Annotated in this window: 42 protein-coding genes and 1 riboswitch; of the genes, 21 read left to right on the forward strand and 21 right to left on the reverse strand. The window is 72.0% G+C overall.

The features are described from left to right. The 5 genes from G6039_RS19200 to G6039_RS19220 form a co-directional block, all read left to right on the forward strand. Positions 1 to 575, forward strand: a 575-nt coding sequence (locus G6039_RS19200) for a 4-hydroxyphenylacetate 3-hydroxylase C-terminal domain-containing protein (RefSeq protein WP_277606674.1), incomplete at its 5' end; no start/stop codon positions are given. A 19-nt stretch (positions 576 to 594) separates the two neighbouring features. Continuing rightward, positions 595 to 1,443, forward strand: a complete 849-nt coding sequence (gene catA / locus G6039_RS19205; protein WP_043803397.1) for a catechol 1,2-dioxygenase — start codon at positions 595 to 597, stop codon at positions 1,441 to 1,443. A gap of 80 nt (positions 1,444 to 1,523) precedes the next feature. Next, on the forward strand, positions 1,524 to 3,608 hold the full coding sequence (pta, locus tag G6039_RS19210) for a phosphate acetyltransferase (protein WP_006938193.1): 2,085 nt from the start codon (positions 1,524 to 1,526) through the stop codon (positions 3,606 to 3,608). After that, positions 3,605 to 4,804 carry an acetate kinase gene (locus G6039_RS19215; protein ID WP_006938194.1) on the forward strand — a complete coding sequence of 400 codons (1,200 nt, stop codon included), beginning with the start codon at positions 3,605 to 3,607 and terminating at the stop codon, positions 4,802 to 4,804. Before pta ends, G6039_RS19215 begins: the two co-directional genes overlap by 4 nt. 146 nt (positions 4,805 to 4,950) lie before the next feature. Next, a complete protein-coding gene (locus G6039_RS19220; protein WP_043803359.1) occupies positions 4,951 to 5,820 on the forward strand; it encodes a DUF559 domain-containing protein in 870 nt (289 codons plus the stop codon). 81 nt (positions 5,821 to 5,901) lie between these two features. Here the strand turns inward: G6039_RS19220 and G6039_RS19225 are convergent, their stop codons facing one another. The 3 genes from G6039_RS19225 to G6039_RS19235 are packed head-to-tail and all read right to left on the reverse strand — an operon-like array spanning position 5,902 to position 10,561. Beyond that, entirely contained in the window at positions 5,902 to 8,229 is a 2,328-nt protein-coding gene (locus G6039_RS19225) for a serine/threonine-protein kinase (RefSeq protein ID WP_006938196.1), read from the reverse strand. Between the two features lie 8 nt (positions 8,230 to 8,237). Further along, positions 8,238 to 9,203 carry a glutamate ABC transporter substrate-binding protein gene (locus G6039_RS19230; RefSeq protein ID WP_029545345.1) on the reverse strand — a complete coding sequence of 322 codons (966 nt, stop codon included), beginning with the start codon at positions 9,201 to 9,203 and terminating at the stop codon, positions 8,238 to 8,240. Next, the gene (locus G6039_RS19235) at positions 9,200 to 10,561 is read right to left on the reverse strand and encodes a hypothetical protein (RefSeq protein WP_006938198.1); all 1,362 of its coding nucleotides are present in this window, start codon (positions 10,559 to 10,561) and stop codon (positions 9,200 to 9,202) included. Before G6039_RS19235 ends, G6039_RS19230 begins: the two co-directional genes overlap by 4 nt. Positions 10,562 to 10,689: 128 nt before the next feature. Between G6039_RS19235 and G6039_RS19240 the strand changes: the two genes are divergently transcribed. Continuing rightward, the gene (locus G6039_RS19240; protein WP_006938212.1) at positions 10,690 to 11,541 is read left to right on the forward strand and encodes an NUDIX hydrolase; all 852 of its coding nucleotides are present in this window, start codon (positions 10,690 to 10,692) and stop codon (positions 11,539 to 11,541) included. Positions 11,542 to 11,606: 65 nt separating this feature from the next. Here G6039_RS19240 and thiE read toward each other — a convergent pair whose 3' ends face one another. Further along, positions 11,607 to 12,296: a thiamine phosphate synthase gene (gene thiE, locus G6039_RS19245; protein ID WP_006938213.1), complete on the reverse strand. Its 690-nt coding sequence runs from the start codon at positions 12,294 to 12,296 to the stop codon at positions 11,607 to 11,609. A 26-nt stretch (positions 12,297 to 12,322) separates the two neighbouring features. Beyond that, positions 12,323 to 12,435, forward strand: a riboswitch (TPP riboswitch). Between thiE and thiO the strand changes: the two genes are divergently transcribed. The 3 genes from thiO (at position 12,435) to thiG (ending at position 14,498) form a co-directional block, all read left to right on the forward strand. Next, complete coding sequence (gene thiO / locus G6039_RS19250; RefSeq protein WP_006938214.1) at positions 12,435 to 13,499, forward strand: glycine oxidase ThiO; 1,065 nt, start codon at positions 12,435 to 12,437, stop codon at positions 13,497 to 13,499. (Overlaps the previous riboswitch by 1 nt.) Then, positions 13,496 to 13,711 carry a sulfur carrier protein ThiS gene (gene thiS / locus G6039_RS19255; RefSeq protein ID WP_029545344.1) on the forward strand — a complete coding sequence of 72 codons (216 nt, stop codon included), beginning with the start codon at positions 13,496 to 13,498 and terminating at the stop codon, positions 13,709 to 13,711. The genes thiO and thiS overlap by 4 nt, the downstream gene beginning before the upstream one ends. After that, complete coding sequence (gene thiG / locus G6039_RS19260; protein WP_006938216.1) at positions 13,704 to 14,498, forward strand: thiazole synthase; 795 nt, start codon at positions 13,704 to 13,706, stop codon at positions 14,496 to 14,498. The genes thiS and thiG overlap by 8 nt, the downstream gene beginning before the upstream one ends. Before the next feature lie 79 nt (positions 14,499 to 14,577). Here the strand turns inward: thiG and G6039_RS19265 are convergent, their stop codons facing one another. Both G6039_RS19265 and G6039_RS19270 read right to left on the reverse strand, forming a co-directional pair. Continuing rightward, positions 14,578 to 15,459 carry a dihydrodipicolinate synthase family protein gene (locus G6039_RS19265; RefSeq protein WP_043803353.1) on the reverse strand — a complete coding sequence of 294 codons (882 nt, stop codon included), beginning with the start codon at positions 15,457 to 15,459 and terminating at the stop codon, positions 14,578 to 14,580. A 65-nt stretch (positions 15,460 to 15,524) separates the two neighbouring features. Then, entirely contained in the window at positions 15,525 to 16,310 is a 786-nt protein-coding gene (locus G6039_RS19270) for an aldolase (protein ID WP_006938218.1), read from the reverse strand. A gap of 148 nt (positions 16,311 to 16,458) precedes the next feature. On the opposite strand from G6039_RS19270, the gene G6039_RS19275 reads away from it, so the two are divergent. The 5 genes from G6039_RS19275 to G6039_RS19295 all read left to right on the forward strand — a co-directional run bounded on the left by G6039_RS19275 (position 16,459) and on the right by G6039_RS19295 (position 21,102). Continuing rightward, complete coding sequence (locus G6039_RS19275) at positions 16,459 to 16,980, forward strand: helix-turn-helix domain-containing protein (protein WP_006938219.1); 522 nt, start codon at positions 16,459 to 16,461, stop codon at positions 16,978 to 16,980. A 71-nt stretch (positions 16,981 to 17,051) separates the two neighbouring features. Then, positions 17,052 to 17,996 carry an ABC transporter ATP-binding protein gene (locus G6039_RS19280; RefSeq protein ID WP_006938220.1) on the forward strand — a complete coding sequence of 315 codons (945 nt, stop codon included), beginning with the start codon at positions 17,052 to 17,054 and terminating at the stop codon, positions 17,994 to 17,996. Further along, the gene (locus tag G6039_RS19285) at positions 17,993 to 18,805 is read left to right on the forward strand and encodes an ABC transporter permease (RefSeq protein ID WP_152104019.1); all 813 of its coding nucleotides are present in this window, start codon (positions 17,993 to 17,995) and stop codon (positions 18,803 to 18,805) included. The genes G6039_RS19280 and G6039_RS19285 overlap by 4 nt, the downstream gene beginning before the upstream one ends. Before the next feature lie 13 nt (positions 18,806 to 18,818). Next, entirely contained in the window at positions 18,819 to 20,279 is a 1,461-nt protein-coding gene (locus G6039_RS19290) for a M28 family peptidase (protein WP_196813337.1), read from the forward strand. Continuing rightward, the gene (locus G6039_RS19295) at positions 20,272 to 21,102 is read left to right on the forward strand and encodes an adenylate/guanylate cyclase domain-containing protein (protein ID WP_029545340.1); all 831 of its coding nucleotides are present in this window, start codon (positions 20,272 to 20,274) and stop codon (positions 21,100 to 21,102) included. Before G6039_RS19290 ends, G6039_RS19295 begins: the two co-directional genes overlap by 8 nt. Here G6039_RS19295 and thiD read toward each other — a convergent pair. Next, a complete protein-coding gene (thiD, locus tag G6039_RS19300) occupies positions 21,074 to 21,916 on the reverse strand; it encodes a bifunctional hydroxymethylpyrimidine kinase/phosphomethylpyrimidine kinase (protein ID WP_006938226.1) in 843 nt (280 codons plus the stop codon). The two genes, G6039_RS19295 and thiD, sit on opposite strands and share 29 nt — an antisense overlap. Continuing rightward, positions 21,913 to 23,529: a phosphomethylpyrimidine synthase ThiC gene (gene thiC, locus G6039_RS19305; protein WP_006938227.1), complete on the reverse strand. Its 1,617-nt coding sequence runs from the start codon at positions 23,527 to 23,529 to the stop codon at positions 21,913 to 21,915. The genes thiD and thiC overlap by 4 nt, the downstream gene beginning before the upstream one ends. Positions 23,530 to 23,854: 325 nt before the next feature. Here thiC and G6039_RS19310 point away from each other — a divergent pair, with 325 nt between their 5' ends. Continuing rightward, positions 23,855 to 24,205, forward strand: a complete 351-nt coding sequence (locus G6039_RS19310) for a GNAT family N-acetyltransferase (RefSeq protein ID WP_029545338.1) — start codon at positions 23,855 to 23,857, stop codon at positions 24,203 to 24,205. Between the two features lie 34 nt (positions 24,206 to 24,239). On the opposite strand, the gene G6039_RS19315 is transcribed toward G6039_RS19310, so the two are convergent. Genes G6039_RS19315 through G6039_RS19325 form a run of 3 tightly spaced genes read right to left on the reverse strand, consistent with a single transcriptional unit; the run spans position 24,240 to position 26,628 of the window. Beyond that, positions 24,240 to 25,043, reverse strand: coding sequence for an exodeoxyribonuclease III (locus G6039_RS19315; protein ID WP_029545336.1), 804 nt, complete (start codon positions 25,041 to 25,043; stop codon positions 24,240 to 24,242). A gap of 9 nt (positions 25,044 to 25,052) precedes the next feature. Then, positions 25,053 to 26,021, reverse strand: a complete 969-nt coding sequence (locus G6039_RS19320; protein WP_029545334.1) for an N-acetylglutamate synthase, CG3035 family — start codon at positions 26,019 to 26,021, stop codon at positions 25,053 to 25,055. A gap of 7 nt (positions 26,022 to 26,028) precedes the next feature. Beyond that, positions 26,029 to 26,628: a peptide deformylase gene (locus G6039_RS19325; RefSeq protein ID WP_006938238.1), complete on the reverse strand. Its 600-nt coding sequence runs from the start codon at positions 26,626 to 26,628 to the stop codon at positions 26,029 to 26,031. 134 nt (positions 26,629 to 26,762) lie between these two features. On the opposite strand from G6039_RS19325, the gene G6039_RS19330 reads away from it, so the two are divergent. The 5 genes from G6039_RS19330 to G6039_RS19350 all read left to right on the forward strand — a co-directional run bounded on the left by G6039_RS19330 (position 26,763) and on the right by G6039_RS19350 (position 31,028). Next, positions 26,763 to 27,143 (forward strand): DUF3263 domain-containing protein, encoded by a 381-nt coding sequence (locus tag G6039_RS19330; RefSeq protein ID WP_029545332.1) that lies wholly within the window; start codon positions 26,763 to 26,765, stop codon positions 27,141 to 27,143. 48 nt (positions 27,144 to 27,191) lie between these two features. Next, a complete protein-coding gene (locus tag G6039_RS19335; protein WP_006938242.1) occupies positions 27,192 to 27,740 on the forward strand; it encodes a LytR C-terminal domain-containing protein in 549 nt (182 codons plus the stop codon). A gap of 59 nt (positions 27,741 to 27,799) precedes the next feature. Then, on the forward strand, positions 27,800 to 28,447 hold the full coding sequence (locus G6039_RS19340; RefSeq protein WP_029545328.1) for a superoxide dismutase family protein: 648 nt from the start codon (positions 27,800 to 27,802) through the stop codon (positions 28,445 to 28,447). 78 nt (positions 28,448 to 28,525) lie between these two features. Next, complete coding sequence (locus tag G6039_RS19345) at positions 28,526 to 29,647, forward strand: glutamate--cysteine ligase (RefSeq protein WP_006932439.1); 1,122 nt, start codon at positions 28,526 to 28,528, stop codon at positions 29,645 to 29,647. Positions 29,648 to 29,711: 64 nt separating this feature from the next. Continuing rightward, the gene (locus G6039_RS19350) at positions 29,712 to 31,028 is read left to right on the forward strand and encodes a phosphatase PAP2 family protein (RefSeq protein ID WP_029545326.1); all 1,317 of its coding nucleotides are present in this window, start codon (positions 29,712 to 29,714) and stop codon (positions 31,026 to 31,028) included. Here G6039_RS19350 and G6039_RS19355 read toward each other — a convergent pair. Genes G6039_RS19355 through G6039_RS19380 form a run of 6 tightly spaced genes read right to left on the reverse strand, consistent with a single transcriptional unit; the run spans position 30,994 to position 37,153 of the window. Then, entirely contained in the window at positions 30,994 to 31,329 is a 336-nt protein-coding gene (locus tag G6039_RS19355) for a monovalent cation/H(+) antiporter subunit G (RefSeq protein ID WP_043803346.1), read from the reverse strand. The two genes, G6039_RS19350 and G6039_RS19355, sit on opposite strands and share 35 nt — an antisense overlap. Continuing rightward, positions 31,326 to 31,586, reverse strand: a complete 261-nt coding sequence (locus tag G6039_RS19360; protein WP_006932436.1) for a monovalent cation/H+ antiporter complex subunit F — start codon at positions 31,584 to 31,586, stop codon at positions 31,326 to 31,328. Before G6039_RS19360 ends, G6039_RS19355 begins: the two co-directional genes overlap by 4 nt. Then, entirely contained in the window at positions 31,586 to 32,086 is a 501-nt protein-coding gene (locus tag G6039_RS19365; protein ID WP_044475672.1) for a Na+/H+ antiporter subunit E, read from the reverse strand. The genes G6039_RS19360 and G6039_RS19365 overlap by 1 nt, the downstream gene beginning before the upstream one ends. Before the next feature lie 41 nt (positions 32,087 to 32,127). Further along, positions 32,128 to 33,714, reverse strand: coding sequence for a Na+/H+ antiporter subunit D (locus G6039_RS19370; protein WP_006932434.1), 1,587 nt, complete (start codon positions 33,712 to 33,714; stop codon positions 32,128 to 32,130). Beyond that, entirely contained in the window at positions 33,711 to 34,319 is a 609-nt protein-coding gene (locus tag G6039_RS19375; RefSeq protein ID WP_006932433.1) for a Na(+)/H(+) antiporter subunit C, read from the reverse strand. The genes G6039_RS19370 and G6039_RS19375 overlap by 4 nt, the downstream gene beginning before the upstream one ends. Then, entirely contained in the window at positions 34,316 to 37,153 is a 2,838-nt protein-coding gene (locus G6039_RS19380; protein WP_029545324.1) for a Na+/H+ antiporter subunit A, read from the reverse strand. The genes G6039_RS19375 and G6039_RS19380 overlap by 4 nt, the downstream gene beginning before the upstream one ends. A 229-nt stretch (positions 37,154 to 37,382) precedes the next feature. On the opposite strand from G6039_RS19380, the gene G6039_RS19385 reads away from it, so the two are divergent. Next, positions 37,383 to 37,805, forward strand: a complete 423-nt coding sequence (locus G6039_RS19385; RefSeq protein ID WP_006932425.1) for an NUDIX hydrolase — start codon at positions 37,383 to 37,385, stop codon at positions 37,803 to 37,805. 11 nt (positions 37,806 to 37,816) lie between these two features. Here G6039_RS19385 and G6039_RS19390 read toward each other — a convergent pair whose 3' ends face one another. The 4 genes from G6039_RS19390 to G6039_RS19405 all read right to left on the reverse strand — a co-directional run. Continuing rightward, on the reverse strand, positions 37,817 to 38,989 hold the full coding sequence (locus G6039_RS19390) for a hypothetical protein (protein WP_029545322.1): 1,173 nt from the start codon (positions 38,987 to 38,989) through the stop codon (positions 37,817 to 37,819). 2 nt (positions 38,990 to 38,991) lie between these two features. Beyond that, positions 38,992 to 41,172, reverse strand: a complete 2,181-nt coding sequence (locus G6039_RS19395; protein ID WP_029545319.1) for an AAA family ATPase — start codon at positions 41,170 to 41,172, stop codon at positions 38,992 to 38,994. Between the two features lie 21 nt (positions 41,173 to 41,193). After that, positions 41,194 to 42,108 carry a CDP-alcohol phosphatidyltransferase family protein gene (locus G6039_RS19400; protein WP_006932417.1) on the reverse strand — a complete coding sequence of 305 codons (915 nt, stop codon included), beginning with the start codon at positions 42,106 to 42,108 and terminating at the stop codon, positions 41,194 to 41,196. Then, a partial coding sequence (locus G6039_RS19405) for a phosphatidylserine decarboxylase (protein ID WP_206531177.1) occupies positions 42,105 to 42,763 on the reverse strand: 659 nt, incomplete at its 5' end. The genes G6039_RS19400 and G6039_RS19405, both read right to left, overlap by 4 nt.

The raw sequence follows: 42,763 nt of genomic DNA on the forward strand, positions 1-42,763 counted from the left end.
GCGCCGGCGGTTTCCGCGGCGTGCAGACCCGCGTCGGGGAGGTCATCGGCTGGCGCAACCTGTTCTGGTCGCTCACCGAGTCGATGGCCCGCGACCCCGAGCCGTGGATCGGCGACACCGTCATCCCCAAGCTCGAGTACGGCCTGACCTACCGGATGTTCGCGATGCAGGGCTACCCGCGCATCAAGGAGATCATCGAGCAGGACGTCGCGTCCGGCCTGATCTACCTTCCCTCGTCGGCGGCGGACTTCAAGAATCCCGAGGTGCGCCCCTACCTGGACAAGTACGTCCGCGGCTCCGACGGCATCACCGCCGTGGACCGGGTCAAGGTCATGAAGGCCCTGTGGGACTCGATCGGCTCCGAGTTCGGTGGCCGCCACGAACTGTACGAGCGGAACTACGCCGGCAACCACGAGAACGTCAAGGCCGAGCTGCTGTTCGCCGCAGAAGGCCGTGGGGACGTGTCCGCCATGAAGGGCCTGGCCGAGCAGTTCATGAGCGAGTACGACCTCGACGGCTGGACCGTGCCCGACCTCGTCGGCAACGACGACGTGTCCCATTTCCGCCGTGCCTGACCACTTCCCGGGAGACACCATGACCATCACCGAAAACCCCACCGCTGCCGCATCCGGCACCGCCGCCACCGACAAGTTCAAGGGCGAACGCTGCACCGCCGACACCTCACCGGAGCGTCTGTCCGCCATCGCGACCGAAGCCCTCGCGGGATTCGGCGCGCTCATCCGGAAACATGCCGTCACCTACGACGAGTACCGCGTGCTCAAGCAGTGGCTCATCGACGTGGGCGAGGGCGGCGAGTGGCCGCTGCTGCTGGACGTGTTCGTCGAGCACGAGATCGAGGACGTCAACTCCCGGAGGTTCCGCGGCACCAAGGGCAGCATCGAGGGGCCGTACTACGTTCCGGGCGCACCGGAACTACCGGCGCAGTGCACACTCCCGATGCGCGACGAGGATCGCGTCCACCCCCCGCTGGTCCTGCGCGGACAGGTCGCCGACCTCGACGGCCGGGGCCTCGGCGGGGCCCGGATCGAGATCTGGCACGCCGACGACGAAGGCTACTACTCCCAGTTCGCCCCGCACCTTCCGCAATGGAATCTGCGCGGCACCGTCGTCGCCGACGCCGAGGGCCGCTACGACATCACCACCATCGAGCCGGCTCCGTATCAGATCCCCACCGACGGGCCCACCGGACAGTTCATCGAGGCAGCCGGATGGCACCCGTGGCGCCCGGCGCACCTGCACCTGCGGGTGACCGCACCCGGCAGGCAGCCGATCATCACCCAGCTGTACTTCGCCGGTGGTGAGTGGCTCGACGACGACGTCGCGACCGCGACGAAACCGGAACTTGTCCTCGAACCACAGGTCGACGACGCCGGCCGCAAGGTGGCCACGTACGACTTCGCGCTCGACCCGCTCGCGGACTGACGCGGCTGCGCCGCCGGTGCGTCTTTTGGGTTGCTCCCACCGCCCAAAGGACGCACCGGCGCAGCGTTAGGGTGTGAGCCATGAGCGCCGCCGCCGAGTCCGTGTCGAGTATCTACATCGCTGCGCCGGAGGGCGACACCGGCAAGTCCACCGTCGCGCTCGGCCTGCTCCAGGCGCTGTGTGCCTCCGCCGCCCGGGTCGGCGTCTTCCGCCCCATCGCCCGCTCCGACGGCGACACCGACTACATCCTCGAACTGCTCCTCGAACGCATCACCGTCGACCTCGACTACGACGAGTGCGTCGGCGCCACCTACGACGACGTGCATGCCGATCCCGAGGCCGCCCTCAGCGAGATCGTCGTCAAGTACCACGCCGTCGCGGACCGGTGCGACGCCGTCGTCATCGTCGGCAGCGACTACACCGAGATCGCCAACCCCAGCGAGCTCGGCTACAACGCGCGCATCGCCGCGAATCTCGACGCGCCCGTTCTGCTCGTGTTGCGCGGCTCCCGGCGCACCCCCGACGAGGTGGCGCAACTGACCAGCGTGTGCACGGCCGAACTCGCCGCCCAGCACGCCCACCTGACCGGAATCGTCGTCAACCGCTGTCCCTCCGACCGGCTCGACGAGATCGCCGCGGCCGTCGGGGACCGGGGTGTGCCGCTGTGGACGCTGCCGGAGGTGCCGATCCTCGTCGCGCCGACCATGGGCGAACTGCTGACCGCGATCGACGGCGAACTCTACAGCGGCGATCCCGAGCTGCTGCACCGCGAGGCGCTGCGCGTCATGGTCGGCGGCATGACCGCCGAACACATCCTCGAACGCATCACCGAGGGGGTCGTGGTGATCGCCCCCGCCGACCGCTCCGACGTGCTCCTCGCCCTTGTGAATGCCAATGCCGCCGAAGGATTTCCGTCGCTGGCCGGCATCATCATGAACGGTGGGCTCCTGCCGCACCCGGCGATGGCGCAACTCGTCGCCGGACTCAGGCCCAGCCTGCCGATCCTGACGACCACCCTGGGGACGTTCGACACCGCGTCGGCCGCCGACCGGACGCGCGGCCGCATGGCGCTCGGCGCGCACCGCAAGATCGACACCGCCGTCGCGCTGATGGAACAGCACGTGGACACGGATCGGTTGCTGAGCCGCCTCGACGTGCCCCGGCCGTCCGTCACGACCCCGCAGATGTTCGAGTACCAGCTCATCGACTGGGCCCGCCGTCAGCGCCGGCACATCGTGCTGCCCGAAGGCGACGACGACCGGATCCTGCGCGCGGCGGGCCGCGTCCTGCAACGCAAGATCGCCGACCTGACGATCCTCGGCGACGAGACGCAGGTGCGGCGCCGGGCGGCCGAACTCGGGGTGGACCTGAGTGCGGCGACCGTGCTGGATCCCAGGTCGTCCGAACACGCCGAGCCGTTCGCCGAGGAGTATGCCCGGCTGCGTGCCCACAAGGGGATGACGATCGAACGCGCCCGCGAGATCATGAGCGACATTTCGTACTTCGGCACGATGATGGTGCACCTCGGCGTCGCCGACGGCATGGTCTCCGGTGCCGCGCACACCACCGCGCACACCATCCGGCCGTCCTTCGAGATCATCAAGACCGAACCCGGCGTGTCCACGGTGTCGAGCATCTTCCTCATGTGCCTGTCGGATCGGGTGCTCGCCTACGGTGACTGCGCAGTGGTGCCCGATCCCACCAGCGATCAGCTCGCCGACATCGCGATCTCCTCCGCCGCCACCGCCGCCCGCTTCGGCATCGAACCGCGCGTCGCGATGCTGTCCTACTCGACCGGCGAGTCCGGTTCGGGCGTCGACGTCGACAAGGTCCGCGCCGCCACCGCCCTGGTGCGCGAGCGCCGGCCGGACCTGCCGGTGGAGGGACCGATCCAGTACGACGCCGCGATCGAACCGTCGGTGGCCAGCGCCAAGCTTCCCGACTCGGAGGTCGCCGGCCGGGCGACCGTGTTCATCTTCCCGGACCTCAACACCGGCAACAACACCTACAAGGCCGTGCAGCGCAGCGCCGGAGCCGTGGCCGTCGGTCCGGTCCTGCAGGGCCTGCGCAAGCCCGTCAACGACCTGTCGCGTGGGGCGCTGATCCAGGACATCGTGAACACGGTGGCGATCACCGCCATCCAGGCGCAGGAGGCCGGCGAATGAGCTCCCAGACGGACGGCACCGTGCTGGTGCTCAACTCCGGCTCGTCGTCGATCAAGTTCCAGCTCGTCCACCCCGAGACCGGAGACTCGGTGGCGCACGGGCTCATCGAGCGGATCGGTGAGCCCGAGGGCAGGGTCGTGTTCCACCACACCACCGGCACCGAGGAACACGTCGGTCCCATCGAGAACCACCGCGCCGGACTGCGGATCGTCCTCGACTGGGTGGAGGCGCTGGGCCGCCCCCTGCGCGAGGCCGGCATCATCGCCGTCGGCCATCGCCTCGTACACGGCGGCGAGGTGTTCCACGAGCCGACCCTCGTCGACGACGACGTGGTGCGCACCGTGAAGGAACTGGCCGTTCTTGCGCCGCTGCACAATCCGGCGAACGTCATCGGCATGGAGGTCGCGCGGGAGGAGCTGCCCGGCATTCCGCACGTCGGGGTGTTCGACACCGCGTTCTTCCACGCCCTGCCCGCCGCGGCCGCCACCTACGCGATCGACCGGGACGTCGCCCGGGCGCACGGCATCCGGCGGTACGGCTTCCACGGGACGTCGCACCAGTACGTGTCCGAGCGCGCCGCCCGGTTCCTCGGACGTGAACTGTCGGAACTGAACCAGATCGTGCTGCACCTCGGCAACGGTGCGTCGGCCTCCGCGATCGCCGGCGGCCGGCCCGTCGACACGTCCATGGGGTTGACCCCGCTCGAAGGACTCGTCATGGGAACCCGGTGCGGCGACATCGATCCCGGCGTGCTGCTGCACCTCAACCGCAGCGCCGGGATGGACGTCGATTCCATCGACGATCTGCTCAACCGGCGCTCCGGGCTCAAGGGCCTCTCAGGGGTCAACGACTTCCGCGCCCTGCTGCGGCTCGTCGCCGAGGGCTCCGAGGACGCGAAGCTCGCCTACGACGTCTACGTGCACCGCCTGCGCAAGTACCTCGGCGCGTATCTCGTCGAACTGGGCGGCGTCGACGTCGTCGTGTTCACCGGCGGGGTGGGAGAGAACAACGTCGACGTCCGCCGGGACGCCCTCGCCGGCCTCGAGCGTCTCGGCATCGCCGTCGACGAGACCCGCAACGCCGCCTCCGCACGCGGCGAGCGGCGCATCTCGGCGGACACGTCGCAGGTGGAGATCCTCGTGATCCCGACCAACGAGGAGCTCGCCATCGCGCGCGCGGCCGCGGCGCTGGTGTAGGCCGAAGGGGGCGAGGGCGCGACATCGTACAGGTGCCACTCCCGAAGGCCGCCCCCTCGAGGTGGTACCTGTGGACAGCTCCGAGTTGTCCACAGAGTGGCGTGAGCGGGCTTTCCCGGCCGCGGCGCGACCAGCATGCTGCGCGCATGACTTTCTCCGGTCGACCCTTCCTCGGCACGGAAGCTGTGGCTTCGGGCCGGGTCACTGCTCACGATCTGCGCTGCCGGTTCGATCGCATCCATCGCAATGTGTACGTATCGAAGGGCACCGTGCTCGACGCGGTCGGCCGTGCGCACGCGTCGTGGCTGTGGTCGGGACGGAAAGGCGTACTTGCCGGCATGTCGGCCGCGGCGGTGCACGGCACCAGATGGATCGACGACGAAGTGCCCCCAGAGTTGGCGTTCGGTGCTCACGTGCGGGCGCCCAAGGCAATCCTCGTGCGGAAGGCCGACCTGGCCGCACACGAGGTGTGCACGATCGGCGGCTTGATTGTCACGACCCCGGCACGCACCGCGTTCGATCTCGGTCGCGCGCTCGTCTTCGACCACGCCGTGGAAACCCTGGACGCCCTGTGCAACGCCACGGGGTTGCCGGTGACGGACGTATTCGACGTGGCGGCAAGTCGCGGAGCCGCCAGGGGCGTGGCACAGCTCCGGCGCGTGCTGGCCGTCGTCGACGGTGGAGCCGAGTCTCCACCCGAAACGCGAACTCGCCTCCTGCTCGTTCGACACGGGCTGCCTGCGCCCGAAACGCAGCTGATCATCCGAGACGGCTCCGGACGATTCCTGGCGAGAGCGGACATGGGATGGGGACGGTGGAAGGTGATCGTCGAATACGACGGCGAGCACCACTGGACCGACCGGCGGCAGCGAGCGCGGGACATCGATCGATATGCGGTCCTCGAGGAGAACGGTTGGAGAGTTGTGCGGGTGGGCGCCGTGCTCCTCAGGGAACGGCCGCACATCGTTGTCGAACGTGTCCGCCGAGCTTTGGACGCGGCTGGTGCCCGTTGGTGACGCGCGAGGGGGCGGTTGTCGGGAGTGCTACTCGCCCGATGTCTTCATAACGACCCCTTCAACGTTCGGCGCGGAGACGGGCTACAGGATGCTGCGGGGGCGGATGGCGTTGGCCAGGTCGACGAGGGTGTAGCGGTGCGTGCGGGCGGGGGCGTTGCGGGCGAGGGCGCGCAGGCCGGACTCGGTGCCGGCGCGAAGTCCCTTCTCGGTGAAGGGGACGTCGAGGATCGGGTCGAGTTCGCGGCGGGCGGAGTGGCCGGCGCGCACCCAGTCGAGTGCCGTCGACAGCACCAGGGTGCGCATCTGCAGGAACCGGCTCTCGTCGGGCGACAACGTCCCCACCCGGCGCGCGGCCTCGCGCAGGTCGGCTTCCTCGAGTTCGTCGATCGGCCTGTCGTGCAACAGGATCAGCACCGTGGTCATGCGGGCGACGGCGTGGTGCCGGGAACTCGCGGGTACCTGGTCGAGCGCCGCGATCGCACCGGCCCGGTCGCCGCGGCGGGTGAGCTGCCGGGCGAGGCCGAACGCCGCGCTGACCACGTTGTGGTCGGTGCGCCACACGGTGCGGTAGTAGTTCTCGCAGAATCGGCGCCAGGCCTCGGGATCGTCGCTCTCCCAGTGCTGCAGGATGAGTTCCGCGGTTGCGGCGAGCGCCAGCTTGGGTGCGGTCTCGCCGGGCATCGCCGCGAGTACCTTCTCGAATCTGCCGAAGGAGGACTCGAATTCGCCGTTGACGAGTTCGGCCAGTCCGGCATACCAGTCGATGCGCCAGTCCGCGCCGAGGTCGCGTTCGAGCTTGCGCAGGATCTCCGCGGCGCGGGTGCCGTGGCCCAGGTCGAGATGGGCGCGCACCTCCGCGAGGGTGATCTCGCGGGAGAACGAGACGTCCGCGGTGCCGACGACGCGTTCGAGCCCGTTGTCGCGCGCGTGCCGCAGCGAGTCGAGGGTCTGCTGGGGCTCGCTGTGCACCGCGGCGGCGAGCAGCGCGGCGCTCGGATCGTTGGGGTCGAGCAGCGGCACCGGCAGCGCCGCCGCCACGTCGCGGGCCGAGAGGTTCTCGTCCCGCGCGACGCCGTCGACGATCGAATCCGTGCGTCCGACGGCCTCGTCCGTCCCGAACGTCGTCCGCTGGCGGCTGAAGACCGACGACAGGCCGGGATGCTCCTCGCCGGTCTGCTGCGACAGGATCTCCCGCAGGACCCCCGTCAGCTGGCTCGCCATCTCGTCGGCCGACCGGAACCGCTGCTGCGGATCGGCGTCGGTCGCCCGCAGCAGCAGCCGGTGGTACGACTCGTACTCCGCCAGCAGCGGTGCCTTCTCGGGGGTGGGCAGGCCGTCGGCCAGGCGGCCCTGCTGCCACGGCATGTCGAGGGTGAGCACGGCCAGGGTCCGGCCGACGGTGTAGATGTCGGTGGCGACGGTCGGGCCCGTGCGCACGATCTCCGGGGCCTGGTAGCCGGGCGTGCCGTACAGGTAGCCGTAGTCCTCGACGCCGGTGACGGCCCCGAGGTCGATGAGCTTGAGCTGCTCCTCGGTGACCATGATGTTCTCGGGCTTGAGGTCGTTGTAGACGAGTCCGATCGAGTGCAGGTAGCTCAGCGCCGGCATGATCTCGAGGACGTACGCGATGGCCTGTTCGACGGGCATCCGGGCCGGCTCGGGACAGCTGTCGAGCACCTCGCGCAGCGAATGCCCGCCCACGTATTCCATGACGATGTAGCCCATCGGGGTGCCGTCCGGGCGCGGGTGCTCGATGAAGTTGAAGATCTTCACGATGCTCGGGTGCGTCACCTCGGCGAGGAACTGCTTCTCGGCGACGGCGACGGCCTGCGCCTCGGCGTCGCCCGAGTGCAGCAGGCCCTTGAGCACGACCCACCGGTCGCTGACGTTCCGGTCGACGGCGAGGTAGATCCAGCCCAGCCCGCCGTGCGCGAGGCAGCCCTGCACCTCGTACTGCCCGCCGACGATGGCGCCGGGCGGCAGCATCGGGACGAACTCGAACGGGGTGCCGCACGAGGGACAGCGCCCGGAGGTGGGGCCCGGTCCGTTCGGCGTGCTGCGGCCGACCGGCTTGCCGCACTTCCAGCAGAACCGCTTGCCCTCGGCCACGTGCGGATCCGGGAGCACCACGGAGGCCGGGTCGACGGGTGCGGGGACCGGGATGTCCACGAGCCCGGCGAGGCGCCGCCGCGAGGGCACGCGCGGCCGGGACCGCCGCGACGACCGCTGCGACGGGACGCTGCCCCGGGAGGGGGCGCTGCGCTGGGCGGCGGGTGCGGTTTCCGGCGGGGCGCTGCGCTGCGTCGCGGGTCCCGTCTCCGGCGCGGCGCTGCGCTCGGTGGCGGGCCCGCCGTCCGGCGGGGCACTGCGCTGCGTCGCCGCGCCCGGGTCGTGTTCGGTGTCGGACATGCGGCCTCTCAGTCCACGTACGTCGGGGTCGGCGGCGCCGGGGCGGGTCCGAGGACGAGGAGCCAGCGGTTGTAGAGCTGCGTCCACGTCCCGTCGCGACGGATCCGCTCGAGGGTGCCGTTGACGAACCGCACCAGGTCCTCGCGGCCCTTGGCGATGCCGATGCCGTACGGCTCGCTGCCGATCGACGTCCCGACCAGCTCGAGGTACGGATCCTGCGAGGCGAGGCCGGCGAGGATCGTGTCGTCGGTGCTCACCGCGTCCACCTGACGCTGCTGCAGCACCACGAGGCAGTCCGCCCACGTCGGGACGGTGAGGATCGCCGCGGACGGCTGCAGCCGCCGGAGGCGGTCGAGCGACGTGGTTCCCTGCACGACACACACCCGCCGGCCCGCCAGGTCGGCGACGTCGCGGACGTCGGACCCCTTGACCACCAGGACGCGCTGCTGGGCCCGGAAGTAGACGGTGGAGAAGTCGACCCGTTCGCGGCGGGCACACGTGATCGTCATCGTCTTGGCGACGATGTCGACGGTGGAGTCCTGCAGCGCCTGCTCGCGGTCCGCGGAACTGAGGATCCGGAAGTCGAGCAGGTCCGGGCTGCCGAGCAGGTCCCGCGCGATCTCCCGCGCGACGTCCACGTCGAATCCGGTGATCCGGCCGGTCGCCGGATCCCGGAAGCTCATCAGGTTGCTGCCGGTGTCGAGCCCGACGACGAGCCGGCCGCGCGCCCGGATCGCGTCGAGGGTCGGTCCGGTCGTCGCGCCGTCGGGACGCAGACCGGCGGTGGGGTCGCCGCAGTCCGGTTCCGGGGGGACGGGCGCCGCACTGGGCGCGACGGTGGCGCGTTCCGGCAGGGGCGGCTCTGTGTAGGACGGGTCCGGGTCGGCGAGGATCTCCGGCGGTGAGGTCGCGCAGCCGCCCGTGAATGCGGCGACGGCGACGACCGTCGCGGCGACGAGACGACGCACGTTCACCGGTACTCCCGCAGGCGCGGCCACAGCCCGACGACGATGCCGAGCAGCGCCAGCCCCGTCAACGCCGTCGTGGCGGGGGCGAGCGCGGACAGGGTCTGCGCGGCGCGGTCCTCGTTGCCGCGCAGTTCGGCGCGGGCGAGGTCGATGCCGCGTTCGAGGGCGCGGTCGAGGGTGGCGAACTGGGCGACGGCCTCGTCGGGACCGGGACCGGTCGCGAGGATCGCGGCGGCCGGGAAGTCCCCGCGGTCGAGCGCGGCCTGCATGCGATTGTGCGACGCCAGCCATGCGGTGCGTGCCTCGGCGGCACGCACGGCGGGATCGGTGACGATCTCCACCTCCTCGCCGGACGCATACCCGGCGAGCAGCTCGCCGAGCCGGGACATGCTCTGGTCGAACGTCGCGTCGTACTCGCCGGTGGCGTCGCGGCGCACGAGCTGCAGGGTCTCCGCGGTGCGTGCCTGCTGCGCGAGGATGCGGCTGTCGGTGAACACCCCGAGCGGCTCGGCCCCGTGCACGATCGCCCGCTCGGTCGCGCTCGACGAGATCAGTCCGGCCACGAGCAACCAGCACAGCAGGATTCCCGTCGCCGCGATCGACAGCAGCAGACCGGGATTGAGGGTGCGACGGCTGATCCGGGAGATGATGACGTGCACCGCGGTGAGCGCGACGACCGTCACCAGCAGCAGACCGATCGACGTCCACGGTGGCTGCACCGACGCGCGCTGCGTCGACGAGACCGCCGAGACGCTCTGCGTGTACAGCTCCTGCGCCATCGGCAGCAGCGCCGACTGCATCAGGTTCGACGCCTCGCCGAGATAGGCGGCACCCACCGGGTTGCCGACGCGGTTGTTCGCCCGCGCCGTCTCGACCAGGCCCGTGTACACGGTGAGGCGTTCGGCGATGCCGGACAGCAGCCGGGTGCCCGCACGGTCGCCGGTGGGAATCCCGCCGGCGGCGGCGACGAGCTGGGCGGACGCCTCGCCGACGGCCTGGGCGTAGCGGTCGCGGACCTCCTTCGGCTCGATGCCGCCGGAGATGAAGCCGGTGGCGGCCGCCGCGTCCGCGACCGACAGTGCGCTGTAGAGGTTCTGTGCGGCATCGGCGAGCGGTTCGGTGGTGGCGAGCAACCGATCGTGGGTGGCCTTGCGGCCGGTGACCGTCTGGCCCGCCGCGACCCCGGAGACGAGGAGGAGCACGGCGAGCAGCACACCGAGGGTGACGAGCTTGGCGGGGGTGGAGCGCAGCAGGTCGCGCACCTCGTCGGAGGGGCCGGCGTGGGCGGTCGCGGCGGCCGGCACGTCGTTACGCTGGAGGCGACTCCCCACCGCACCGAGCGTGGGGGTCACGCGCACGTCCACGAGAGCACCCCTTCCGATGTGGCACTGTGTGTGGCGAGCATATAAGCAGTAACGGGATGTTGTTGCCGTCCGAGGACGGTGGACGCCCGGCTCGCGGTCGGCGGTCGGGCGGCAGGGAGGCGGACGCGATGCGAGGTGACGGGGACGGCTGGGCCGTGGGACCCGACGGTGATCGCCGGTGGGGCAGATTCGGCGCGGCCGGACTGCTGCTGCGCGCGCCGCTGCCCGACGGCACGCCGGCCGTGTTGCTGCAGCACCGCGCGGCGTGGAGCCATCAGGGCGGCACGTGGGCGCTACCCGGCGGCGCCCGCGACAGCGACGAGAGTCCCGTCGCCGCGGCCGTGCGGGAAGCGAACGAGGAGACCGGGATCGACCCGGCGGCGCTGAGCGTGCGCACCGAGCGGGTCACCTCCGGGGTGGCCGGGGGGTGGACGTACACGACGGTCGTCGCGGACACCCCGAGCCCGATGGAGACGACCCTCAACGGGGAGAGCACCGAACTGCGCTGGGTGCCGGAGGCCGACGTCGAGACCATGCCGCTGCACACCGGGTTCGCGGCGGCCTGGCCGGACCTGCGGACCCGTGCGGTGCGGATGCTGCTCGACACCGCCAACGTCCTCGGGTCGCGGCCGACAGGCTGGTGGCGTGACCGCCCGGGCGCCACCGCACGACTGCTCGCGGAGCTGGCGGAGGCATTGCCCCGCACCGTCGAGCTGCCCGACGGGTGTTTCGGCTGGGTGAGCCGCATCGAGGCGGTCCTCGAGGGGCAGGCCCGCGCGGCGGTGATCCACGACGACCGGACCCCGGTGCACACCGCCGTCGGCAGCGGGGACGACGAGCTGGCCTCCCTGGCGACGGGCACGTCGGCCGTGCTGGACCAGGTGCTCACCGTGGTGGTGACGGCCGACCGGGGACTGCGCGCCCGGCTGCCCGGGGACGTGCCGACCCTGTCGCCGTCGACGGTCCTGGGCTGGCTCTAGCGGACTGCCGGCCGGCGGGCCGGCTCCAGCGGACTGCCGGACGGCTGGCCGGCTCCAGCGGACGGTCAGCCGGGCAGCGCGGCTTTCAGCGCCGCCGCCGCGGCCCGCGGATTCGGTGCCGCGGTGATGGCCCGGACCACCGCGATGCGGGTGGCGCCGGCGGCGAGCACCTCGGGCAGCCGCTCGGCGTCGATGCCGCCGATCGCGAACCACGGCCGCTGCGGCTGCGACCGGGCCACCTCCCGCAGTACCTCGAGTCCCGCCGGGGTGCGCCCCGGCTTGGTGGGGGTGGACCACACCGGCCCGTGGGCGAAGTAGTCGACGCCCTCCTCGATGTCGGACAGGCTCGCCTGCGCGCGGCTGCCGGTGGACCGGCCGATCACGATCTCCTCGCCGAGGATCTGCCGGGCGTACCGCACCGGCAGGTCGCCCTGACCCAGGTGCAGGATGTCGGCGCCCGCGGCGAGCGCGATGTCGGCACGGTCGTTGACGGCCAGCAGCGCACCGTGCCGGCGGCACGCCGCCGCCAGCACCTCGAGTGCCGCGAGTTCCTCGCGGGCCTCGAGCGGGCCGAACTTCTTCTCGCCCGCCGAACCCTTGTCGCGGAGCTGGACGATGTCGACTCCGCCCGCGAGCGCCTCCTCCGCGAATCGGGCCAGGTCTCCGGTGTCGCGACGGGCGTCGGTGCACAGGTAGAGCCGGGCCTGCGCGAGGCGTTCCCGGGGGGCGGGATGGTTGCCGCGGTAGGTAGTCACGGCGAAGACGGTAGTCTCTGCACTGAACGAATCGACACGGGAGTCCCGGGGATCGCGGGGCTGAGAGGGGGCCTGCCGGCCCCGACCGTCAGCACCTGAACCGGATCATGCCGGCGCAGGGAGTGAGGTGGACGAACTGTGGGAACCGTATCCGTCGTCGGCGGAGGCGTGATCGGGCTGTCGATCGCGTGGCGCGCGGCCCGTGCCGGCTGGACCGTGACCGTGCACGACCCGTCCCCGGGGGCGGGGGCGTCGTGGGTGGCCGGCGGGATGCTGGCACCGTTGTCGGAGGGCTGGCCGGGGGAGGAACACGTCCTCGAACTGGGCGCGGCGTCGCTGGCCCGCTGGCCGGAGTTCGGCGCCGAGCTGTTGCGGGAGACCGGACTGGACCTGTTCACCGCCGACGCGTCGCTGACCGTCGCGCTGGACGCGGCCGACGCGGCCGATCTGCGCACGATCGCCGAGTGGGTCTCGGCTCAGGGGCACGAGATGCGCGTGCTCGGTCGCGCCGAGGTGCGCGAGCTCGAGCCGTCGCTGGGGCCGCGCATCCGCCTGGGCCTGCTGGCCCCGGACGAGCTGGCCGTGGACAACCGGATCCTCGTCGATGCGCTGCGGCGGGCCGTCGCCGAGGCCGGTGTGGCCTTCGTCGATGTGCCGGTGCGCGACGTCGCGGACCTGGACGCCGACCGGGTGGTGCTCGCGGCGGGCGCGGCGTCGGCCCGCCTGTGGCCGGGCTTGCCGGTGCGGCCGGTCAAGGGGGAGATCCTGCGGTTGCGGACCCGCCCGGGTGCGGCGCCCGCCCCGCACCGGACGGTCCGCGGCAGTGTGCACGGCCGGCCGGCATACCTGGTGCCGCGCGCGGACGGCCTCGTCGTGGGCGCGACCCAGTACGAGGCCGACGACACGCAGGTCACCGTCGCGGGGGTGCGGGACCTGATCGCCGACGCCGAGGCGCTGTTCCCGGCGATCGGCGAGTACGAACTGCACGAGGCGAGCGCCGGGCTGCGGCCCATGAGCCCGGACAATCTGCCGCTCATCGGCCGGCTGTCCGAACGGGTGATCGCCGCGACCGGGCATGGCCGCAACGGGGTGCTGCTGACCCCGGTCACCGCGGACGCGGTGGTCGCGGAGCTCGCGGACGAACCCCTCGCTGTCTCGAAACATGCTGATCCACAACGATTCTCGAAGGGGAAAAGGTCATGAACGGTGCGCCGACGGTGGGTGTCACGGTCAACGGGGAGGAGCGCTGGTTCGCGCAGGCGCCGACGATGGCCGAACTGCTCAGTGAACTCGGTCTGCCCGACAAGGGCGTCGCCGTCGCCGTGGACGGTGCCGTGTTCCCGCGGGGGCGCTGGTCCGAACGCGTCGAAAAGGGCTGGCAGATCGAGGTTCTCACGGCGGTGCAGGGTGGCTGAGCACAACACCGGCCGCGACCCCGGCCACGACCTGCCGCCGCTGACGATCGCCGGGCGGACCTTCTCGTCGCGGCTCATCACCGGCACCGGTGGGGCCGCCAACCTCGCGGTGCTCGAGGAGGCGCTCGTCGCCTCCGGCACCGAGCTGACCACCGTGGCGATGCGCCGCGTGGACGCGGCGTCCGGGACCGGCGTGCTCGATCTGCTGCGCCGCCTCGGCATCGCGCCGCTGCCCAACACCGCCGGCTGCCGCGGCGCCGCCGAGGCGGTGCTCACCGCCCGACTCGGGCGCGAGGCCCTCGGGACGGACTGGGTCAAGCTCGAGGTCATCGCCGACGAACGCACCCTGCTGCCCGACGCGATCGAACTCGTCTCCGCCGCCGAGCAGCTCGTCGACGACGGGTTCGTCGTGCTGCCCTACACCACGGACGATCCGGTGCTGGCGCGACGGCTCGAGGACGTCGGCTGCGCCGCCGTGATGCCGCTCGGCTCGCCGATCGGGACCGGACTGGGCATCGCCAACCCGCACCACATCGAGATGATCGTCGAGGCCGCCGGGGTGCCGGTGATCCTCGACGCCGGCATCGGCACCGCCTCGGACGCCGCGCTCGCGATGGAACTCGGGTGCGACGCGGTGCTGCTGGCGACCGCGGTGACGCGGGCGAAGGACCCGGCGCTCATGGCGTCGGCGATGCGGCACGCCGTCGAGGCGGGCTTCCGGGCCCGGCACGCGGGCCGCATCCCGAAGCGGTTCTGGGCGCAGGCCTCCTCGCCGCTCGAACCGTAGGGCGACCCGAGGGAACGGTGACCGGGTGGTCGCTCGACGTGCGTGTGGTGCCGCACGGGCCGCGGCACCACACGCGCCGTCAGGCGGCGGAGAGCAGCCGTGCGAGGGTGGCTCTTCCCTCGGGTTCGAGGGGCAGCAGCGGCGCTCGGGGATCCCCGACGTCCGAGCCGAGGATGCCGAGGCCCGCCTTGATCGTGGTGGGGAGGCCGCCGGCGACGATGAACTCGAGCAGGGGCCGCAGTTCGGCGTACAGGGCCTGAGCGCGGGCGAGGTCGCCGTCCTCGACGGCCGTGTACAGCGCGAGACACGGCTCGGGCCGCAGGCACGGCGCGGCGGTGCACCAGCCGGACGCCCCGGCCCTCAGCGCCTCGAGCACGAGCGGGTTGCTGCCGTTGTAGAACGGCAGGCGGCCCTCGCTGAGCTCGGCGATGCGCTGCATCCGGGACAGATCGCCGGTGGACTCCTTGACCATGGTGAGGTTGTCGATGGTGTCGAACATCGACACCAGCAGTTCCGGGCTCATGTCGATGCCGCTGGTGGCGGGGTTGTTGTACGCCATGACGGGAAGGTCGATCGCCGCACCGACGGCGGCGTAGTGGCAGGCGATCTCGCGATCGGTGAGCTTCCAGTACGACACGGGGAGCACCATGACGGCCGAGGCGCCCGCCGTCTGCGCGCGACGGGCCCGGCGGACGGTGTTCGCCGTCGTCAGGTCGGACACTCCGACGACGACGGGGACGCGGCCGGCGACGGCGGCGATCGTGGTGTCGAGAACGGTGTCGAACTCCTTCTCGGTGAGATAGGCGCTCTCGCCGGTACTGCCGAGTGGGGCGACGGCGTGCACACCGTCCCCGACGAGGCGGTCGACGAGCGCGGTGAGCGCGCCGGTGTCGACCGTCGCATCGGCGCCGGAGGTGAACGGGGTGATCGGGTAGGCGATGATGCCTTCCAGTGTGGTCAAGGCAGAGAATCCTTTTCGTCTCGTGAAAGCGGGGGCGAGCAACCTCGCCGAGTGCCGGTGGGCGCTCAGCCGGCGATCGCGTCCGGGTGCCGGGCCAGGGCGCGACGTGCGTAGTAGGCGAAGTTGGCCTGGCTGCGTTTCGGGGTGAGGGTCCAGTCGTGCGCCTCTCGCGCGAGCCGGTCCGGAAGTTCGGCGATCGTGCCGGCCGCCATGGCGGCGAGTTGCAGCTCGGCGCCGCGTTCGATCAGCACGGCGAGCGAGCACGCCTCCTCGATGCCGGCCCCGGCGACGACGTGGCCGTGGTGGGCCAGGAGGATCGCCTTCTTCGAGCCGAGCGCGGCAGTGATGATCTCGCCTTCCTCGTTGCCGACCGGCACGCCGGGCCAGGCGGGGAGGAAGGCGCAGTCGTCGTAGAGCGGCGCGATGTCCATCTGGGACACCACGAGCGGGACTTCGAGCATGGACAGTGCGGCGACGTGGAACGGATGGGTGTGGACGATGCACTGCACGTCGGGGCGCGCGCGGTAGATCCAGCTGTGGAACCGGTTGGCGGGATTGGCCATCCCGGAGCCGTCGAGAACCTGGAGATCCTCGTCGACCAACAGCAGGTTGTCCTCGGTGATCTCGTCGAACCCGAGGCCCAGCTGCTGGGTGTAGTAGGTCCCCGGTTCTTCGGCGCGGGCGGTGATCTGGCCCGCCAGGCCGGAGTCGTGCCCGGCGTCGAACAGGATTCGGCAGGTCAGGGCGAGCTTCTGGCGCGTCGTCCAGCCGGACTCCGCAAGGTGGGTCCGCATGCGGGCCTGGGCCTGGTGCATCAACTCCGCTTTCGTAGCGGTGAACGTCCCGGACATCGATCGGCCTCCTCGATCTCGACTGTGGTGGACACGAGGGAGACTATAGGACACTTTGTGTCATGTACAGCTACTTTCGTCGGGAGAGCCCTCGACAGGACACTTTGTAGACTCGCCGTGTGAGGGGTGACGACGGAAGGACGGGGCCGTGACCGCGCTGGTGCGAGCGTTACGCAAGGAGCGGGGGCTCACGCTCGAGGCCCTCGCGGCGCAGACCGGGTTGACCAAGAGCTACCTGTCCAAGATCGAGCGCGAGCGCAGCACACCGTCGATCGCGGTGGCGATGAGGATCGCCCGCGCCCTCGACGTCGACGTCGGGCAGCTGTTCGCGGACGACGCGTCGCGTTCGCGGATGACGATCGAGCGCGCCCCCGCCCGGGCCGGGGCGGACCGCTACCACCCCGTCGCCGCGGGAATGCTGGGGAAAGCGATGTCCCCGTTCGTCGTCCGGCCCGGACGCGACTTCGCCGACGACCCGCACCCCGAGCACAGCGGCCAGGAGTTCGTGTTCGTCGTCTCCGGATCGATCGAACTCGACCACGGGGGGACGATCGTCACCCTGGACGCCGGCGACTGCGCCTACTTCGACGCCTCCCTCGATCATCGGCTCCGCAGCACCGGCCCGGTGGACGCCGAGGTCCTCGTCGTCGCATGCAACGACAACCACTGATCGAGACGCCTGCAGGACCGTAGGGCGACCCCGCGCGGCGCGATCCGCCCGAATCGGGCAGGCTGTGGGTCATGATCGAAGTGACCGGACTGACGAAGACCTTCGGTTCCACCGTCGCCGTCGACGATGTGACGTTCACGGTCCGGCCGGGGATCGTCACCGGATTCCTCGGCCCCAACGGCGCCGGGAAATCCACGACGATGCGGATGATCCTCGGCCTCGACCGGCCCACCGCCGGGACCGCGCTGATCGACGGCGTCCCCTACCGGCAGCTGAAGCGGCCGCTGCGGACCGTCGGTGCGCTGCTCGACGCGCGCTGGGTACACCCGAACCGGTCGGCGCGGGCACACCTGCGCTGGCTCGCCGCGTCCAACGGCCTGCCGAACTCGCGGGTCGAGGAGGTGCTCGCGCTCGTCGGCCTGACCGAGGTGGCCGACAAGCGCGCGGGCGGTTTCTCGCTCGGCATGTCGCAGCGGCTCGGACTGGCCGGTGCCCTGCTCGGCGACCCGAAGGTGCTGCTGTTCGACGAGCCCGTCAACGGCCTCGACCCCGAGGGCATCGTGTGGATCCGGCGGTTCATGCAGGCCCTCGCGACGGAGGGCCGCACCGTGCTCGTGTCGAGCCACCTGCTGTCGGAGATGGCGCAGACCGCCGACCACCTGCTGGTGATCGGCCGGGGCCGGCTCATCGCGGACACGTCCGTCGCGGAGTTCGTCGAGCGGGCGTCGGAGGCGACGGTGCGGGTGCGCAGCCCACAGCTCGACACGCTGCGGACGGCACTGACCGGGCAGGGCCACACCGTCCGGGACGACGAGGGCGCGCTGATCGTCAGCGGCGTCACCACCGCGCAGGTGGGTGAGGTCGCAGCTGCGCACTCGGTGGTGCTGCACGAGTTGGCGGGCCAGAACGCGTCGCTCGAGGAGGCGTTCATGAAACTGACCGGAGACGACGTGCAGTACCAGGGAGCCGTGGCCGGGGGCCCGGCTGTGCAGCCGATGAAGGGGGAGCTGCGATGAGCGTGGCCGTGGACAACGCCGGCACGACGAGCGTGGTCGTGGACACCGTCAAGGCGGAACGGATCAAACTGACCTCCACCCAGTCGCCGTGGTGGTGCACCGTCGTGATCGTCGCGCTGGGCCTCGGCCTCGCGGCGATCCTCGGCGCCGCGTCCAAGGCGAGCATGTCCGTCGACGAGGAGGTCGGCCGGTTCTACCCGACCGTCGACGTCGCGGTCAGCGGCGTCGCCGGCTTCGGCGTGCTCGTGCTGATGATCCTCGCGGCGCTGTCGGTGACCAGCGAGTACCGGTTCGGGGTCATCCGTACCACGTTCCAGGCCATGCCGAACCGCAGCGCCGTCCTCGTCGTCAAGGCGCTGCTGATCGGGGTGTTCGGCGCGGTACTGACCGGCGTGCTGGCCCTCGCCTCGTTCTATCTCGCCAAGGCCCTCGCCGGCCCGGAGGCCGGGCGGGACCTGGTGCTCGAGGGCGACGATGCGTGGCGGTCGATCTACGGCGTCGCGATCTACGCGCTGCTGTGCGCGGTGCTCGCCGTCGCGGTGGGGGCGCTGTTGCGCCAGTCCGCCGGCACCATCGCGCTGCTGCTGCTGCTGTGGCCGCTGCTGATCGAGTCGCTGTTCGCGCTGTTCGGTTCGTTCGGCCGGCAGGTGCAGCCCTTCCTGCCGTTCGCCAATGCCAACCACTTCCTCGGCAGCGAGCAGGGCATCGACTTCCACTGGGGGCCGTGGGGTTCGCTGGTGTACTTCGCGGTGTTCGTCGCCGTGGTGTTCGCGGCCGCGCTGGTCGTGGTGAACCGGCGCGACGCGTGAGTATTCTCGGCGGATGAACCGGGGAGCGCGGGTACGGGCCGGGGGCGCCGTCGCGGCGATCGTGCTGCTGGTGGCGGCATGTTCGGACGAGCCGCTGGCGCCGCCGCCGGTGGACCCGGCCGCGCTGGCGGGGGCCGTGGGAATCGACGCGGTGGTCGGCCACCTCACGGAACTCGAACGCATCGCCACCGAGCACGACGGCAACCGCGCCGTGGGCACCGCCGGCTACGACGCGAGCGTCGACTACGTCGCCGGCCGGTTGCGCGACGCGGGATTCGACGTGCAGACCCCGGAGTTCGACGTCCGCAGTTTCGACGTGGAGACCGAGACCCTGACCGTCGCCGGCGCGCCGGTGCCGGTCCGGGCCCTCGAGTTCTCGCCGTCCACCGGTCCGGACGGACTCACCGCCCGGCTCGTGCCGGTGCCCGCCGACGACACGCCCGGGTGCGAGGCCTCCGACTACGACGGTCTCGACGTCTCCGGCGCCGTCGTGCTCGTCACGCGCGGGGTGTGCCCGTTCTTCGTCAAGCAGCAGGTCGCGGCCGAACGCGGTGCGGCGGCGCTCCTCGTCGCCAACAACGAGGACGGTGCGCTCGCCGGCGCCACCCTCGGCGAGGAGGGCAACGACCTCGTGCCCGCCGCGGGGATCAGCGGCGCCGACGGCCGCGCGCTCGCCGCCGCACCCACCACGGTGACCCTCGTCCTCGACACCCGCGTCGACAGCGTGCGCTCGCGCAACGTGCTCGCGCAGACCACCACGGGCTCGACCGACGACGTGGTCGTCGTCGGCGCCCACCTCGACAGCGTCCCGGAGGGACCGGGCATCAACGACAACGGCACCGGCGTCGCCGCGGTGCTCGAGACGGCCCTGCAGCTCGGCAGCGACCCGGGTGTCACCAACGCGGTGCGGTTCGCGTTCTGGGGCGCCGAGGAGGTCGGGCTGGTCGGCTCCACCGACTATGTGGCCTCCCTGGACGACGCCGCCCGCGAGGACATCGCCCTGTACCTGAACTTCGACATGCTCGGGTCGCCGAATCCCGGCTACCTCGTCTACGACGGCGACGACTCCGACGCGGTGGGCGCCGGACCGGGACCGGAAGGCTCGGCCGGCATCGAGCGCACCTTCCTGGGCTACCTGACGTCGCGGGGCGTCGCCGCGGACGGCACCGACTTCGACGGCCGCTCCGACTACGGGCCGTTCGTCGACGCGGGCATCCCCTCCGGGGGCGTGTTCTCAGGTGCCGACGACCGCAAGACCCCGGAGCAGGCGGGCAAGTGGGGCGGCACCGGCGACGCGCCGTTCGACCCGAACTACCACAGCCCGCAGGACACGCTCGCCAACATCGACCGGGCCGCGCTCGCCGTCGCCGCCTCGGCCGTCGGGTACGGGGTGGGCACGTATGCGCGGACCGTCACGGGACCGGACGGGGTTCCCGTCGGGCCGCAGCGCGCCGAGGTCCGCTCCGATGGATGAGACGCCGGCCCCGGGCTTCGGTCGTCGCCTCGCGGACCGGTTCTCGGCCGTGGACCGGCGGCCCGAGCTGGTCCGGCTGGCCCGGCGGCTGCGACGCGCGCTCCCCGGCGATCCCGGGTTCGGCGATCCGCTGTCCACCGCCGGGACCAGCGGGCCGCAGGCCGTCGCCCGGCTGGCCGGACGGTGGCGCGACGTCGACGAACCGAGCGCGGTGCACGAACTCGGATTCGGCGTGCTGCAGGCCTGGCAGGCGCTGCTCGAACGCGCCGGCGCCGGCCGCGGCGACCGGGAGGTCACCGTGGTCTTCACCGACCTCGTGGGGTTCTCGACGTGGTCCCTCGCCGCGGGCGACGTCGCCACCCTCGACCTGCTGCGGCGCGTCGCCCGGACGCTGGAGCCGGCGTTCACGGACCGCGGCGGCACCGTCGTCAAGCGGCTCGGCGACGGTCTGATGGTGGTGTTCGACCGGCCGGAACGGGCGCTGGACGCGATCTTCGCGGCCCGCGCCGCCCTGACGGCGGTGACCGCGGACGGCTACCGGCCGCGGATCCGGGTCGGCGCGCACACCGGTCGGCCCCGGCGGATCGGCAGCGACTGGCTGGGCGTCGACGTCACCGTCGCGGCCCGCATGATGGAGCTCGCCGGGAACGGGCACGTGGTGGTGTCCTCCGCGACGCTCGACGCACTGCCGGCCGGTGCCGTCGACACGCTCGGCCTCGAGGTGCGCCCGCACCGGCGCGGGCTGTTCGCGTCGGCCCCCAAGGGTGTACCGCCCGAACTCGGGATCTGGCGGATCAGGACTGCAGTCGCCACAGGGGGTTGACCGGGCCGTGCCCGGCGCCGAGGTCGTACGACCACTCCAGGCACCGGGTGACCCACTCCTTGCCGAACTCCACGGCCTCGGGCACCGACCACCCGTGGGCGAGGGCCGACGCGATCGCCGCGGCGAGCGTGTCGCCGCCGCCGTGATCGTTGCCGGTGTCGATGCGGGGGCTGGTGAACTCGAGGAACCGGTCCCCGTCGAACAGCAGGTCGGTGCTGACGTCGGAGGTGCGCAGGTGCCCGCCCTTGACGATCGCCCACTGCGCGCCGAGGCCGTGCAGCGCCTCGGCGGCGCGTCGCGCGGAGGCGTCGTCGACCACCTCGATGCCGGTGATCAGCCGCACCTCGTCGAGGTTCGGCGTGACCACCGTGGCCTGCGGTATCAGGGTGTGCCGCACCGCGTCGAGAGCCTCCGCGTGCAGCAGGGGATCGCCGTGCATCGACGCGCACACCGGGTCGACCACGAGCGGCACCGGCCGATCGCGGCCGATGCCGACCTCCGCGCACACCGCGGCGACCGCCTCGATGATCCCGGTGGAGGCGAGCATGCCGGTCTTGGCGCCCGAGACCCCGATGTCCTCCACCACGCACCGCACCTGCGCGGCCACCGTCTCGGGCGGGATCTCGTGAAAGCCGCTGACGCCCACGGAGTTCTGCACGGTCACGGCCGCGACGGCGACGCAGGCGTGCACGCCGCACATCGCCATGGTGCGCGAGTCGGCCTGGATGCCGGCCCCGCCACCCGAGTCGGTTCCGGCGATGGTGAGGGCACGGACCGGGGTTCGGCCCTTCGGGGCCAGGGGCAGCAGCTTCACGGCTGCGACCCTACCGATTCGATCGGGACGTAGACCTGGCCACCCGCGCCGGCGAATTCGGCGGCCTTGCCGGCCAGCCCGGCCCGCACGTCCGCGGAGATCCGCATCGAGCAGAACTTCGGGCCGCACATCGAGCAGAAGTGGGCCTTCTTGGCCGGCTCCGCCGGCAGCGTCTCGTCGTGGAACGCGCGGGCGGTGTCCGGGTCGAGGGACAACGCGAACTGGTCGTGCCACCGGAACTCGAACCGGGCGCGGGAGAGCGCGTCGTCGCGTTCCCGGGCGCGCGGGTGGCCCTTGGCGAGATCCGCCGCGTGGGCGGCGATCCTGTACGCGATCACCCCGGTCTTGACGTCGTCCCGATCGGGCAGGCCCAGGTGCTCCTTCGGCGTGACGTAGCAGAGCATCGCGGTGCCGGCCCGGGCGATCATCGCGGCGCCGATCGCCGAGGTGATGTGGTCGTAGGCGGGAGCGATGTCGGTGGTGAGCGGCCCGAGGGTGTAGAAGGGGGCCTCCTCGCACAGCTCCTCCTCGAGCCGCACGTTCTCCTCGATCAGGTGCATCGGCACGTGTCCGGGACCCTCGATCAGCACCTGGACGCCGTGCGACTTCGCGACGCGGGTGAGTTCCCCGAGCGTGCGCAGCTCGGCGAACTGGGCGGCGTCGTTGGCGTCGGCGACGGAGCCGGGACGCAGGCCGTCGCCGAGGGAGATCGTCACGTCGTAGCGCTGCAGGATCTCGCACAGCTCGGCGAAGTGTGTGTACAGGAACGACTCCCGATGGTGCGCCAGGCACCATGCGGCCATGATGGCGCCGCCGCGCGAGACGATGCCGGTCACCCGGTGCGCGGTGAGCGGGATGTGCCGCAGCAGCACCCCGGCGTGGACGGTCATGTAGTCGACGCCCTGCTCGCACTGTTCGATCACGGTGTCGCGGTACATCTCCCAGGTCAGCGCGGCCGGATCGCCACCGGCCTGCTCGACGGCCTGGTAGATCGGCACCGTGCCGACGGGCACCGGCGAGTTGCGCAGGATCCACTCGCGGGTCTCGTGGATGCGCGGGCCGGTGGACAGGTCCATGACGGTGTCGGCCCCCCACCGGGTCGCCCACACCATCTTGTCGACCTCCTCGGCGATCGAGGAGGTCACCGCGCTGTTGCCGATGTTCGCGTTGACCTTCACCCCGAACGCCTTGCCGATGACCATCGGCTCGAGCTCGGGGTGGCGGTGGTTCGCCGGGATCACGGCCCGGCCGGCGGCGACCTCGGCGCGGACCGTCTCGGCGGGTACGCCCTCCCGGGCGGCGCAATAGCGCATCTCCGGGGTGACGACGCCCGCACGGGCGGCGGCGAGCTGCGTGCCCGGGTGCCGCGGCCACCCGGCCCGCAGTGCCGGCAGGCCCGCGGCCAGGTCGACCACGACGTCGGACTCGGTGTACGGCCCGGACGTGTCGTACAGGTCGTGGTGCTCGCCGGTGGTCAGGTGGACCCGGCGTACCGGGACCGACATCCCCGGTTCCCCGGGCACGGCGACGTAGTGCTTGGTGCTGCCCTCGATGGGGCCGGTGGTGACGGCGCCCGCGCCGGACGCGGACGAGCCGGATACAGCTGTGCTCACGAGATGATCTCCCTACGCCGGAATTACCCGGTCAGGTTCTACGGTCGACGGCCCCGAGCCGTCCTCTCAGCCCGCTGGTGCGAGCTCCCGTGTGGTTGCGATGTGCGGTGCCACCATAGCGCAGCACCGTGCCGGGGGCAGGACGGCACCGCGCGGGGGGTGGCAGGGCAGCACCGTGCCGGGGCAGGGCAGCACCGTGCCGGGGGCAGGGCAGCACCGTGCCGGGGGCAGGGCAGATATTTGCCGCCTACGTCTCGGCGGATACACCCTGCATGCTCTATAGTGGCGTAGGTCACAGTTCGGTTACGGCACCACGGAGGGGATCATGCTCGTCAACTCGCCGCGTACCGAGGTGACCGACAACAAGGATCAGAACCGCTTCGAGCTACGCCTCAACGGGGATCTTGTCGGGATCCTCGGGTATTTCGACACGGATCGTCCCTCGGGCGTGCCCGGGCGCAACCATCCCGTCGTCGATTTCCTGCACACCGTCATCGTCGAGGACTTCGGGCACCGTGGGCTCGCGGGGGTGCTCGTGGGCCACTCCCTGGATCTCGCGCGTCAGCGTGGCTGGCGGGTCCGGCCCGTGTGCACCTACGTGCAACGGTTCCTCACCGCCCACCCCGAGTACCGGGACGTCGTCCTGCCGCTCGAGCCGACCGCCGGCCGTCGCTGACGCGCGGATTCCGCCCCGCCGTGACCGGGTCGCCTCAGTCGGCGAGGTCGACGACGACGGGCGCGTGGTCGCTCGCGCCCTTGCCCTTGCGCTCGTTGCGGTCGATCTCCGCGCCGGAGACCCGCGCCGCGAGCGCGGGGGAGCCGAGGACGAAGTCGATGCGCATGCCCTGGCGCTTCGGGAAGCGCAGCTGGGTGTAGTCCCAGTAGGTGTACACACCCGGGCCCGGGGCGTGCGGGCGCACCACGTCGGTGAAGCCGCCGTCGAGGAAGGCGCGGAACGCCTCCCGCTCCGGCTCCGACGTGTGCGTCCGGCCCTCGAAGAACGCCGGATCCCACACGTCCTCGTCGGTGGGAGCGATGTTCCAGTCACCGACGAGCGCGATCTGCTTCTGCGGGTCGGCGGCGAGCCAGGCCTGTGCGTCGGCCCGCAGCTTCGCCAGCCACTCGAGCTTGTAGACGTAGTGGGGATCGGCCAGCTCACGCCCGTTGGGCACGTACAGGCTCCACACCCGCACGCCGCCGCACGTCGCGCCGATCGCCCGGGCCTCCTGTGCCGGGTCGGCGTCCGGGTCCTTGGTGAACCCGGGCTGGTCCTCGAACCCGACCTGCACGTCGTCGAGACCGATGCGGGAGGCGATGGCGACGCCGTTCCACTGGGAGAGCCCCACGTGTGCCACCCGGTAGCCGAGTTCTTCGAACCGCTCGTACGGGAACTGCTCGTCCTTGCACTTGGTCTCCTGCATGGCGAGCACATCGGTGCCCGTCCGCTGCAGCCAGTCGAGGATCCGGTCGGTACGGGCACGGACGGAGTTCACGTTCCAGGTAGCAAGACGCACGTCCCCACTCTAGGCGAGCGGACCGACAGGTTCCGTGGCGTACCGGTAGCGGTGGTGCTCGACGAATCCGAGCGCCCGGTACAGGCCCCGGGCGGCGGTGTTCCCCGCCGCGACCTGCAGGTATGCGTGGGTGGCGCCGTGGTCGCGACCCCACTGCAGCAGGGCCCCGCACACGAGCGTGCCGAGGCCGTTCCGGCGGTGCGCGGCGGCCACCTCGACGGCGGTCAGGCCCACCCAGCGGCGGCCGTCGGGGGCGTCGGTGACCGCGGCCCGGGCGATCGCCAGGGTCTCCGTGTCGCCGCCGATGCGGCCGAAGCCCAGGACGCCGCCCAGGACGGACTCGACGACCGCCCGGCCTTCGGCAGGCATCGGCGCGCCGCGGTAGCGGTACAGCGACAGCCACCCGGGGTCCGGGCCGGCGCTCACGGTCACGGGGGTGGCGACGCCGGGCAGCGGCACGTTGTCGAGGTCGGCGGCCAGCACCTGCACCTCGTCGCTCGGTGCCCACCCGTGCGGGAGCCGGGCGAGCCGGTCCGGCAGCAGGAGCCGCAGCGGCAGGCCGCGGACCGCGAACCACTCGCGCATCCGGGCGTGCACGTCCGGATCGAGGGGGTCGGCGACCGTGCCCGGGTCGCCGAGCGGGGTGGCGGAATTCGCGCGGCCGGTGAAGCCGGCGCCGGCCCGCAGGAGCCAGCCGTCGATCCAGCCCTGTTCCAGCCCGGGCCAGGCGGCGGCCGCGGCGTTCTCGAGGGCGCGGATCTCACCGGTGCGGATCGGCCGGGCACCGAGGGCCTTGAGCGCGACCACGGCCTCGGGCGCGACCTGCACGAGGCGGCCGCCGGCGGTGCGCACCACCACGGCCGGTTCGAGGGAGACCAGCTCGCCGATCACGTCGGTCATCGGGTGGCTGTAGCCGGCGGGCAGCCGGTAGCGCAGCACCACCCGGGTGCCGACGGGTACGGACTGCTCGGTCGTCACCGGCGCGTCAGTCCTCGTCGTCGTCGTGGCCGAACGGGTCCTCGACCGTCCCGGGCACCCAGCTGAGGCCGGGCACGCCCCACCCCGCCCGCTTGATCGTCTTCTTGGCGGCGCGGGCGTTGCGTCCGATGAGCTTGTCGACGTACAGGTAGCCGTCGAGGTGGCCGACCTCGTGCTGCAGCATCCGGGCGAAGAAGCCGTGGCCCTCGATCTCGATCGGGTTGCCCTCGGCGTCGGTGCCGGTGACCTTCGCCCACTCGGCGCGCCCGGTGGGGAACTGCTCGCCGGGGACCGACAGGCACCCCTCGACGTCGTCGTCGGGGTCGGGCATCGTCTCCGGGATCTCCGACGTCTCGAGCACCGGGTTGATCACCTCGCCGCGGCGGCGGACCACGTTGCCGGCCTCGTCCAGGTCGGGGCAGTCGTAGACGAACAGCCGCAGGTCGACACCGACCTGGTTGGCGGCGAGACCGACGCCGTTCGCCGCATCCATCGTCTCGTACATGTCGGCGATCAGCTGGGCCAGCTCGGCCGGCGACTGGGTGACCGGTTTCGTCGGGTGATGCAGGACGGGGTCACCGACGATCCGGATCGGAAGTATTGCCATGGTGCAAGAGGATAGTGGGCAGGACTCGCCTGTCCGTTGAGCCGGTACCTGTCGTACCACCGTGGTTGAATTGCCCTCGGAAACACCCGGGTCCGATCGGAGCTCGGCGTGATTCGAGGCAGTCGAGGAGTGAGATGGACGGCGCAGCAGCGCAAATCGGTAACGTATCCGAGCAGGTTTCCGACCGGAGCAACCACGCCGAGAACAACCACGCCGAGAACAACCACCCCGCGGCCGGCCCGGACGAGGCCGGCACGGACGGTCTCTCTCGCCGGGAGCGCGACATCCTCGCCTTCGAGCGGCAGTGGTGGAAGTACGCCGGTGCCAAGGAAGAGGCGATCAAGGAACTCTTCGGTCTGTCCGCGACCCGCTACTACCAGGTCCTCAACGCGCTGGTGGACCGGCCGGAGGCGCTGGCGGCCGACCCCATGCTCGTCAAGCGGTTGCGCCGGCTGCGGGCCAGCCGGCAGAAGGCCCGCGCCGCGCGCCGGCTCGGCTTCGAGATCACCAAGTAGTACGAGTACGACGGTGATCCGGCGGGCGCGGCAACTAAGGTCGAGAGCGTGAGCACAACCTCGGAATCGTCGGGTCCGCCGCTGCGAGCGCTCGCGATGGTGCTGATCTCTCTCGCCATCCTGTTCGCCGGCCTCGGTCTCGCCTCGCTCGGAGGCTCCGATTCCGAGAGCCCGGCTCCCGAGCCGACGACCGAGCCCGCGGCCGCGCCGGCGACCACGTCCGCGACGTCGGCGCCGCTCGCCGCGACGTCGGCGAGGACGACCGCCCCCGGTGCGGCTCCGTCGGCCACGACGACGGTCTCCGCCACCACGTCGGCGGGGGCCGCCGCCCCCGTGCGGGTGCTCAACAACAGCAACGTCTCGGGCCTGGCCGCCCAGACGGCCGGCCTGCTCGAGGACGAGGGATTCACCGTCGCGGAGACGGGCAACTACAGCGACGGCGTGATCGAAACCACGTCCGTGTACTACGGCACGGGCCCGGGGGAGCGGCAGACCGCGGAGGCGGTGGCCGAGGCGCTGGGGGTGACGGCCCAGCCGCGCTTCGCCGGGATCCGGGACTCGTCGCCGGGCGTCATCGTCATCGTCACCTCGCCGTGAGGGCTTCCGCCCCCCGGCTATGATCAGGTGACTTTTCGCCACTTCGAAGGAGCGGTTTGATGGCCTCGAGTTCCACCCGTCGCATGTCCTGGCGTGCCCTGGCCCCGATCGTCGCGATCGCTGCGGTGGGCCTGAGCGCGTGCTCGAACAGCGAGGAGCCGAGCGACACCCCCGGCACCACCCCGCCGGTGTGGACGGGTTCCGCGGCGCCGGAGGGCGCCGACGAGGCCCACGGCGGCAGCGCTGTCCCGGGGGAGGCCACGACGGGCGCGGCGGGCGGCACCGGCGGCGCGGAGCACTCCGCCGAGCTGCGGACCCCGGCCGGTGCGGCCGCCGGCACGGTCACCTTCACCGAGGTCGACGGAGGCGTCGAGGCGACCGTCGAGCTCGAGGGCATGCCGGTCGGCTACCGCGGCGTCCACGTCCACGAGGTCGGCAAGTGCGAGACCAACTCCACCGCCCCGACCGGCGGCGAGCCCGGCAACTTCCTGTCCGCGGGCGGGCACCTGCAGGCCGGCGGCAACACCAGCATCCCCGAGAGCGGTGACCTCGGTGCGGTCGTGGTGCGCGAGGGCGGCTCCGGATCGCTGACCGTCACCACCGAGGCGTTCACCCTCGACGACCTGCAGGGCGGGGACGGCACGTCCGTCGTCGTCCACCAGGAAACCGCCGGCGGCGAGCGTCTCGCCTGCGGCGTCGTCTCCTGACGGCCACCTCCCGAAACTCTACTTGCAGGGCCCCGGCGACCGGCGACGGTCGCCGGGGCCCTGTGGTTGGATCGATTCGTGCCTGTACCGTTTCCCGGTTCACCCCGCCCGACTCTCGGCGTCGAGTGGGAGATCGCGCTGGTGGACAAGAAGACGCGCGACCTGTCGAACACCGCCGCAGTCGTCTTCGACGCGGTCGAGCAGCGCGCCGGGCAGACCCCGCGGCTCACCAAGGAGTTCCTCCGCAACACCGTCGAACTCGTCACCGACGTGCACGACACCGTCGCCGAGGCCGTCGACGACCTGGCCGAATCCCTCGACCTGCTGCGCACCGCCGCCGATCCCGCGGGGGTGGATCTGATCTGCGCCGGCACCCATCCGTTCGGGCAGTGGACCGACCAGGTCGTCACCCGGTCCCCGGACTACGACGAGATGATCGAGCGCACCCGCTGGTGGGGCCGGCAGATGCTCATCTGGGGCGTGCACGTCCACGTCGGTGTCTCGTCCGCGGAGAAGGTCATCCCGATCCTCAACGCGCTGCTGGTGAAGTACCCGCACATGCTGGCACTGTCGGCCTCCTCACCGATCTGGGCGGGCGTGGACACCGGCTACGCGAGCAACCGTGCCCTGATGTTCCAGCAGCTGCCGACGGCCGGACTGCCGTACCACTTCGAGAGCTGGGCCCAGTACGAGAGCTTCATCGAGGACCAGCTCAAGTCCGGGGTCATCACGAAGCCGGGCGGCATGCACTGGGACATCCGCCCGTCGCCGCGGTGGGGCACCATCGAGGTCCGGGTCTTCGACGGCATCACCAACAAGGCCGAGCTGGCCGCCCTCGTCGCCCTCGTGCACTCGCTCGTCGTGTACTACGACGAGCGGCTCGAGCGGGGCGAGCAGCTGCCCACCCTGCAGCCGTGGCACGTCAAGGAGAACAAGTGGCGCGCCGCCCGCTACGGCCTCGAGGCCGAGGTGATCCTCGACCCGGTGTGCCACGAGCGCCTCGTCACCGACGACCTGAACGACCTGCTCGAGCAGCTCACTCCCACGGCGGCGCGGCTCGGCTGTGCGGACGAACTCGCCCAGGTGGCGCAGATCCCCGTGCGGGGAGCCTCCTACCAGCGGCAGCGCCGGATCGCGGAGCAGACCGGCGGCGACCTCGTCGCGGTGGTGGACTCGCTGGTGGAGGAACTGCGCGCCTGAACGATCGGCCCCGTTCCCGCACAGTTCACACGCTGTTTACCATGTACCGGTGTCGATCCGAGGGGTGGAGCGCCCGAAGGCGCAGCCGGCGCATGTGCCGCAACTGTTCGTTCCCCTCGCTCTGACCGGCGCGATCCTCGGTGTCCTCGTGGCCGAGGCGGTCGCGCGGTACAGCGGGTTCCCCGGGCCGCTCCCCGGACTCGTCGGCGACGTCGTCGCGATCCCGAAGTCGGCGTCCGTGCCGTGGGCCGGTCTCGCGCTGGCGATGGTGGGCCTGACCGCGCGCCTGCGGTACGTAGCCGTCGGTGCCGCGGTGCTGCTCGACGGGGCGTTCGCGGCCGAGCGGTACCTCACCGGCGGCCCCCTGACAGTGGGGAACGGGCCGACGATCGTGCTCGTGCTGCTGGCCGGATACGCCGCGGTCGCGTTGCAGGGCGGCCCGCGCCGCGGTGCGCTGCGCGGCATCGCGCTCGGGGTGCTGCTGGTGCTCTCGGTCAAGATCGGCGACACGTGGCTCGAACTGACCGCACGGACCCGGCCGGACGTGCTCGACGAGTACGTCCAGCTCGCCGACCACGCCCTGGGCAATCCGTCGTGGCTGGCGGGCCGGGCTCTCGAATGGCTCGGGCCCGGCGTGTACGCGGTGCTGCACTGGGTGTACATCGAGCTGCCCGTCGCGGCGATCGTCGTCGCCGTGTACCAGCTCCGCAACGTCGGCGGCGGCCGCCCCTGGCCCGCACACCACCTGGTGCGCACCTTCCTGCTCATCGGCCTGGTGGGGCCGCTGGTCTACATGCTGTTCCCGGTGGTGGGCCCGATCTTCGCGTTCGGCGACCACGGCGCGGGCTGGCAGGTGGGGACCTTCTGGCCGGCTGCGGTGCCGTGGAATCCCGACCCGCAGCCGATCCCGTTCGACGCGGTCACCCCGCGCAACTGCATGCCGAGCCTGCACACCGCGTGGGCGCTGGCGCTGTTCCTGCACACCCGCGGCGGCCCCGGTTGGCTGCGGCTGCTCGGCACCGGGTGGCTCGGCTGCACCCTCGCCGCCACGCTGGGCTTCGGCTACCACTACGGCGTGGACCTCGTCTCCGGCGCGGTGCTGTGCCTGACGCTCGAGGCCGCGCTGCGCGACCCGGACCGCGGCTGGGGCTGGTTCCGCATCCGCCTCGTCGCGGGCGGCACGGCGGTGCTGGCCGCGCAGCTGGCGGCCTACCGGTACCTGCCGGGTCTCATGGCGGAGCACGCACCGCTCGCCGGGCCCCTCCTGCTCGGTTCGCTGGTGGTGGTGGCGGTGGCCTTCCACGTCACGTTCCATGCGGCCGACGGCGATCGCCGGCCGGATGCGGTCAGCTCCCGTCCGGCGACTGCTCGTCGCCGCTGAGCAGACCGTCGCGGCCGAGCTGCTCCCGGTAGGCGAGCCGGCCCACCCGGTGGGCGATGACGGGAGCGGTCAGCACCATGAACATGCCCGCCAGCGCCAGCATCCAGATGTCGACGTTGCCCCGCAGGATGAGCATCGCGCCGCCGAGCACGAACAGCAGGCCGACCACCTGCGGTTTCGTTGCCGGATGCATGCGCGAGAGGGTGTCGCGGAAGCGCACGATGCCGACCGCTGCGGTGAGGGAGATGACCGAGCCGTTCAGGATGAGGACGTGGCCGACGAGTTCCAGCACGGTGGTCACTGGTCGTCACGCACCCGGAATCGTGCCACCGATACCGAGCCGATGAATCCGACGAGGGCCAGAGCGACGACGGCCGGCACGATCGTCGTATCCCGGCTGTGCACCGCCCACGCGGCGAGCCCGCACATCGCGATGGCCAGCAGTGCGTCGAGGGCGATCAGCCGGTCCAGCGAGGTGGGGCCGGCCAGCACCCGGTAGGTGATGAGCGCGGCCGCGACCACCAGCAGAGCGCCCGAGAGCGCCAGTATCACCGTCATCACGCCTCCTCCCGGACGACCCAGGGGCTGGGCTGCCATTCGTTGTTGCGTTCGAACGTCGAGATCAGCAGGCGTTCGATGCGCCGCGCGGAGCGGTAGAAGTCCGCGACCTTCCGGTCGGTGCCCACATCCAGGACGTGGACGTGGACGATCCGGCGGGCCTGGTCGATCTCGAGGACCATCGTGCCGGGGATGTTGTTCATGATGTCCGCCCACAGGGTGAGCACCAGGTCGGACTTGATGGTGAGCCGGCACCGCAGCACACCGGTCACCGGCGGCGGCGCCGGCCGGATCGCGAGCCACCCGACCGAGACCGTGGACTTCATCGTATCCACGAAGATCACGGCGGCCAGGCGCACGGCGGACAGCACGTGCAGGCGGCCCTCGACGGGCACCCGCGGCAGCGGCAGCATCACTGTGACGATCACCGCGACGGCGATCCCGCCGAGCAGGTTCGCGGCGCTGAAGGTGCCCCACAACAGCACCCACACCAGCGTCATCCAGCCCAGGACGAACAGGCGGAGCAGATTCGACCGGCTCGTCACGGCTGACCTCCCAGCACGGCTTCGATGTAGACGGACCGATCCCGCAGGTTCTCGGCGGCACGGTCGCTGATGTCGACGAGCGGGCCGGCGAACACGGTCAGGGCCAGGCCGACGACGACGAGACCGATCGTCGGAACCAGCATCGCCGGGGGCATGCGCCCGACGTCGGCCCGGTCCGAGAAGGCGACCTCCATCCCGGATTCGTCGATCAGCGCGGACGGGGCGGCGTCGGCGAGGCCGCCCTCGGGGGCGTCGGCGCGGGCCCGCCAGAAGGCCTTGGTCCACACCCGGGCGACGACGTACAGGGTGAGGAGGCTCGTGACGGTGCCGCCCGCAACCAGCACCCACGCCAGGACGGATCCGTCGGCGGCGCCGGCCTGCAGCAGGGCCACCTTCCCGATGAACCCGGAGAACGGGGGGATGCCCCCGAGGTTCAGCGCCGGGACGAGGAACGCGATCGCGAGGACCGGGCTGGCGAGGGCGAGTCCGCCGAGCCGCCGCAGCGACGCCGAGCCGGCCTGCCGCTCGATCAGGCCGACCACGAGGAACAGCGTCGTCTGGACCAGGATGTGATGGGCGACGTAGTACACGGCGCCGGACAACCCCGCCTGCGTCGAGAGGGCGATCCCGAACACCATGTAGCCGATGTGGCTGACGAGGGTGAACGACAGCAGGCGCTTGATGTCGTTCTGGGCGATGGCGCCGAGGATGCCGATCACCATCGTCAGCAGGCCGGCCACCAGGAGCACGTTGTCGAGCTCGCCGCCCGGGAACAGCAGCGTGTGCGCCCGGATGATGGCATAGACGCCGACCTTCGTGAGCAGGCCGGCGAACACGGCGGTGACCGGCGCCGGGGCGGTGGGGTACGAGTCCGGCAGCCACGTCGACAGCGGGAACACCGCCGCCTTGATGCCGAACGCGACGAGGAGCACGCCGAAGATCGCGGCGCGGGTGCCCTCCGGCACGTCGTCCATCCGCACCGCCATCTGCGCCAGGTTCAGGGTGCCGGTGGCGGCGTACGCGAACCCCATGCCGGCCAGGAAGATCAGCGACGAGACCATCGAGACCATCACGTAGGAGACGCCGGCGCGGACCCGGTCCGCGCTCGCCCCCAGGGTGAGCAGCACGAACGACGCCGCGAGCAGCACCTCGAACCCGACGAAGAGGTTGAACAGGTCGCCGGCGAGGAATGCGTTGCACACGCCCGCGGTCAGTGCCAGGTACGTCGGCAGGAAGATCGACACGGGCTGCTGGTCGTTGCCGTCGTGGATGCCCTGTCCGACCGCGTACAGCATGACGGCGAGCAGCACGATCGCCGACACCACCAGCATCAGCGCCGCGAGCCGGTCGACCACCAGGGAGATCCCGATGGGGGAGTCCCATCCGCCGACCTGCACGACCGCGATGCCGTCCCGGTCGGCGAGGTACAGCAGCAGGCCCGACACCACCAGCACGGCGACGAGCGCAACGAGGGTCACGGCCCGCTGAGCGCGGGGCCGGCGCCCGAGGATCAGCGTCGCGGCCGCCGCCAGCATCGGGATGAGGACGGGCAGCGGGGTCAGCGCCGTCGCGGACAGGATCATCGGGTCCTTCCTCCCCGGGACGGTGCGTCGTCCCCGCGGGCCGTCTCACCGTCGCTGTAGGCCGAATCCGTCTCGTCGTCGAAGTCGCCGTCGTGCAGGTCCTCGTAGGATTCGAGGTCCTCCAGGTTGACGAGTTCCTCCAGGGGGATCGGGTTGCCGGCCGCGTCGAACGCGTCGCCGCTGCGGCTCGGCAGGCCGGTGAGCGGATCGTCCGAACGGTCGCGGTCGGGGGCCTCGGCGGGCGAGCGCCGCTGCGACACCTTGGTGTCCTCGGGGTCGTTCTCGACCTCGTCGCGGGCACTGAGCGTGAACGACCGGTACGTGAGCGCCAGCACGAAGCCGGCCACGCCCATGGTGATGACGATCGCCGTGAGGATCATCGCCTGTGCCAGCGGGTCGGCCATGTTCTCGTGCAGGTCGTTGCGGGCACCGACCACGGGCGGGCCGCCGGCCGGCCCGGCGAGGGTGAGGATCAGCAGGTTGATGCCGTTGCCGATCAGCAGCAACCCCAGCAGCATCTTGATGATGCTGCGCTCGAGCAGCAGGTACACCCCGGAGGCGACCAGCACCCCGACCAGAGCGAGCATGGTCAGATTCGCGCTCATCGCTTCTCACCCACGATCTCCGCATCGAGACGCGCGCCGAGACTGCGGAGCACGTCGAGTACCAAGCCGACGACGATCAGATACACCCCCAGGTCGAAGAACAGTGCAGTGACGAGCTTGATGTCGCCGAGCAGCGGCAGAGTCATCTCGACGGTCGCCGACGACAGCGGCGGCGCACCGAGGAACAGGGAGACCAGGGCGGTCCCCGCCGAGAACGTCAGACCCAGGCCGAGGATCTTGCCCGCGTCGATGGGCACCGCCTCGCCGAGCTCGTAACGGCCACCGGCCAGATATCTCAGCACCAGCGCAAGCCCCGCGATCAGGCCGCCGGCGAAGCCGCCGCCGGGCGCGTTGTGCCCGGCGAAGAAGAAGTAGACCGACAGCACCATCATCGTCGGGAACACCAGGCGGGTCGTGACCTCGAGGACCAGCGAGCGGTGCCGCGGGTCGATGAGGTCCCCGCCGCGCAGCCACGTCGTCTCGGTGCTCGACGACATCGCGTCGAGCTGCGCCGCGGGGGCGTCCGAGACGCGCGGCGCCGAACCGAAGCGGCGGGTGCGGAACACCAGGCTCGCCACACCCGTCGCCGCGACGAGCAGCACGGAGATCTCCCCGAGGGTGTCCCACGCCCGGATGTCGACGAGCAGCACGTTGACCACGTTCTTGCCGTTGCCGAGTTCGTAGGCCGCCTCCGGCAGCAGCAGCGCGATCGGGTCGGCGGTGCGGGCGTTCGTGGCGAACACCCCGATCGTCGTGACCGCGACGCCGACGGCGATGCCGAGCAGGGCGCGCGGCAGCTTCCGGCCCACCACGTGTTCGGGACGGGACTCGGCGGGGAGCTTGCGCAGCACCAGCACGAAGATGACGAGGGTCAGCGTTTCGACGAGGAACTGCGTGAGCGCGAGGTCCGGGGCGCCCTGCAGGGCGAACAGGAATCCGCACCCGTAGCCGGTCAGGCCCACGAGCAGCACGCCGGCGAGGCGGTTGCGCATCACCGTCGCGGCCAGGGCGCCGCACATGATGATGGCCGCCGCCGCGAACTGGACGGACGAGTCCCACCACCGCACCGCCATGTCCCGCTCGGGGCCGAACACCAGCAGCAGCGTGGTGGGCAGCACCACCAGGGTGACCAGGATGATGCCCTGGGTCAGCGGCAGCGAGCCCCGCTGGGTGGAACCGGTCAGCCGTATCGACACGGTGTCCATGAAGCGCAGCGTCGCGTCGTACATGCGGTCGGCGTTGCCGAACAGCTGACGCTCGAACTTCACGCGGGAGATCGCGCGGTGGGCGAAGTACAGCGCGGTGCCACCGGCCACGACGACGGCGGTCAGCACGAGGGGGAGGCCGACGCCGTGCCACAGCGCGAGGTGGTAGGGCTTGTCCAGGGTGCTGGGCAGCGTGTCCGCGTAGGGGGACAGCAGCGTGTCGAGCCACGGCGCCGCGAGTCCGGCGGCCAACCCGCCGAAGGCCAGGACGGTCGGGGAGAACAGCAGCAGCGGGCCGGCGGCGTGGAAGTTCTGCACGGCCGGACTCGGGCGCTTGAGCTGCTTGCGTCCGAAGGCGCCCCACACGAACCGGATGCTGTACGCCAGGGTGAGGATCGACCCGGCGACGATCGCGGTGAGTACCGCGATCCGGGCCCACGGGCTCAGCAGGGTCGTCACCTGCACGGCCTCGAGGGCGGCCTCCTTGCCGACGAACCCGATGAACACGGGCAGGCCGCCCATGCTCATCGCGGCGACGGCCGCGACGGCCGCGAGGAACGGCGCCCGCTTCCCGAGGTGCGCGAGCTTGCGGATGTCGCGGGTGCCGGCGCCGTGGTCGACGATGCCGACCACCATGAACAGGCAGGCCTTGAACATCGCATGGGCCACGACCATGGCCATGCCGGCCAGCGCCGCCTCCCGGCTGCCGATCCCCACCAGGGCGATGAGGAAACCGAGCTGGCTGACGGTGCCGAACGCCAGGATCAGCTTCAGGTCGAAGGCCCGGAACGCGCGCCAGCCGGCGAGCAGCATCGACGCCAGGCCGAGGGTGACGACGATGGGCCGCCACGGCGCCGCATCGGCGAACGCCGGAGCCAGCCGCGCCACCAGATAGATGCCCGCCTTCACCATCGCGGCGGCGTGCAGGTACGCGGAGACGGGGGTCGGGGCTGCCATCGCGCCGGGCAGCCAGAAGTGCAGCGGCACCACCGCGGACTTCGACAGGGCGCCGACCAGCACCAGGGCGACGCCCACCCCGGCCAGCCAGCCGCTCGGGGCGGCCGCGATCACGTCGGAGAGGTTGTAGCTGCCCACCAGCTGCCCGAGCACGATGATGCCGACGAGCATCGCGAGGCCACCCGCGGTGGTGACGAGCAGGGCCTGGGTGGCGGCGCGGCGGCTCGACGCCCGCTCCGCGTAGTGGCCGACCAGCAGGAACGACAGCACGGTGGTCAGTTCCCAGAACGTGTAGAGGACCAGCATGTTGTCGCTGGTCACCAGGCCGAACATGGCGCCGGCGAAGGCGACCATCTCGGCGGCGAAGATCCCCAGGCGGGGCTCGTCGTCGGTGAAGTACCGGGCGCAGTAGAGCAGGATGAGCGCGCCGATGCCCAGCACCAGCGCCGACATGATCGCCGCGAGGGAGTCGAAGCGCATGTCGATGTTCATCGACAGGCCCGGCGCCCACGCGATGTGCAGCGTGCGTTCCGTGCCCCAGTTGCCGATCACCCAGCCGAGGCTCGCCAGTGGCACGAGCGCCAGCGGTAGGAACGCATTTCTCCCCATGACTCTGACCAGAGGCGGCGCAACGAGAGCGGCGACCGCGTGGGCGATGAGTATGGCGAGCAAAGGCACTCCGTCGGGGTCGGGCCTGGCGGCGGGGTGTAACAGGCTTGCAAGTGTTGTGCAGCACCCACAGGGGGCGATGCCCGAGCCGCGCGGACCCGGGAAATCCCGATGCACGTGCTGCTCTGCAAATGGACAAATCGGATTCGGTGTCAGCTTACCGGCAGCATTCGCACGGTTGCGAATCGGCCGCCGACGCTCCGATGTCCGATTCCCATCGTAGAGTGCCCCCATGCCCGAGACCGGACCGATCCGTACCGCCGCGCTCGCGTACGTCCGCGACGGACGCCTGTTGCAGACCCGTTCCGCCGGCAAGACCGCCTTCTACATGGCGGGCGGCAAGATCGATCCCGGCGAGACCCCCGAGCAGGCCCTGCACCGGGAGATCCGCGAGGAACTCGGCGTCGGCCTCGTCGACGGCACCGTCGCCGAGGTCGGGATCTTCGAGGCCGAGGCCTTCGGCCATCCGGTCGGCACTCGCCTGCACATGACCTGCTTCACGGCCGAGCTGGCCGGGGAACCGCGCCCGGCGGCGGAGATCGCCGAACTCGGCTGGTTCACCGTCGCCGAGTACGCTGCCCTGCCCGAGGTCGCGCCGGGTTCGATGCTGGTGTTCGAGCACCTGCACGCCCTCGGTCTCGTCCGGGCCGAGTGAGACCGGCCACGTCAGCTCCGGCAGCGCCACGCGCATACCGCGCCCGTCGCCGCCAGCGCACCGGTGAGCAGCCGCGGGTCGGCGGGTAGCGCCCAGACCGCGGCCACCGTGGCGGCCGCGACCGGCAGCACCAGGCCCATCGCGGCGATCGGTGCCGCACCCGGCAGCGCCGCCCCCAGCGCCAGGCCGGTGCCCGCGGCGACCAGCGCCACGCGCACCAGCAACTGCGGGCCGTCCGCCGCGGTGTCGGGCCACAGCGCCGCGGTCAGCGTGACGACCAGGGCCACCCCCAGGCCCAGCTCGACCCGCGGGACCCGCCACGCGAGCGCGGCTCCCGCCGCGACCGCCAGCACCCCGGCCGCGGGAACCCACGCGGACACCTCCCTCCCGGCCAGGTCGTCGACCAGCGGGTACGCCGCGGCCGTCGCCCCGATCGCGGCGACGGGGAACCGGCCGTCTGCGAAGGGCAGGAAACGGCCGACGGCCTCCGCACCGAGCACCGTCGCGGCGAGCACGGCCGCGGCGGCCAGCCACATCCACGCCGCAGCCGAGGTGGCCTGCTCGCCCACCCAGCCGGCGAGCACGTGCATGCCGACGGTCAGCGCCGCCGTCGCCCCGACCGCGACGATCGGCAGCCGCGCCTCCGGCCGCTGCACCCGGGCCCCGGCCCCCGCGACGAATGCGGCGAGCACCACGGCCCCGGCTGCGACGGCGAGCGGCCACTGCAGCGGCGACGGCAGCGCCGACGACTGCAGGGACGTCCCCATCGGGCCGGCGAGCAGGAACACCGCCCACGCCCCGACGACCACCGCCCACTGCCCGATCGGTTCGCCCCACGCCGCGGCGACCGCCGCCCCGAGCAGGATCCCGGCGGCTCCCGCACTGATCAGGGGCAGCACGGTGAGGGTGTCGGGGTCGGCGGCAGGTACCGCGAACCGCACCGTCCCCAGCACCACCGTGCAGCCGGCCGCCAGCAACCACGCCGTACGGCGCGACCCCGAGCGTTGCAGGCCCGCGACCGCCAGCACCGCCGCCACCGCGAACACGATCGGCCCGGTGGCGCTGCCCGTCGCGGCGGGGAGCGCCACCCCGTCCACCGCTACGGCGAAGCCGGCGAGGGCGCCCGCGCACAACGCCGCGAGACCCGCGACCGGCTCGTCCAACCGCACCGTCGCCGCCGGCATCGTCAGCGCCCCTCGGCGTAGGCCCGCAGGTGTTCGACCTGCGCGGCCTCCAGCGACGGGCGCACCGCCTTCCGCGCCGCCGCGACGTCGTCGGCGGTGACGGCCGCGGCGTCGACGCTGCGGCGCATCGCCGCGAGCGCGGCCTCCCGCAGGAGCGCCGAGCAGTCCGCCGCGGAGTAGCCGTCGAGGTCCGCGGCGAGGGCGCCGAGGTCCACATCGTTGGCCAGCGGCACCGACTTGCCCGCGGTGCGCAGGATCGCGGCGCGCGCCTCGGCGTCCGGCGGCGGCACGAACACCAGCCGCTCGAGCCGGCCGGGGCGCAGCAGGGCCGGATCGATCAGGTCGGGCCGGTTGGTGGCGCCGAGCACCACGACGTCGCGCAGCGGTTCGACCCCGTCGAGTTCGGTGAGCAGGGCGGCCACCACCCGGTCGGTGACGCCGGAGTCGGAGCTCTGCCCGCGGCGCGGGGCGAGCGCGTCGATCTCGTCGAGGAACACCAGCGCCGGTGCGGAGTTGCGGGCCCGCTGGAACAGCTCCCGCACAGCCTTCTCCGAGGCGCCCACCCATTTGTCCATCAGCTCGGCGCCCTTGACGGCGTGCACGCTCAGCTGTCCCGAGCTGGCCAGCGCGCGCACCAGGAAGGTCTTGCCGCAACCCGGTGGCCCGTAGAGCAGTACACCGCGCGGCGGCTCGACGCCGAGGCGGGCGAACGAGTCGGGGTGGTGCAACGGCCACAGCACCGCCTCCGTGAGCGACTGTTTGGTGTCGACCATGTCGCCGACGTCGTCGAGGGTGACGCTGCCGATGGCCAGCTCCTCGGTGCCCGATCGCGACAGCGGGCGGATCACCTCGAGCGCACCGAGCAGGTCATCCTGAGTGAGCCTCGGCTCGGTGTCGTCGCGGCTCGCCCGCGCCGCCGCCCGCAGCGCCGCCTCCCGGCACAGGGCGGCCAGGTCGGCGACGACGAAGCCGGGCGCGCGGGCGGCGACGGCGTCGAGCGAGAGGGTGTCGGTGGGCACCCGGCGCAGCAGCACGTCGAGCAGGGCGCGACGGGTGGCGCCGTCGGGCAGGGGCAGGGCCAGTTCCCGGTCGCAGATCTCGGGGGAGCGGACCCGCGAGTCCACCTCGGTGGGGTGCGCCGTGGTCGCGACGAGCGCGACCCCGACGGTGTCGACGGCGCGGCGCAGCTGGTCGAGGATCAGCGCCGACACCGGTTCGGGGTCGGCGGGCAGCAGGGCGTCGATGTCGGTGACGAGCAGGACCCCGCCGGGGGCCAGGTCGGCGACGGCGGTGGTCACGCGGCGCAGCCGATCGTCGGCGGCAGTGGCGCCCACGCTCGGCCCGTCGAGCTCGACGACGCGACGGCCGGCGAGGACTGCGCGGGCGAGGGTGGCCTTGCCGACGCCGGCGGGCCCGGTGATCAGCACTCCGAGGTGGGGGGAGGCGCCGAGGGTGCGCAGCAGTTCGGGCTCGTCGAGGGCCAGCTTCAGCCACTCGGTGAGCCTGCCGGCCTGGGTCTGCACGCCGACCAGGTCCTCCACCGGTGGTGGCGGCGGTGCGGGGATCGCGGGCCGGGCCGACGGGGCGGCGGCCGGGCGGGGGCCGGCGACGGCCCGCCCGGCCGGGGTGGTGCCCCAGCTCACCGCGGTGTTCGGTTGCACGCTCACCGGTGCGGCGGGGTCGACGGCGGTGACGGTGAGCAGTTCCGTGGTCCAGGCGATCCCGAACGTGCGGGACAGGGTGCGCGTGGTGGGGGCGGTGCTCGTGCCCGGTCCGAGATCGCGGGGCAGCAGCGAGACCGCGTCGCCGACGGTGAGGACCTTGCCCAGCAGTGCCTGGCGCAGGGTGACGTCGTCGATCGTGTGGGTGGCGAGTGCCGATCCGGTGACCGCGACCGTGCGGGCGCCGTGGACGACGACCGGGCCGACGAGGACGGTGGCGTCCTCGCGCAGCCCCACGTTGGAGAGCGTCACGTCGTCGAGCAGGATCGTGCCGGTCGGCGTGCCGGCGGGGGCGAGGCCGGCGACGGCCGCGGTGCGGCGCCCCCCGATCAGCGCGATCGCGTCCCATTCGCGCAGGCCCAGCGCGGTGAGCACCTCCGGGTGCACGCGGACGACGCCGCGGCGCGCATCGGCCGCGGAGGTGTTGAGGCGGACGGTCAACGCGAGTTCGGGGCTGCTCACCCCGCCGAGCCTAGAGCGTCGTCAGCGTCCGCGGGGGCGGCGCAGACCGAGTCGCGCGGCGGACTGCCGGGGCTGCGGGGCGCGCCGGATCGCGACCCGCCGTGGCCTGAGGGCGCGGTGCTCGGCGCGCAGGGCGCGCCGCTCGGACGGCTTGATGTTCCATGTCTCCGGCCGCGCCGCCACCCAGCGCTTGGAGCGGATCGCGAACGGGATGTGCGCCAGGTACAGGCCGATGAGGACGAGCATGAGCACGTACGGGTAGGTGACCAGCGCGGCCGCCGCGACCGCCACGAGTACCAGGAGGATCACCGCGTAGCGGGGCGGCACGGACACCGACTTCATCGCCAGGGTCGGTATCTGACTGACGACGAGGGCGGCGGTGAGCAGCGTCCAGGCGGCCACGACGGGGTAGGAGTCCCACCAGCCCTCACCCCACTGGATGTGCGCGGCGACCGGCGCCAGGGCGACGAGGGCGCCGGCGGGGGACGGCACGCCGACGAAGTACTCGCGGGCGTACGCGGGCACCGTGTCGTCCTCGAGCAGGGTGTTGAACCGGGCGAGGCGCAGGACGATGCTGACCGCGTACAGCAGGGAGATGATCCAGCCGAACGGGCTGCCGTCCAGCAGCGTCACGTACAGCACGAGGGCCGGGGCCACGCCGAACGCCACCGCGTCGGACAGCGAGTCCAGCTCGGCGCCGATCTTGGTCGTGGCGTCCAGCAGGCGGGCGATGCGCCCGTCGAGGGAGTCCAGCACCGCTGCCGCGCCGATCATGCCGAGGGCGGTGCCCAGCTGGCCGTCGAGGGCGAACTTCACCGCGGACAGGCCGGCGGAGAGCGCGAGGATCGTGATGACACTCGGCAGCAGCCGCACGGCCTGCGGGCGACCGCGGCGTTTGCGTTCCGGGGCTGCCGGGGAGGCGGCGGACGGGCTCACGGCAGCTGGGCGATGACGGTCTCGGCGCCGATCGTCTTCTGCCCGCGTTCGACGAGGAGGGTGCTGCCCGGGGGCAGGTAGGTGTCGACACGGGAACCGAAGCGGATCAGGCCGTAGGTGTCGCCGATCGGCAGCGTGTCGCCCGCCTTCGCGTCGCACACGATGCGGCGGGCGAGCAGCCCGGCGATCTGGACGACGGCCACGTCGGCGCCGTCGCGGGTCTCGAGGAGCATGCTGTTGCGTTCGTTGACCTCGCTGGCATCGGCGAGGTCGGCCGAGAGGAACTGCCCGGGGCGGTGCACGACCTTGGTGACGGTGCCGCCGACGGGGCTGCGCTGGACGTGCACGTCGAGCACGGACAGGAAGATGCTCACCCGCGGCCGCGGCTCGGTGCCCATCTCGAGTTCGGCGGGCGGCACCGCGGTGTCGACGAGGGCCACCTCGCCGTCCGCCGGGGCCACGACGACGCCGACCCGGTTGGGCGGCACCCGGTGGGGGTGGCGGAAGAATCCTGCGGTGGCGGCGGCCGAGACGAGGCCGGCGCGACGGACCCACTTGCGGTTGCGGCCGAGCGCCGCGACGGCGAGCGGGGCGGCGACGAAGGGGATGCCTGCCGGGTGGAGCGGTGGAATCGTCTTGCGGACCAGTTCGAGAA

Origin of the sequence: Rhodococcus aetherivorans, assembly GCF_011058165.1 — a bacterium.
GTDB classification, from domain to species: domain Bacteria; phylum Actinomycetota; class Actinomycetes; order Mycobacteriales; family Mycobacteriaceae; genus Rhodococcus; species Rhodococcus aetherivorans.

What these genes read in the sequence shown, in the direction of transcription:
- catA (WP_043803397.1), top strand. Translation starts at nt 595, where the DNA reads ATGACCATCACCGAAAACCCCACCGCTGCCGCATCCGGCACCGCCGCC.
- pta (WP_006938193.1), top strand. Translation starts at nt 1,524, where the DNA reads ATGAGCGCCGCCGCCGAGTCCGTGTCGAGTATCTACATCGCTGCGCCG.
- G6039_RS19215 (WP_006938194.1), top strand. Translation starts at nt 3,605, where the DNA reads ATGAGCTCCCAGACGGACGGCACCGTGCTGGTGCTCAACTCCGGCTCG.
- G6039_RS19220 (WP_043803359.1), top strand. Translation starts at nt 4,951, where the DNA reads ATGACTTTCTCCGGTCGACCCTTCCTCGGCACGGAAGCTGTGGCTTCG.
- G6039_RS19225 (WP_006938196.1), bottom strand. Translation starts at nt 8,229, where the DNA reads ATGTCCGACACCGAACACGACCCGGGCGCGGCGACGCAGCGCAGTGCC.
- G6039_RS19240 (WP_006938212.1), top strand. Translation starts at nt 10,690, where the DNA reads ATGCGAGGTGACGGGGACGGCTGGGCCGTGGGACCCGACGGTGATCGC.
- thiS (WP_029545344.1), top strand. Translation starts at nt 13,496, where the DNA reads ATGAACGGTGCGCCGACGGTGGGTGTCACGGTCAACGGGGAGGAGCGC.
- G6039_RS19270 (WP_006938218.1), bottom strand. Translation starts at nt 16,310, where the DNA reads ATGTCCGGGACGTTCACCGCTACGAAAGCGGAGTTGATGCACCAGGCC.
- G6039_RS19280 (WP_006938220.1), top strand. Translation starts at nt 17,052, where the DNA reads ATGATCGAAGTGACCGGACTGACGAAGACCTTCGGTTCCACCGTCGCC.
- G6039_RS19285 (WP_152104019.1), top strand. Translation starts at nt 17,993, where the DNA reads ATGAGCGTGGCCGTGGACAACGCCGGCACGACGAGCGTGGTCGTGGAC.
- G6039_RS19290 (WP_196813337.1), top strand. Translation starts at nt 18,819, where the DNA reads ATGAACCGGGGAGCGCGGGTACGGGCCGGGGGCGCCGTCGCGGCGATC.
- G6039_RS19295 (WP_029545340.1), top strand. Translation starts at nt 20,272, where the DNA reads ATGGATGAGACGCCGGCCCCGGGCTTCGGTCGTCGCCTCGCGGACCGG.
- G6039_RS19310 (WP_029545338.1), top strand. Translation starts at nt 23,855, where the DNA reads ATGCTCGTCAACTCGCCGCGTACCGAGGTGACCGACAACAAGGATCAG.
- G6039_RS19325 (WP_006938238.1), bottom strand. Translation starts at nt 26,628, where the DNA reads ATGGCAATACTTCCGATCCGGATCGTCGGTGACCCCGTCCTGCATCAC.
- G6039_RS19330 (WP_029545332.1), top strand. Translation starts at nt 26,763, where the DNA reads ATGGACGGCGCAGCAGCGCAAATCGGTAACGTATCCGAGCAGGTTTCC.
- G6039_RS19340 (WP_029545328.1), top strand. Translation starts at nt 27,800, where the DNA reads ATGGCCTCGAGTTCCACCCGTCGCATGTCCTGGCGTGCCCTGGCCCCG.
- G6039_RS19360 (WP_006932436.1), bottom strand. Translation starts at nt 31,586, where the DNA reads ATGACGGTGATACTGGCGCTCTCGGGCGCTCTGCTGGTGGTCGCGGCC.
- G6039_RS19365 (WP_044475672.1), bottom strand. Translation starts at nt 32,086, where the DNA reads ATGACGCTGGTGTGGGTGCTGTTGTGGGGCACCTTCAGCGCCGCGAAC.
- G6039_RS19370 (WP_006932434.1), bottom strand. Translation starts at nt 33,714, where the DNA reads ATGATCCTGTCCGCGACGGCGCTGACCCCGCTGCCCGTCCTCATCCCG.
- G6039_RS19375 (WP_006932433.1), bottom strand. Translation starts at nt 34,319, where the DNA reads ATGAGCGCGAATCTGACCATGCTCGCTCTGGTCGGGGTGCTGGTCGCC.
- G6039_RS19385 (WP_006932425.1), top strand. Translation starts at nt 37,383, where the DNA reads ATGCCCGAGACCGGACCGATCCGTACCGCCGCGCTCGCGTACGTCCGC.
- G6039_RS19390 (WP_029545322.1), bottom strand. Translation starts at nt 38,989, where the DNA reads ATGCCGGCGGCGACGGTGCGGTTGGACGAGCCGGTCGCGGGTCTCGCG.